Genomic DNA, 52,300 nt, shown 5'->3' with positions numbered 1-52,300 from the left:
AAAAGCAGCTTCTTTACCGACGATCTCGCCCTTTTGCTTTGCACATTGCACCTTGGGCTCGAAGTCGCAGCCGCCGACGGAGTTAATTGTCTCGGCTGCGAGTGCCCGAACCACGGCTGAAACAACATTGCGATAGGTCATGCTGCTGCCCTCTTCAGTTCTCTAGTCTTTGCTCGGTAGTCAGCCTTGATGGCCTTGATCTCTTCCACGGTGTACTTGCGCGCCGGATGAGGCCCTTCGAGCCAGGCCAGCCGCTCAGCTCCAATACGCAGAACCAGCCGGATGCGGTACTCGACTGCGTTACCCGAAAGGTTGCGGTTGCACCTCACGCACTGGCGGTGGATGTTCAGCGGCTCAAAGCGCAGCTCAGGGCACGAGCCCACGGAGCGATAGTGGCCAGCATCCCACCGGCTGCCGGTGAATAGATCGTGATCGTTGGGTATGGAATCGCAGCTGATGCACGGGAGGTGGGCGTCACGCAGTCGGATAAATTCGTTTACCACGGCCTGAGCCTCGCGCAGATGATCCGCCCTACTCTTCAGCTTCTCCTTGCGAACCTTGATCTCCCGGCGCTCGATCTGAGCCAGCGACTTGCGCGCACGCTCAAGGTTCTTCGGAGCATCCAGAATCGCGCAGGCAGGGCTGCATACGGCCTGACCCAAACGCGCAGGAACAAACGAAGCCCCGCAAGCAGCAACTCGGCACTTCTTCGGTTTGGGCTGCTTGGCAGGAATGCTCATCCATAACTCCCGATCTGATCCGCAGCACTTAAGGCGTCCTGCTCCGTTTCAAAGTGCGCGGACAGCACCAGGCGCCAGCAGGCGTTAAAAACGTCGCGATAAAGCGGCTCAAATGCGAGGTCATCCATGCCGGCCCAACTGATCGACTTGGCCTCTTTGCGGATACCCTCCGGGGTATGCACCAGGTGGAAGTGGCCAGCCTCGATCGTCACCCACTCACGAAAGGCCTCCCGACTTTTATCAACCGCTGGGAAGCGCTCGGCACGGGTAGTCTCAAGGCCTGCGATATATGCAGCGACTGCATCCGACAGTTGCCCAGGCTTGCCGTTTTGCGCTTCAAAGTACTTGGCCAGCCCTTGAATACCCCGCAGCTCTTGCCTGGGCACCAGCCCGCCGACAGGCTCCCAGTACTCCCACGCCAGATCGAGCATCGAGAAGAATTTCCCGTGAAATTTGGCGTTGCGCATTTTGGTGAACTTGCCGTGAATGACTTGACCAAGCTTCCACCTCTGGGTCAGTTCGCGGTCAGCCTCAGTAGCAGGCACCAGCCCTTGTGCTGTTCGGATAAGTGCGACCTCAGCCACGGCGAACACCCCGCAATCTCAAAGCTGAATGCTCAGCAAAGGTAATACAGTCCCGAACACCTGGCACTGCAAGACGGCGTCCTTCGGATATTTCCTCACCGCACTCACATTCAAGGGCGCTCACGCCGCTGTAAACGATTCGAGCCGAAAGGGCTGACGCCAGCTCTTTTTCGATACGCTCATCTGCAAAATCGACATCATCGGCCACGGGCGGCCTCCTTGGATTGGATGGCAGCCGCTTGGCTGATCAAATGGGTTTTGCGAAGGTCAAGCTCGGCAAGAATGCGGCAGCGCTCTGCTTCACGAGCATCCGTTTTCTTTTTTCGCTTGCGGGCCAGGTCAGCGCGAATCGCATCCAGCTTGGTGCGGACCTCATCGGTCGGCTGGCAAGGTGAACCCGTGAGCAACCCTGCGATGGCATGCCCATCCTCGCTGACTGGCTCGTGTGTCAGGTCAGACAGATACAATTGGCCGCGTTCCTGGGGGATACGCTGCATCTGCACAGCCCGGGTGACGGCCTGAATGCGTCGGTCGGCATCAAAACCCACGGACACATGCCAGTTGACCGGTTTGGCGTCTTCGCGGGCCTGCCTCACAAATCGCTCGTAGGCGCTGATAAATGCCATGCGCGCACCCACCTTGTCGCCAGCATCGAGAACCGGTTTTGCCGCGGCCAGCGCCAGCTGGATTTCATCCGTCAGCACCACGGTTTCAAATTCATCGTGGGTGGTCATGGCGATGGCCCAAGCTTCATCCTTACCCGGACGGCCGTCTGCGGACTGCACCCGCTGCAGAATGTCGGCCATGGCCAGCTTGCCCTTCACCTCGAAGCGGCAGGCCTTCAGCGCGGCCTTGACCACAGGCACCGAGTACATGCAGAGATCCTCGGCCATCATTGCCGCGGTGCCCGGGTTCATTTCCTGCCCCATGGCCTCAGCAGTCGCGCAAATTGCGGCAGCGAGCCCGGCGACCTGCTGGTCGTTCATTTCAGAGGTATTCATTGCGGTTACCTGCTTGTCGCTTGGCCAGCACCATTTGTGCGGCCTGCTCCGCCGCGGAGAGGTTCGCTTCGGTGCGCTCCATCTGGCGGGCGGTGGTTCCGTTGATGCGCTGACCGGTCACCCACTGGGTGTGATAGCTCTCGGCGTTGGCCAGCAGCTCGTTGAGGCTATGGCACTTGCGCAGAACGGCGGCATCGCTGGTTTTCAGGTAGTGGGCAGCGACGTGATGGGCGACATCGGCGCCGAGGCGGCCAACCAATTGCCCCAGCTGGCCCCCAACCTTGGCGTTCCAGACTGGCCACGTCGAATAGCGTTTACGGTAAGCCATGGCGTAATTGGCCCAGGCTTTGAAGGTCTTGCAGGTCTGGTCTTTCGGGCCTGGCATGTCGACCGGGATTTCAACCCGTGGCGCTTCAGAGCGATCAACAACGAGTTTCAGACCGGATCGGTTCGGCTTGCCCGATCCGTCCGGCAAATCCTGATTACTGGTTACCTGATTGGTACCCTGATAATTGGTACCCTGATTTATCGGAGATTTATCCGACCCTGGCTCGGATTTATTTCCGACCTTGCTCGGATTTTTATCCGTGGCAGATCGGATCTTTATCCGACCTTCGATAGCATCTGAGGTCGGATATTTTTCCGACCCGTCGATTTTGCGATTCCACTCTTTGGCCTTCTCGGTAAGCCGAACCAAGGTGATGCTAGACGTGCTGGATAAATCGATAAGACCTGCATCACGCAAGGCTTTGAGAAGACGGTAAGCGGTGTCCGGTTTATCGGTGAGCAGTGGCAGCTCGTCGACGATCTTGGCCTTGCTCAGGGCAAAGTAGATCCCCGTGTCGGTTTTGATCGGATTGGCCCAGCTTGGGCATTCATAGACGAACGCAAACAGCAGGGTTTGCTGTGCATTCAGCCCCCACTCCAATGCCTTCAGCTGGTTGATTGTGATGGTGTACTGCATGTCACACCTTCCCGACCAGTGCGGCCAATTCAAGGAAGCGATCTACGTACCAGTGAGGCTGCGTTTCGCGGGGGCATTGCGGCCTGGTCAGGTTTTTACCGAACTTGAGCCCCTTGTCAGTAACGCCCCAGAACTCCACGGTTTCATGCTTTGAGTTCACGCGAGTCAGCGTTTTCAGGAAGCCGTGAGCGGCTAATGCGCGATTGAAAGCAGCTGCTGTGCTGCTGATTCCGTTCTCTTTGATCAGCGCAGTAATGGCCTTGGTTGGCATCGAGCTGCCGCCAGTGGCATCTGATGCGGCGTCCACGGCGTAGCCGGGCAGGAACTTGGCATCAAGACCGTTGTTAGCGGCAATCTGAGCCAGCATCATCATCTTGCTGGAAGGTGCCGGTTTCAGCAGGCGGTCGAAGCATTCCAGGATTGCCAGCTCCCCGACGATCTTGGAATTATTCGGGCCCTGTGCGCAGAAGCTGCCGGTCTTGCGAATGCTCGGCAGGACCTGACCCACAACCCACTCTTCGAACCTCTCAGCAGCCGGGAGCTTCGATTTCATAACTAGGCGGTACAAGTCACGCTCCGGGATGATCGTCATGAAACCACCACCCTGTTTCGGGGTAGTGGTCGCAGCCTTGCAATGGCGGGCTACAGCATTCTCTGGCTTGGAGTAGCCCAGAGCATCGGCTACGTCGCGGGCGACAAACCACGGATTGCCGAGTTTGTCGCTGATAACCCGGATTGCGGCGCCGTCGAAGTCGAACGGAATAACTGAGAAATTGCGCGCCAGGTTTTCAGATTGCGGAAAACGTGGCGCAACAATATTGGGGGGATTGATATGTGGCTGGGTTTGCATATAATCGGCCTCGCAAAGTGTTAATGAATCAGCCGACCTCGACCTTCGGCTTTTTTGTGCCTGCGTTTCGGGTCCGCTTATCTAGATAGTGCGAACCCGAAGGGCACTGATCCGCGCATGCGCGGAAAAATCAGGCAGCCCTGACCGATGCTTCCATGACGTCCAGGCCTACCCGGACATGGCTGATTTCCTTTCGGATAAGGGCCCTTTCAATGCTGCTGACGTGGTTGTCTTCAAGCGCCGCGTGCACGGCAATAGTTAGTTCAGCCACTTCTTTGCCTACGTCGGCCAAGGAGGTTGCAAGTGCTTGGGCCTTCGGTGGCGTCTTCTGGACCAGGTCAAAGCCAAACTCATCTGCCAGGGCCATCAATGGGCGCATGTCGCCGGTATGCAGCAAGATCCCGAACAAATGCTCGACAGTCAGGTGATGAGCGTCGTTATCCGGGTTTGCGCGCTGGAGCAGGCTCACATGCGCAACACCCATCTTTGCCGCCAGCGTTTTCGCCTCGTTATCCAGAACAGCGTTCTGGCAAGCCCGCAGAAAATCTTCCATTCGTAAAACCTCTGTTCTGTTTCCGTGGTGCCCTGCCAGTGGGTAGGAGAAAATTTGCTAATTGGATCGGCGGACAGGGAAATCGACTAGCTGGCAAGTTTTAGTGCCTGCCCTGGCATTGCTTCGGAAAGGAGCCACTCGGCTGTGAATTGCCAAGAAGACGCAGCAGCCAGCAGATGGGCGTAGCGGGTTTCACCTGAGTACTCAGTACGAGGTAGAGAATCAGCAGCGATCCATTTGTAGATGGCTCGCTGGCTGACCCCGCAAATTGCAGAAGCCTTAGCGACCCCTCCTACCCTGGTGATTGATTCTTTGAGAGCGCTCATGGCGTGGCCCTCCGGCCCTAAATATGAACTGTCAGTACATATTAAGTCGGAACTGAAAGTACATGCAAGCTCATGCGATATTGAACCTATGGTTCATATAGAAGATTTAAGGGCAGCCTTTGTCGCTCGCCTTAAGAAAGCCTTAGAGGCAAAAGAAATCCCGCAATGGGGGGCAGGCGCTCGTCTGGCGAAAATGGCGAATGTCACACCTAAAGCTGCCAGTAAATGGATGAACGGTGAATCCATCCCTGGAGCCGCCAAGATGCTGGCCCTTGCGAATGCTCTCGACGTGAAGGTTGAATGGTTGCAGCACGGATCGGGCCCCGGGCCTGGGGAGTCTGCCAAAGAAAACCAACAGCCCTCTCCTGCAGCACAAACAATTCCGTCACCTCAGTCATTGATGCCGTGCGATTTCACTGACGATCTTGAAGGGCAATACACCTTCATTGACCAGTACGACGCGAGAGCGGCTGCCGGCACTGGCTTTGACAACGTGCACGTCGTTCTACGCAACACTCTCGCGTTCAAAACCGAATGGTTGCGGGCTAAAGGCGTTAAAGCGAAAAACCTCAAAGTCATCTATGCCCACGGCGACAGCATGTGGCCAACGATCAATCACCACGATGTGCTGCTGGTCGATGAGTCTCGTATCGAGCCGTCAGATGGCCAGATTTTTGTGATGGGCAATCTGGAGGGCAGCATAGTGAAACGTTTGATTGCCTCCAGTGATGGCGGCTGGATCATCTCCAGTGACAACCCGGACAAGGCCAAATACCCAAACCGAGAGCTGTCAGACGAAGAAATAAACGAACACCGCATTTTGGGCCGAGTCATATGGCGCGGTGGGGATTTGTAAGACTCTGCCTTGGCCTAAGATTACCGCTATATCTAGTCTCTCGCTTTCACCCAAAACCAACCCGGTTACTATAAACTTAACAGTCCCACACAATAAGGAAGCCAAATGGCTCACGAAGTTAGCATCAACCTTCACCAAAAAATCGTGCTGAGCAAAGATGTCGAAGTCGAGGTTAAAGCTGGCGGTTCGAAGCTGGGGACCATCCTGATAAGCAAGGGAAATCTTGAATGGGTACCTGCCGGGAACAGCGTCAATAAGCACCGGCTGACTTGGAAGCAGTTCGCCACGCTAATGGAAGGTGAAGGCAAGCCCAAGAAGATAAAGTAGGTCGTCAAGACAGCTTCTCATATGCCGCCCTACAGGATCCTTCCCCCATGCCCCTCACTAGGTATAACCAATGAGCTGCGAGTCTACCTGGAAACGCCTGTCAAATGAGTATGGGTTCGAAGGCGAGACTATGGGAATGTGACCGCAATAAATTTTGCACGGATGATTTTATAGAGTCTTCCACAACCTTAATCAAGATGAGCTATCGCCGTAATGGAATACAAGAAACTTACATTTGATCTTTATAGATTTCAACTTTTGCCAATAAGCCAAAATCTGCATGATGATCTTTATATTGACAAGCTATCCATTGAAAAACTCAAAGAAAAAAAGAACGAAATTTTTGGTGACATCCTAAACAGCATAATAAAAATTAATCACAAAAGCTTTGACATCATCCAAAAAAACATACCTATTGGCGGTGACTGGATTGCGTTTAAAATAGGTGCAAAGAAGCACGTTGAGATAGGGACCACAGACCTTAAAAAATCAACTATCGATAGCTGGCCACACATCACTGTAATAGTTAATAACAATCCAGAAATTCAAACTATTGCGATTTCAAGAAACACAAAGGCTTTTTCCAGTACAGGTGTAGTGTGCAAACTTCTGCAAAGAAATCTAGAGCACTCCCTGCGCGCTCGCCAGCTGACCATGCACATCAAACCTATTTTTGATAAGAAAGATTTTTGGGATATAGTCTCACGGCACGAGCATGAAATATCGTCGGTAAAGTTTGAGCTGATCTCGCCAAACATGTCAAACATATCAAAATGCTTAACAATTGATCTAAAAACAATAAATGAAGAAACCAACTCGCACAGAACAAACGTGGAGCTAAACTCCGATCGCGGAGCTAGCCTTGAGCTAGGCGAGTCCAATCGAGTTGTATCTGGTCTTGTTGAGTATGCAGCTCAGGGCGGTGGCAACATCAGTATTAAAGTACAAGGTGTTAGGCAAAAAATACAGACCAATACAGAAATTAAAACTCTTGAGATTGATGAGTTCACAGTTGATAATCTTACGAAAGACGGACTATTTCTATTCCTCGAGAGGTTTACCCAGTGATAGATACCATCAAAACCATTTCACTAATGATCATACTGGGGGTAACTAGTAGGTTTTTATCTAGCTGGCTGGAATCTCCATACCTAATGAAATTTCTTGATGCAAATCTCATAAACCTGCAAATCACCTTACTTGCTATAAACACAGCAAGTGCTGGCATTGTTCTTAGTCGCATGCGTGAAATCATCGAAAAGAATGGCGCAAACTTCGACCTAACCATAAACGCATTTCGAAGATCAGCCATAGAGCAGGTATTATTAATTGCAGCAGCAATTGCCACTTTAACAACTCTCCACTCACTAACTCTTCAAAACTTTAGCTTGCATACCAAAACAGTTTCAGAGTGCCTACTAATTACCATATTCCTCTCAAGCATTTACAACCTCTATGATAATGCAAGAGCTATTTTTATAATTGTAAATTTTAGAAACTGAATCGACATACATTAGATCCTTCCTTTCTACCATCAACACCCCTCTAACGCCTTTCCAATAGGCAGTTTTTGTTGCTGCTATTTTCTACTTACCCCACTCAATGGTGACCCGCACCATTAATGGTACAGTTCGGACTTTATTTAGGTAAAAACTTAAATGAAAGGGGTCGGTATTTTTGCATTTGTAGCGGGCATCTGCTGGGTTGTATTCGCGCTAAGCATGGATGTATCTGTTGCCACCGGTGCCGGTGGCAGAGTCAATAATCTCGGGCTGATGGCTGACCGCCAGGTATATACGATCGGCGGCGGCATAATCGCGCTGGCCGGTCTACTGATGATGCTGGTGGGAGATAAAGGGTCGACCTCAGGCCATGCAGAGGTTTCCGAGTAAGATTCGCGGCACTACCCTCTTTGCGCCGAAACAATCAAAAATGCGGCTATCAAATGCAAGCATTGCGGGGCAATCGTTGAAGCCGTGCCCACTCCCTTGTTTGTTAATGGCTGGAGAGGCCCAGGATCAAGCGAGGCAGGCTATTGCTGAACTTGACATGCCCGTCGTTTCTATGAATGGCACTGCCATTGCCGCTGGCCCTTTCGCAACCAAGGATCAGGCGAAGCACGCTCAAGTTCTTTTGCGAGATCAGCACACTACCTACTCCGAAATAATTTACCGGGATTCTGTCTGCGGCAAATTCAAGCCTGTCAGCAATATGGCGACCACTCATTGGTGCCTGGCTTTTTCCTGCAAAAATGAGCTCGAGTGCAAGCGAGCTACCGCTACTGCCGAACACCTAATGATGCCCTCTATGCCTGCTTCTGAGGCCTTTGTCAGGATTGGTCCTTTTCTCTCCAGAACAGAGACAGGTGAAGTACTGAGGCGATTCGTTGAGAAAGGCGTACATGGCAATATCGAGGAAATGAGAAAGACCTGAGCTCTTAAAATTTGCATTTAGAAGCCCGCCCCGTGCGGGCTTTTTTACGCCCCAAATAAAAATATGTACTTTTGGTTCTTGTTTTTAGTGAACCATTAGTACATATTTGCTTTCAAGCCCAGCAACACAGGCCCAGCAGCGAAAGCCGCGCCGCTCTTTAACAACCTGATGGACGCCGAGCTGGCCGATGCATAGCCAGCGGACGTACCGCGCAACGGTACGCAGCGATTCGACCTCATGTCGGCGCTGGGCACAGGAGACCTCATTCGGAGGGCGCGCTGGAGAAGCGCGTGACTACTTGACGGCCAAAGGCCCGAAGGGAGTCGACGTGAAAGCGAACGTCGGCCTGTGCAAACGGAATTTTTCACTGATGCACCTGGGCACCCGGGTGCATTGGGAAAATCACCGGAGTATTTGAAATGCCAACGAAACGCGGCAGTGAAATCAAGGTGGGCGACCTGATTCACCTAGGCCTGGGTGAACGCACAGGGCGGGTTGTCGAGTTCAAAACTCACCCTCGCCTTGCCGAGTTAAACCCGGGAATCACCGGTCGGGTAGCAGTCACTGACCGGGGGTCGATCACAATTATCGACCAAGCGCCCATACGAATACCCGAATGACGCTTTCCCTTGCAGGCCTTCACATGAGGGCCTGACGGGAAATCAAACAAGGAGAAGGACCATGTTGATACTTACCCGCCGCGTAGGCGAAACCATCCGCATCAACGACGACATCAGCATTCAGGTACTGAGCGTGTGCGGGCAGCAAGTGAAACTCGGCATCGTCGCCCCGCTGGATGTGGCGGTTCACCGGGAAGAGATTTACCAACGTATTCAGGCGGAGCGCGAACCTAAAAGCGCGGCTTGATCCCGCAGCATCACTTCTGCCCATTCAGTGAGTGGGCAGCGGGATGCGGACGAAATCGCGGCCTATAACCGCCCACCAGCATCAAATCTCCTGACCGAGAGTGCACTCAAGTCGGGATGAACTGAAGACGGCCGTGGAACTCGGCACCGGTGACGTAACCGGCACTTCAGTGCTTAGCCCGTAAGACGTTCTCCACGAACTATATCTCGACTCCCGCATTTGCAGGCAGCTCGGATCCGGGCAACTCTTTTGCGATGCACCAAATCTGGGTCGGCATGCTCATTTATAAAGCCTATCCACTCGCTTGTTTCGTTTGCCGACTCATCCGATCGCCGAACTTCAACTCCTTCACGACCGCATGCCTGACATGAAGCTACATAGCGATATTCGTCGGTAGACATTGCTCAGCTCCTGCTCTGTACGGTTCACCGAATCTATCACCCATCCTTTTAGACCGCATTAGCAGATGCCAGGCCAGTCTCACGGCTGGGTTTGGTCACCCGTGCCTGGCATCTGGCTAATGCGGTTTACGCCTGGAGGCGACCATGAACCCAAGTAAACGCGCTTACTGTGATGTAGCGCTCGCAATAAACCAGCGTCGCAATATGTCCGTCGCGCTCCGCCTCGGGCTTGCAGGCTCCACCTCACCGAAGAACGCCCCGCGCTACCGGGTAGTGCCAGTCAGTGGCGAGTTCTTCCACATCGTCGATACCGGTACCGGCAAGGTGAAGGGCTTTCGCCGCGAGCATAACGCCGCCTGCGCCCTTGCCCGTAAACTCGAGCAGGAGTAACTACCATGACTGACTTTCTGGATACCGTAGAAGGCCCGGACTGGCTTCACGACGCCATCAACAGCCTGATCTGCGGCGATGCCATCACGGCGCCGCGCCCCTTCGGCAAACCAGTTGCCTTGGTTACACCGCAGTCACTTTACGAAGCGCTGGCCGAACACCTTGGCGCACAGGAGCACATCGCTCCGCTGCTGACTGACAACCGTGAATATCCGATCGAGCAGATGATTTGCGAAATCGTTGCCGGCGGGCGCCGCGTTCATGGCAAGGCTTACGACCTGGCCTGCTCGGCCCTGGGCACGCCAAAGGCCAAGCATCACCCGACAGCCTTGCACGATGTTGCCGAGGCACTGATTCGACCTTGGGCCAATGCTTACGGCGAAGCCCGCGCCGAAGAACTGGCAGCAGACGCTGCGGCCGATAGGTTTGAGCGTCGAGAGGATGCCGCGTGACAGCACGTCAACGACAACGCCGCTTGGCGTTCTGGCGCGGCTCAGCTCCAGTTATTGCCATCTTCACCCTCTTGATGCTGCTCGGCGCTCTGACTGATCGAATCCCCCAATAACCAACACCTCCAATCGCTGCGAGCAACGCGGCAAGGATTCCCCATGTCCGCAGATCAACAACTGGCGGTCGTACCGCCACAAGAAACCGCCCTCTCCGTCTACAGCACACCTAACGGCCTTGAACCATGGCTGCAGACCGTCCGAGCTGAAGTGGATGCGTTCAACAGAGTTCTGCCTGAACTGACCACGGCCAAAGGCCGGCAGCAGTACGCATCTATGGCTCACAAGATCGCCAAGACGAAAAACGCCCTGGACACCCTGGGCAAACAGATCTCCGCCGAGCAGAAGGAAATCCCGAAGAAAATCGACGCCGAGCGCAAGCGCGTATGGGACACCCTGGAGGCATGGCAAAAAGAGGTTCGTAAACCGCTTGATGATTGGCAGGCCACCGAAGACAAGCGTACAGCTGCCCACACGGACAGCATTCAGCGCATCAAAGACATGGTTCTCTTTGCTGAAACCCCGGCTGCTGCAGCTGTAGCGAAGATCATCGCTGATCTGGAATTGATCGCACTCGACGACAGCTGGGATGAGTTCCTTGCCAAGGCGGCTCAGGCGAAAGATCAAACCCTGGCCAAGCTGCGCAGCTTGCATACCGAGCGCGCAAGACACGAAGCCGAACAGGCCGAGCTGGTGCGTTTACGCGCCGAGGCCGAGGCGCAGGCACAACGCGATCGAGACACCCAAATCGCCCGCGAAGCCGAAGAACGAGCCACGGCCAAAGCCGCCGCCGATGCCCAGGCCGAACGTGATGCAGCAGCAAAGCGTGAGCAAGACCTGATCGACCAGGCTGCTGCACGACAGCGCGAATCGGAACAGGCAGCCCGCGAGGCTGAAGCCGCCGCCGAGCTCCAACGCCGCCAGCTACAGCTTCAGACTGAACAGGCCCAACTGGCTGCCGAGCAAGCCGAAATCAACAGGCTCGCAGCAGAACAACGCGCAGAGCAACAAAGGATCGACGCCATCCAGCGCCAGGCACAGGCCGTTGAACAGGCCAGGCAAGATGAAATCCGGCGCCAGAACGAAGCCAAAGCCGAGGAAGAGCGCCAGGCCAAAGCCCGCGAAGCTGACAAAGCCCACAAGGCAAAAATCAACCGTGCCGCTCTGGACGCTTTTATTGCCGGCGGCATGCCCGATGAATGCGCTCGACAGGCCGTCACCTTGATCGCTCAACGCAAGATTCCGGCGATAGCCATCACCTACTGAGGTCGCTATGAGCAATGATCTGGCAGTTGTCTCGCAGGACATCTATGCCTGCCGTGACGCATTTTTGGCCGTGCAGGCCGAGCCCTCCCTGAACTTCGACCGCGAAGCCAATTTCGCTATTCAGATACTGGAAGGCAACAGCTACACCCTCAAGGTCGCCTTGCAGAACCGCCAAGCGGTGATCGATGCCGTCACCAATATTGCCTCCATCGGCCTCAGCCTGAACCCCGCCAAAAAGCAGGCTTACTTCGTCCCCCGCAAAGGCAAGATCTGCCTCGATATCTCATATATGGGCCTGATGGATCTGGCCATGTCTACCGGATCAGTCCGCTGGGGCCAGGCCAAGCTCGTCTATGAAAGCGACACCTTCGAGCTCAATGGCGTTGACCAACCGCCCACCCATAAAACCAAGCCATTCGCCCCTGACAGAGGCATGGTCATCGGTGTCTATGTGGTGATCAAAACCTCAGACGGCGACTACCTGACCCACCCGATGAGCATGGCCGAGGTAATGGCGATCCGTGACCGCTCTGAAGCGTGGAAGGCCTACGTCAAGGACAACTCAAAGCTTTGCCCTTGGGTCACTGACCCGGGCGAAATGACCAAGAAAACCTGTGTAAAGCAGGCCTACAAGTATTGGCCGAAAACCGACCGACTCGAAAATGCCATTCACTACTTGAACACCGAGACGGATGAAGGGCTCAAGCAAACCCAAGTCACACCCCAAGTCGATCACGGCCTGACTCAACACTGGGTCGCTCAGGCCAATGTCGCGGCAACGCCCGAGGCGCTGACGGAGGTGTGGAAGGCAGGTGTGGCGGCAATCAACGAGGTCAAAGACATGGCCTCCTACGACGCATTCAAGGCCGCCGTAGTTGCACGGGGCACAGAACTGAAAGCAGCGTCGGTTGACGCCGAGCCTCAACCCGCGGCCGATGAAGAAGAAATCGAATTTGCAGAGGTGAACCCATGATCATCGTCAATTGCACTCAGGGCTCCGAAGCCTGGCACCAAGAACGCGCTGGGGTCATCACGGCCAGCATGTTCAGCACCGCCCGCTCCAAAGTGAACGGCCTGACCTCTCAGCAACAGAAATACGTCACCGCCATTCTGGAGGGACGCAGCGAAAGCGCTGCACGCGATATTGCCGGTTACAAGGCAGGCCCAAAGGCAGAAGTCGTTCAGCGCGCCCTTGATGGTGAGACCGTTGGCGAGCCGTCATCAGCAGCCCTCAACTACGCCTTCCAATTGGCAGTAGAGCGCATCGGCGGCAAGCCGCTGGATAACGGCTTCGAAACCTGGCAGATGCGCCGGGGCCATGACCTTGAGCCTGAAGCGCGGATGGAGCATGAAATCCAGACAGGTCTCATCGTCACCCAAGTCGGGCTGGTTAAAACTGACGACCACGCATTTGGCGCCAGCGCAGACGGTTTCATCGGTGAGGATGGTGGCTCGGAGTACAAGTGCTTTCTGGCCCCTGAAAAGCTGCGCGCCTACCACATCGACAATGACGCCAGCGAAATCCTTGACCAGGTGATGGGCTGCATGTGGATCACCGGCCGCAAGTGGTGGCATATCGGGATGTATTGCCCGCTGCTCAAGCCTGTCGGCCGCCAGCTCTGGTTGCAGGAGTTCAAGCGCGACGACGACTACATCGAAAAGCTCGAATCCGACCTCTGGAGTTTCAAAATACTGGTCGATAGCTACGAGCAAAAACTGCGGAGCAAAGCAGCATGATCGATAACCAGATCCTTGCAAGCGCCGAGAGGCAAGCCCAACTGGAGGCCGCAAAAGCGGCCTTCTTCAATTCTGGCGGGCAGATAACCCGTGCGGGTGGGTGCGCGCTCAAGCCATTGCCGCCCGCCCGCTCCGTCAAAATAGACCCAGACACCATCCTCAAACGCCGCCGAAAATCTCCAACCCCTGCCGAGCGCCAGACACTGCGGCGGCTTGCGGAGGCCTTATGAGCAAACGAAAGCCGCACAATTTACGGGTTCGGCTTGAACGCTCGTGCCGCGCACTTCTGAGTTCGAATCACGTTGCGGTTGTGAACATCGACCCCAGCGGCCGCCAGGGCCTCATCAACTGGGTGAACTGTAAGAACATCACGGGCCGCAAAATTGTAGATGCCATCTGCGACATCCCGCATCGCTGGACGGTTTACCTCAGCGCCCTTTGTACTGAACGTCCTGGCTCCCGGTACACGAAGTCAGTCGAAATCGCCCCTCAAGGTGTTTACCTGGCCGAGCATCTGACCGATGTCATTGAGGCAACTTACAAAGCGCTGCTGGCTGAGTGCAATCCGAACCATGTCGTCGCATCAGGCTGGATCGCCATCCCTGCCGTGGTGTCGCTGGATGAAGCGCAGGCTGCTCACATCTTCGATGCTGTGGGTGCCTGGGATCAGCGGGAAGCAGCATGAGGCGGATCAGCGCGAAGGTGCGCCAGCGCAAACGTCAGACTTGGCTGGATCTTTCAGCCAGAGGAATTGAAGAGGTAGGCCATGGCGAAAACACCGCAGGAGCGCTCGGCAAAAACTGCCAAGAAGCGCGTGGCGAATGCCGAAGAGGAATTGAGGCTAAGGGTTCGTCCCGGCACCCGCCAGGCCCTGGCTGACCTGATGGAGTGGTCAAGCATTACTAAGCAGGGCGAGGCGATGACGCTGATGATTCATCACCTGTATGCAATGGGCTCAGCGAAGTGCCAGCCGCTGCTGAATCCTCCGCGCCACGTTTTCAAACCTACGGAAATTGTGGCGCGGGAATTCCGCAATAAAAGCCTGCTCGCTATCCAAAAAGACCCGGGCGACGAGATAATCGAACCTGGATAACCCATCCTACTCGCTGGATCCGGTAACCGGAGGTACACGATTACTTGTGAGCGGCTTCAATCATTTTGATTGCATCGTTGCGCACATCAGATATCGCTTGGTCGCGGTCCTTCCAGATTTTATCGGCGTACTTTCGCTCGGGCAGCCCGTCAACCTCAAGAATTGCCGTGAATCCGTTCTCATATGATTTGAAGCGGATCATAAATACGACCCCCTTATGAGCATCTCTGAAATTTGAATGCGGCAGCGCACTTAGTTGAAGCATTGATCTCTCCCTATCCGGCTCCATGCCGGTCACCGGTAATACCCCAACCAAAATCAAATTGCCACCACCGGTCACGGAGGGCGGCGCTATCCCGAGGTAAACCCATGCCCATCCGCCACAGCATCATCCATCAGATCGACAAGAAGCCAGACGGCACTCAAGCCGTGCTGCACGTCAGCAAAACCGAGCTGGCCGAATCTCAGGCCACCGAAAACCTGCTGCACGACCTGAATGTCGCCTACAACTCCAAGACCGGCAAGGCCTGGGGTTTCTTCCACGCCCAGTCCGGCGCCTTCCCTTTCAGCGGCTGGTTGCAGGCCTATATCGAAGGCGGCGAATTTATCGAATTCAGCCACACCGCTGTCGAGCACCTGCAAAAGCTCATGGAGGAATCAAACCTGAGTGTTGGCGGACATGTGCTGCTGGCCCACTATCAGCAAGGTCTGACCGACTACCTAATGGTTGCCCTGCTCCAGCACAGTGAAGGGGTTACCGTTAGTGCTGACCTAAGCGTAACTCCTTCCAAGCATCTGGACTTCGGCAACATAACCTTGGCAGCACAGATCAATATCTCGGAATGGCGCAGCAACCCTAAGTCGCGGCAGTACATTTCATACCTGAAAGGCTCGAGGGCCGCAAAGCAACTGATTACTTGTGCGACTTCATCGAGATCACTCCCAAAGCTTACTATTTCTATTCCGGACAAGCTTAAACGTCTTGAAGGCGGGTCGAACTTTGAAAACTTCGACGTCCTCACAGCCCCCACCAAGAGCATCATGCACCTGACTGCGAGAGAACTTTGACTCACACCCTACTATCACTTGCCTAAGCTTTAATCTCTCATCCATTGGATGAAAATGAAAATCACCCTCTGAAGGAAAATTATCAAGCATGAGCATAACCCTGACTTCTTCTTCATAAGACCAGTGTGAAAACTTAGTTCTCCATAAAGCCATGAGAAGCCTTTGCATGTCCATTTCGCCTTGCTCTACGAAAGTATGCAAGCTTAACCGCTCCAGCACATACTCAACTGGAGAGCATAGCGAAGTTTGAACATCAAAACCAAGGCAAACTCCCTTGTGTTGCTCCGCATAATGCGCCCATTGAACCGGATTCTTGTATGAGCGACTAAGGCATATTAGGCCCAGACGCTCCGCATAAAACTCTTTTAGTTTTTGGAATCCGCGCCTTAACTCCTTATTAGCAAAATCTATACCAGCCATTTCAAAAGGGTCATTCAACTGCATTAGTCTAGATATTTTAAGACGTCTCATTTTCACATTCTCAAGACCAAATTTCACTCCTGAAAAATTGTATAGCCGAATTGTGTTTTGCACTTCCATTTGCCCCTCCACTCAAATTTTAAGTCTCAATATACCGACGAGGACACCCTATGTCCGCAAAACAAAAGAAACACCCTTTCGATTTCAAAACCCAATACGGCCTTGGCTTCAACCAGCAGGACGATGAGATCGTCGTGGACTTTTTCTGCGGTGGTGGCGGAGCTGGTACCGGGCTGGAAATGGGCCTTGGCCGGGCGGTGACAGTCGCCAAAAACCACAGCCCTGCAGCGATCAGCATGCACGCGGTCAACCACCCGCATGCGAAGCACTTCACCACTGATGTGTTTGAGGGCGACCCTGACACTGAATGCAGTGGACGGGCCGTAGGCTGGTTCCATATGTCGCCAGACTGCACCCACCACAGCCAGGCAGCCGGTGGGCAGCCCCGCAAGCGCGAAATTCGTAACCTGTCGTGGATTGGCCTCAAGTGGGCAGGCATGAAACAACCCCGAGTGATCAGCCTTGAGAACGTGAAGCAGATCCTGCAATGGGGGCCGCTGGTGGCCAAGCGCTGCAAATCAACCGGGCGCGTCATCAAGCTGGGTGGCGGGACTGCTGAGCCAGGTGAAGTGGTGCCGGTCAGCGAGCAATTTCTGGTACCCGACCCGAAACGTCGCGGCCAGACCTGGGCGGTGTTTGTCGCCGAGCTGCAGCGCCTGGGCTATGCAGTCGAATGGCGGGTGATCAAGGCTTGCGACTTTGGGGCCCCTACCAGCAGGGAACGCCTGTTTATGATTGCCCGTTGTGATGGCCAGCCCATCGTGTGGCCCGAACCAACCCACGCCAAAAACCCCGTTAAGGGCCAGCAGAAATGGCGCACCGCCGCCGAATGCATTGACTGGTCGATCCCAAGCAAAAGCATCTTTGGCCGTAAAAAGGATCTGGCCCCGGCCACTCTGCGCCGTGTTGCCAAGGGTATGCACAAGTTCGTGCTCGAGGCCGCCAACCCTTTTATCGTGCCGATCGCGAACTGGTCCGGGGAAAGCGTGCAGTCTGCCGACGAGCCCCTGCGCACCGTGACCTCCTATCCCAAGGGCGGCGCATTCTCGATAGTCAGCCCAACACTCGTTCAAACCGGTTACGGGGAGAGAGCTGGCCAATCACCGCGAGTACCTGGACTGGACCAGCCTTTGGGTACAGTCGTCGCAGGCGGGGCTAAGCATGCACTCGCATCGGCATGCATAGTCCAGGCTGGGCACGGAGAAGGATCTGGCAAAAGCAAACGCCGTAGTCACGGGGCGAACGATATCTGCGGCCCGTTAGTCACGGTTACAGCTAGCAGCGGCGGTCAGTCCATCGCTACTGTATTCATGGCCCAGATGAATGGCGGCTTCAACACAACAGCCGCGAAAAGCATCACCGACCCGATGACCACCGTGACCAACACCGGTAGCCAGCAACAACTGGTCACCGCAAATCTGGTGCACTTGCGCGGCAACTGCGATGCCAGGAACGTGAACGATCCGCTGCACACCATCAGTGCAGGCGGCACCCATCACGGGCTGATGACGGCATTCCTTGAGCGTCAGTTCGGGGCAAGTGTTGGCCAGGGCCTGAACAAACCGGCACCCACCATCACAGCTGGCGGTGGCGGCAAGAGTTCGCTGGTTGAGCTGCAGCTCTCACCAGAGGTTGAAGCCGGTGCGCTGCGGGTCGCGGCCTTTCTGATCAGCTATTACGGCACCGAGAATGTGAGCGGCGCCAATGAGCCAGCACCGACTATCACCACCCGCGACCGCCTGGCACTGGTCACCGTGACCATCAAAGGCACGCCGTATGTGATCGTCGATATCTGCCTGCGGATGTTGCAGCCGGCCGAGCTGTACAAGGCCCAGGGCTTCCCGGGCGACTACATCATCAGCCACGGCGCCGACGGCAAGCCCTTCACCAAAACACGGCAGGTGCATATGTGCGGCAATAGTGTCAGCCCGCCGCCGATGGCTGCACTGGCCAGAGCAAACGACCCATGGCGTGTAGTAGCGACTCATTCCGAAGCCGCATGATTCAAAGCTACGGTATTACCGCAAGCCATTCAGCAAGACGCAATAGCAGCTGACTGAATAGTTCGATCAGGATTTGATAGGCCAGCTCAGCGATAAGTTGTTTCATGTGGAACCCATATTTTCGGCTAATAGGCTCCACTGTGCGGCATGCGTACAAAGCCGTAGTGTGATCCCACTAACTTTCTCAACCTCATCCCTCAATTCAAAGTCAGCCGCTTGAGCGGCAAGGACGAAGTCATGCCTGAAGAAACATTTTTGAAGTGCTACCAAGTCGGCGATTTGGATTATGTCGCCGCAACCAACGAAGACGAAGCCCGCAAAGTTTTGGCTGAAATGAACGGTGACGACCTGTCGATCTACGTGGACTGGGACGTTGAACTGGTAAATGAAGCGAAGCTCGATAAGCAGTGGGTCGACGAAGACCCACCGCACGCCCAGTGCGGCTGTCTGCGTCAGTGGCTGGCAGAAGTAACTGAGCCCACCTATCTGATGGGCACGGAGGGTTAAACCATGCTCAAAGATAAGGGAATTATCATGTACGACGCACCAGAAGCGGCCAGCCTACAAACCGTGACCGGCTGGATGACTGCTGATGGCCGATTCTTCGGTCAGGACGAACATCTAGCCCGGTTCTGCGGCGCCACGCATCGCCGCTGCGAGAACAACCCTGATCATCAAGTGCACGAGATTCGCGGCTATTGCGCTCAGTGCTACTCCGAGAAAAGGGCGAAGGTCTTCGCAGCAATGCCCACCAAGGACTGGGCCGGCGAGCCCCTGGTGAATTTCGAAGGTGCTCTCTATTTCTTCGACACCGACAGCCTGCGCGACTATCTGGTCGACAGCGATGTAGGCCTGGCTGACCTGCGGCTGTGCATCTGCGAACCAAACATGGCGCAAGAACTCGACCCCAACGATATCTTCTGCGATGACCTGTCCGAAGACGGAGAGATCCACGACGACCAGCTGTTGGCCGCATTCGACCTGTTAAACGAAGTGATCCGCAAAGCTGAACCGCTGTCGTGGTCGTAAGGTAAGTTCGCCGTGGTGCTGCCCCAGGCATTCATCGACGAGATAGAAGCTGCGAGGGGGACGCCATAACCCACCACCCAAAAGGCGGCATGTGCTGCGCATGCAAGCACGCCCTACGCGACTGCAGTGCCCTTCCCTTCAAATCTATGCCCCCGATTCAGCGCGACACCGGCACGGTCATCGTGCGCTGCACCGACTTCAAGCGGCAGCAGTAAACCCACCACCTACCACTTAACCAGCCTGCCGGCAATCGGCGGGGAGGATTCCTCTATGCCTTCAATCAGCACTGGGCGACTTTGCCTGTATCTGCTGCTTTCCACTCTGTACCTGATTTTCAGCGTTGCATGGTTCTTTCTGGCTATCCCGCAGTTAGTCAGCAGTGGCACGGACGTCGATCTGTTCGGAGCTTTTGCAGGAACCGCTGTTTGGGCTGTTACCGGCGCAAGCATGATCATTTGCGTGACTCGCAAGGCGTAGACCTCCTAATTTTTTCAGCACCCCACTCGGGGAAAGGAATCAGACATGGCTAAAGTCATTGCTCAGATCACTGCTCGCCTCCCTCGTTTGATGGAGGTCAGCGAGTACCGAAAATTACGTTACGCCGGCGGCAAGCCCAGCGTGCAACAACTAAAGAAATGGATAGAGGACGGCGAAGTGGTGGGAGAGGTAAAAGGCGGGATGTATTTCGTCGATCTACAAGCCGCTGTCATTGGTTCAACTGACCCGCTTCTGGCGAAGATGATGGAGGTGGGCTGATGGCTCCCCCGCGCGCGAGGACCGCGAAGAATCGCGATCTGCCTGCCAATCTGTACCCCAACGGCAAGTACTGGCAGTACAAGAACCCGGTGACCGGCAAGAAGGTAAGCATCAACAAGCCGATGAATGAGGCAATCCGCCTGGCCAAGGCCGCCAACGCCAAGCTGCTGCCTCTACTGACCGATGACGGGGCCTTGCTGGCCCTGCTCACCGGCGACACCGCCTCGCGCTTTGACAACCTGCTGGAGCGTTTTGAGAAGGAGTGGGTAACCACTCGCGGCTATGCCGATCGCACCCTGCGGGAAATCCAGTTCAAGCTCGCCCGTTATCGCGAGGACATGGGCGGGCTGCTGATGGGCCAGCTGGATGTGCTGACGATTGCCGAGTACCTGGACGGTTTTGAGAACAACGCTTACACCAAGCACCGCGGGCTGCTGGTGCAGATTTTTGCCTTCGCGGTGGCTAAGGGGCTGTGCGATCGCAACTCGGCTGAGCTGACGCTGGTGAAGAAAGAGGCCGAGAAAAAGCGGCAGCGCCATACGGTGGAGGGGCTGAATACGATTCTGAACTACTGCGGCACCCTGCCCTGGCTCAAACGTGCCATACGCTTGGGGCTTCTGAGCTTGCAGCGGCGTGAGGATATTGTGACGTGGCCGAAGACGGCGGTGGATATCGAGCAGAACACCATCAAGGTATCGCCCGGAAAGACGCAGAACTATGGCACGCCCATTCACCTGGAGATTGTCATGGGCCAGGCCCTACGCGAGGTGGTGCTGGAGTGCATCAGGTCGCCGGTGGTGTGTCCGTACTTGATTCACTACATCCCCAAGGCGCGCAGGCGCAAGCAGCTCGATAACAAGCTGCACTGGAACGCGGTGACGCCGGACTATTTGACCAAGGCTTTTAGCCAGGCGCGGGACGACTCAAAGGCCTATGACCACATTCCGCCGAATGAGCGGCCAACCTTTCATGAGATTCGTGCGCTGGGTGCCTGGCTATATGAGCAACAGGGATTTGCTCAGGATTACATTCAGGCCTTGATGGGACATGCAGATGTGAAAATGACTGAGCATTATCAGTCCGGACATGGGCCGGAGGCGGTGATTTATCACAAGGTCAAAGCCGACCTGAAACTGTAGCGCGGTGGTGGTTTGCCCAATGATTGCCCAAAGTTTTCCCAAACGAGAACAACAAAAAAGGGCCCACCTTTCGGTGAGCCCTTCTAGACCGCCCAGCAGAGCGGATTTTGTTTGGTAGGCGCGATTGGACTCGAACCAACGACCCCCACCATGTCAAGGTGGTGCTCTAACCAACTGAGCTACGTGCCTGCTGTGGGGTCGCATTCTATAGATTTGCGGAGGGGTGTCAACACCTTTTTTGCAGCTAACCCTATGAATAGTCGAATTTTTTATTTTTAACCCGAAAACACTCACCCTCCGGTGGCTGGCGGGCCGTTTTCAACTCAGGTAGCATCGGCCTCACTCGTAAAAAATATAAAACAGAGGCTGCAGAATGTCGAACACTCCATACCCCCAGTCCTACTATGCAGCTTCCGCTAATCCCGCACCCGAGCGCCCCGCCCTGCAGGGCGAGGTGGAAACGGACGTGTGCGTTATCGGCGCCGGCTATACCGGGCTGTCGAGTGCGCTGTTCCTGCTGGAGGCCGGTTTCAAGGTCACTGTTCTGGAAGCCGCGAAGGTGGGGTTCGGCGCTTCGGGCCGCAACGGCGGGCAGATCGTTAACAGTTATAGCCGCGATATCGATGTGATCGAACGCACTGTCGGCGCCAAGCAGGCTCAGTTGCTGGGGCAAATGGCCTTTGAAGGCGGCAAGATCATTCGTGAGCGTGTGGCCAAGTATCAGATCCAGTGTGATTTGAAAGACGGCGGTGTATTCGCTGCCATCACCGCTAAGCAGATGGGCCATCTGGAGGCCCAGAAGAAGCTCTGGGAACGCTATGGCAACACGTCGCTGGAGCTGCTGGATCAGCGCCGGATCCGTGAGGTGGTTGCCTGTGACCAGTATCAGGGCGGCCTGCTGGACATGAGCGGCGGGCATATTCACCCGCTCAATCTGGCGCTGGGTGAGGCCGCGGCTGTCGAGTCCCTGGGCGGCACCATTTATGAGCAGTCGCCGGCTATGCGCATTGAGCGCGGCGCCAACCCTGTGGTGCATACACCCCAGGGCAAGGTGCGGGCCAAGTTCATTATCGTCGCAGGCAATGCCTACCTGGGCAATCTGGTGCCGGAGCTGGCGTCCAAGTCCATGCCGTGCGGTACCCAGGTGATTACCACCGAGCCTCTGGGTGATGAGTTGGCCAACACCCTGTTGCCACAGGACTATTGCGTCGAGGACTGTAACTATTTACTCGACTACTATCGCCTGTCGGGTGACAAGCGCCTGATTTTCGGTGGTGGCGTAGTGTATGGCGCGCGGGATCCGGCCAATATCGAAGCGATTATCCGGCCGAAAATGCTCAAGGCTTTCCCGCAGCTCAAGGATGTGAAAATTGACTACGCATGGACGGGCAATTTCCTGCTGACGCTGTCACGTCTGCCCCAGGTCGGCCGTATTGGTGACAACATCTATTATTCGCAAGGTTGCAGCGGGCATGGCGTGACCTATACCCATCTGGCTGGCAAGGTGCTGGCTGAAGCCCTGCGCGGGCAGGCTGAGCGTTTTGATGCGTTTGCCGACTTGCCCCACTACCCTTTCCCCGGCGGGCAACTATTGCGAACACCGCTGACTGCTTTGGGTGCCTGGTACTACAGCCTGCGAGACAAGTTCGGTTTTTGATTGTTTGTGCTAGCGGCGCAATGCCTGTGGGAGCCGGGCTTGCCCGCGATGGCCGCGCCGCGGTATGCCTGATTGACCGCATCGTCTGAATCGCGGGCAAGCCCGCTCCCACAAGATCGGCGTAATTTCTGTGGGAGCCGGGCTTGCCCGCGATGGCCGCGCCGCGGTATGTCTGATTGACCGTATCGCCTCAATCGCGGGCAAGCCCGCTCCCACAGGGTGATACCAACATTTACTTTTGGGATTCCAGAGTCTTGATCGCCGTAGCTGCGGCCTGCTCCTGACCTGAACGTGACAGATCACTGGCAATTTTCAGCCAGCGACCCTTGTCCACACTGGCCGGCAACTGGGTGGGCGACAGGATCAGCACCGCCCAGCCGCCAGCATCCTTCCACGCCGACTCGAACGTGTTGAAGTCCATCAACCGCCGACGCTCCATACCTGAGCGCAGCAACACCGTGCCTTTGGCGCGGTTGTAACCCACCAGCATGGCGTAGCGCGGCTCGGACCACAGTGTGCCGTCGCTAAATCTCAGCATCACCGGGTAGCCCGCCGCCACCTGGGTCAGCAGCGCAGCAAGGGATTTGTCCAGCGGGTACACCATCAGCCCGTATCCCGCCGCTAGCTGCTCGATATTACCTTGCAACGAGGCTTCGCCCCCCGGCAACCCCAGCGGCTTGACCAAAAGCCCCGGGGTGATGCGCACTTTTTGCTCACCCAGCATACCCGCCAAGGTTTGCGGTGCCCCCTGGTTGGCATTGCCGCGGAAAAACGGCACGCCGTTGAGCTCTACCCGTTCTGGCAAGCGTCGTAACTCGGGGGATTCGACACTGGCGCAGCCCACCATCACCAACGCAAACAACCCCATTAACCACAGCCGCGCCGATCTTGACCCAGAAACTGCCTGCATATTCCCTCGCCTTAAATGAACGCCAGGCCTCAAAACCCGCCATGAGCGTCAATCATAGGGCGCCAATAATGCGAGGTATAGCCTTAAGCCACAGCCCAATGGTTGGCATAGAGCAAATCGATTAGTCCTACACGACCTTCGGTCAATAGACTGCAACATCGCACAGACTAGACTGTCATCTGCTTAGCGTGTGTTTGAGCCCGTAGGGGGCAAAGGAGGCACTGATGAGCCCGATACTGACTATTTTGCTGCTGATCGGCGGCTGGCTGGCCGTCGCCGGGGCCATGCTCTGGGGCCTGATGCGTATTAGCCGCCATCATCACCCGCAGATGCAGGCAAAACCTGAAGAAGCGCCGGAAAAACCTGTGGTTGGCGCCGTCAACGCACATTAATCCCACAAAAAAGCCGCCCACCCTGAACAGGGTGGGCGGCTTTTTTACTACAGACTGCGCTTACTTGGTCAGAGCAGCCTGACGCTTTTCGCGGATCTGGCGCGCCACAATGTTCAAGGTTTCAACCGTGGCCGAGAACGCCATCGCGGCATACACATAACCTTTTGGCACATGGGCACCGAAACCTTCGGCGATCAGGGTCATGCCGATCATGATCAGGAAGGCCAGGGCCAGCATCACGACGGTCGGGTTATCGTTGATGAACTTGGCCAAAGGCTCCGAAGCCAGCAGCATCACCATCACCGCTACCACCACAGCAATCACCATGATCGGCAAGTGCTCGGTCATGCCCACTGCAGTAATGATGCTGTCGATGGAAAACACCAGGTCGAGCATAAGGATCTGGCCGATGGCAGCGGCAAAGCCCAAGGTGACTTTCGACGTCACGCTGTCGGTTTTTTCTTCCACCTGCGGCGTCATGCTGTGGTGAATTTCACTGGTGGCTTTCCACACCAGGAACAGGCCACCGGCAATCAGGATCATGTCCTTCCAGGAGAAGGCCTTGCCCAGCACTTCAAACACCGGCGTGGTCAACTGAACGATGTAGGCAATGGTACCCAGCAAGCCCAGACGCAGGATCAGCGCCATGCCGATACCGATACGGCGGGCCTTGGTGCGGTATTGCTCCGGCAGCTTGTTGGTCAGAATGGAGATAAAGATCAGGTTATCGATGCCCAGCACGATTTCCATCACGATCAACGTGGCCAAAGCGACCCAGGCTGCGGGGCTGGCAGCCAGTTGTAAAAGATATTCCATAGGTGTGTTCGGACTCTGCGTTAAGACACGTTAAATGGCTTGGGATGAGTGTTCTTTTTCTTGCTCAGGCTTTTCTTTTTCGATCAGCCCACCGGTAGCTTCGCTCAGCGCTTGTTCAGCGGCCTTGTGGGTGTCGTCAATTGCTTGCTTGGCGGACTCGGCTGTTTTGCTCAGCATTTGTTGCGCGGCTTTTTCCGCCTGGTCGCAACCTGCGAGCGCCAGCACACCTGCGGACAACAGTACTGCAACAGCTGATTTCTTGATGTTCATGCGTGTATTCCTCTCTAAACCGGCGGCCATCTGGGTGGCTTGCGCATAACGCGGGAGTCTAAAGAATCAAACACTTCAGAAAAATTCGTATTTTTAAGCGCTATACTTCGGTTTTTACGAAGTATTACTGCGCTGATGCTTAATTACCGCCAGCTCCATTACTTTTGGGTAGTTGCCAAAACCGGCAGCATTGTCCGCGCCTGCGAGCAGCTCAACCTCACGCCACAGACCATCAGCGGACAAATCAGCCTGCTTGAGGACACCTATGGCCTGCCGTTGTTTCGCCGGGTCGGGCGGCAACTGGAGCTGACCGAGACCGGTCGCCAGGTGTTGCCTTATGCCGAGCAGATCTTTCAGGTCGGCAGCGAACTGGAGAGCATGCTGCGCATGGCACCCAAGGAGCAGCAGATCCTGTTTCGGGTGGGCGTGGCCGATGTGGTACCCAAGTCGATTGTGTATCGCCTGATTGCGCCGACGATGGAGCTGGATAAACCGATTCGCATTACCTGCCGCGAGGACAAGCTCGATCGGCTACTGGCAGATCTGGCGATTCAACGACTGGATCTGGTGATTTCCGACAGTCCTATGCCTTCACACCTCGATATCAAGGGTTTTAGCCAGAAACTGGGCGAATGCGGTATCAGCTTTTTTGCCACTGCGGCACTTGCCAAAGACTATGCCGAAAACTTCCCGCACTGCCTGCAAGGCGCGCCACTTCTGATCCCCGGCCCCGAAACCATGCTACGCAGCCGCCTGCTGCGCTGGCTGGCCGAGCAGCAGATACAGCCGCGAATCGTTGGCGAGTTTGATGACAGCGCGCTGATGCAGGCTTTCGGCCAGTCCGGGATCGGCGTGTTTATCGCGCCCAGCGTGATAGCCCAGGAAGTGATGCGCCAGTTTGACGTCGAGCTGATCGGCCACACCGAGGCGGTCACCGAATCGTTCTACGCCATTACGGTGGAGCGCAAAATCCGCCACCCCGGCATCGTTGCGATCACCGAGGGGGCACGGCGCGAGTTGTTTACCCCGCGCTAGCGCAGGCAGGGCGCACCTTGGCGGTCATCAGCAACAAGGCCAGCAGAATCGAGACCAGGATAAACCCGGCAGCGGCAAACCCCAGGCTGCCCAGGCCATAGTTATCGATAACCCGGCCACCAATCATGGCGCCCAGACCAATCCCCAGGTTGGCCCCGGCAATATTCAGCGATGCGGCAAATGCCGGGGCATGGGGGGCAACTTTCATCAGCCGTACATGGCTGACCAGAAACATCGCTGCCTGCGTCACCCCCCAGATGCCCATCGCCGCCGCCAGGCCCAGGGTTGAGTGAATGCTCGGTACCAGCGCCACCAGGCCGCTGATCATAAAGGCACAAAACACCATCGAGGCGATCAACGGATGGCGATCCACCATGCGCCCGCCCAGCGAGTTGCCGATCAGGCCGACGGCACCAAAGCCCATCAGGCACCAACCCACCAGCGTGCCGTCAAAACCTGCCAGGCGCTCAAGGATATCTGCCAGATAGGTGTAGGCCGTAAACATGCCGCTGAACACCAGCACAGACAGCACGATATGGCCAATCATCAACGGGCTGCGCAACAGAGCAAATTGCGAACTCAAGGTGACGCTTGCTTTCGCCGCGCGGGTGGCTGGCAGGTAGATCCACAGCAGCAAGGCCTTGGCCAGGGCGACCACGGCCAAAATGCCGAAGGCACTGCGCCAGCCCCAGGCATCCGAGATCAAGGTGCCTACAGGAATGCCAAATACAGTCGCACAGACAATGCCGAAACCGATTTTGGCAATAGCCCGCCCGGCGTAGTCCGGGCCTACGATATCCACCGCCGTTTCACTGGCCAACGCCCAGAACACCGGCAAGCCCAATGCCGGCAGCAGCCGGGCAAAAGCCATCACCCAGATATTGGGCGCCAGCGCCGCCACGGTATTGGCGAAGGCGAACATCAGCAAGATCGAGATAAACAGGCGCTTGCGTTCAAAGCGCGAAAAGTAGGCGGTCAAAAAAGGCCCGAGGGCCGCAACCGTGAAGGCGAACAGGGTCACCAGCAAACCGGCCTGCGGCACGCTGACTTCAAGGTCGCGGGCAATCGAAGGCAGCAGGCCGACGATGACAAACTCGGTGGTGAGCACGGTAAAGCCGGCCGCAGACAGCAGCAGGATGGGCAACAGCATGAATAACTCCAGAGACAACGAGGCCAGCGAAAGCCCGAAAGGCCCGCTGATTTGAAGAAAAGTGGGGATCAGCAATGGTAACAGAATGCTGCGGCGTGCGGCCATGTCACCCGCACGCTCCCCTGTACGGATGTGGCAGATTGCCCCTGCGTAGGAAAGCCCCTACACGTCTATGATAAAGTTCGCATCCCGCCGACTTGCGTCGATCAGCCTGCCCGTTTGCCGCTGATCGCCCCACAGTTTTTCAATGCACTACCCAGAACAACTAGAGAAACCCTTATGACTGACGCTCCACCTACCCTGCTGCAAAAGCTCAAGCGCACCAGCCTGGTGACCCAGATTGTGATCGGTCTGCTCGCCGGTATTTTGCTGGCCTGGCTTGCGCCCTCGGCAGCGCTTTCGGTGGCCTTTATTGGCAAGGTGTTTGTCAGCGCCTTGAAAGCCGTTGCACCGATTCTGGTGTTTGTGCTGGTCATGGCCTCGATTGCCAACCACAAGCACGGCCAGGAAACCCATATCCGCCCGATTCTGGTGCTGTACCTGTTTGGCACCTTTGCTGCAGCCGTCGTGGCCGTTATCGCCAGCATGCTGTTCCCGTCGAATCTGGTGCTGGCCACCGAAAACGTTGCCATCACCGCCCCGGGCGGTATCAGTGAGGTACTGCAAAGCCTGTTGCTGAGCGTGGTCGACAACCCGGTCAGTGCGCTGATGAATGCCAACTTTATCGGCATCCTGGCGTGGGCCATCGGCATGGGCATTGCCATCCGCCATGCTGGCGATACCACCCGCACCGTGCTCAATGACCTGTCCAACGGTGTCACCCTGATCGTGCGTGTGGTGATCCGCTTTGCCCCGTTGGGCATCTTCGGCCTGGTAGCGGCCACCCTTGCTTCTTCAGGCTTCGGCGCCCTGCTGGGCTACCTGCACCTGCTCACGGTGCTGATCGGCTGCATGCTGTTTGTGGCGCTGGTGGTCAACCCGCTGATCGTGTTCTGGAAGTTGCGTCGCAACCCGTATCCGCTGGTGTTTTTGTGTCTGCGTGAAAGTGGGATTACCGCGTTTTTCACCCGCAGTTCGGCGGCCAATATCCCGGTGAACATGGCGTTAAGCGAGCGACTGGGCTTGCATGAAGACACCTACTCGGTGTCCATCCCGCTGGGTGCCACCATCAATATGGCGGGCGCGGCGATTACCATCACGGTACTGAGCCTGGCGGCCGTGCATACGCTGGGGATCGAGGTGGATATTCCGACAGCCATCCTGTTGAGTGTGGTGGCGGCCATTTGCGCCTGCGGCGCATCGGGTGTGGCGGGCGGCTCGCTGCTGTTGATTCCGCTGGCATGCAGCCTGTTCGGCATCCCGAGCGAGATTGCCATGCAGGTAGTGGCCGTGGGTTTCATTATTGGCATCTTGCAGGACTCGGCGGAAACCGCGCTGAACTCCTCCACCGATGTGCTGTTCACCGCTGCGGCCTGCATGGCCAAGGAAGACCAGCCCCTGCAACAGGGTTGAGGCAATGTGGGGCGGGCCAGCATCAGGCTTTGAGAGCACCAATGAAACTGTGGGAGCTGGCTTGCCTGCGATGCTTGCAACTCGGTCTGTCTGAAAAACCTGGGTGCTGCCATCGCGGGCAAGCCCGCTCCCACAGTGGAGCAGGCCAACATCAGGTGTTAAGAGCACCAATCAACCTGTGGGAGCTGGCTTGCCTGCGATGCTTGCAACTCGGTCTGTCTGAAAAACCTGGGTGCTGCCATCGCGGGCAAGCCCGCTCCCACTGTGGAGCAGGCCAACATCAGGTGTTGAGAGCGCCAATGAACCTGTGGGAGCTGGCTTGCCTGCGATGCTTGCAACTTGGTCTGTCTGAAAAACCTGGGTGCTGCCATCGCGGGCAAGCCCGCTCCCACAGTGGAGCGGGCTAGCATCTGGCTTTGAGAGCACCAATGAACCTGTAGGAGCTGGCTTGCCTGCGATGCTTGCAACTCGGTCTGTCTGAAAAACCTGGGTGCTGCCATCGCGGGCAAGCCCGCTCCCACAATGGAGCAGGCCAACATCAGGTGTTGAGAGCAACAATGAACCTGTGGGAGCTGGCTTGCCTGCGATGCTTGCAACTCGGTCTGTCTGAAAAACCTGGGTGCTGCCATCGCGGGCAAGCCCGCTCCCACAGTGGAGCAGGCCAACATCAGCTGTTAAGAGCACCAATCAACCTGTGGGAGCTGGCTTGCCTGCGATGCTTACAACCCGGTGTATCTGAAAGACCGAGGCGCTGGCACAGTGCGCTTGCTTAGAAAGCGCCCATGTAATCACGCTTGCCGATTTCAACGCCGTTGTGGCGCAGGATCGCGTAAGCCGTGGTCACATGGAAGAAGAACTGCGGCAAGCCATAAGTCAGCAGGTAAGCCTGGCCAGTAAAGCGTTTTTCTTTCGGCGTGCCCTGGCGGGTGATGATTTCGATGCCTTCCTTGCCGTCGATTTGCTCAGGCTTGATCCCGTCAACAAACGCCAGCACTTTGCTGATCAGCGCTTGCAGATCAGCAAAGGTCACTTCGCTGTCGTCGTATTTCGGCAATTCGATTTCAGCCAGACGACCGCTGACCCCCTTGGTAAAATCAACTGCGATTTGCACCTGACGCACCAGCGGGAACATGTCCGGTGCCAGACGTGCTTGCAAGAACACGCTCGGGTCGATGTTCTTGGCTGTGGCGTGTGCCTCAGCCTTGGCCAGCACACCGCTCAGGGCGTTGAGCATTTGTTTGAACACAGGAACGGAAGCAGCGTACAGGGAGATAGTCATGGAAGTCTCGACAGTCTGTGGGCAGGAATGGAATGTGCGCCGATTATAGACACGCCAGCGCCCCTCTGGTGTATGAAGATCAACTCCACGCTCAGCCCCGGGACACCCACATGCTCTCTGCTCATCCCTCTACAGCGCCTGCGGCGGATCCGGCCCAGGCGCTGTATGGCAAGATCACCCGCAAGCTCATCCCCTTTCTCTGCTTGTGCTATCTGGCCGCCTATCTGGACCGGATCAATATCGGTTTCGCCAAACTGCAGATGCTCGGCGACCTGCAGTTCAGCGAAACGGCCTATGGCCTGGGCGCGGGGCTGTTTTTTGTCGGATATATCCTGTTCGAAGTACCGAGCAATCTGCTTATGGAGAAGGTCGGGGCCAGGGTCTGGATCGCGCGGATCATGATCACCTGGGGCCTGCTCTCGGCCTGTACCCTGCTGGTCACCACCCCCGCCCAGTTCTATGCCGTGCGTTTTCTGCTGGGGGTGGCCGAGGCGGGTTTTCTGCCAGGGGTGCTGTATTACCTGACCACCTGGTTCCCGACCCAGAGACGAGGGCGCATCATCGCCCTGTTTATGATCGGCATGCCGCTCTCCAGTGTGGTCGGCGGGCCGTTGTCGGGCTGGATCATGGGCGCCTTCGACACTGTCGCAGGGCTGCGCGGCTGGCAGTGGCTGTTTGTGCTCGAGGCGATCCCCAGCGTATTGCTGGGCATCCTGACCCTCTGGGTGCTGCCCGACAGCTATCACACGGCAACATGGTTAAACGCCGACGAAAAAGCGTTACTGCAGCAGCAACTGGGTCAGGACCACGCAGAGGGCCATCACAGCAAGCACGGCTTTCGCGACGGGTTCTTTAACCTCAAGGTCTGGATGCTGGGCGGTATCGACTTCTCCATCCTGCTCAGCGCCTACGCCCTGGCCTTCTGGATGCCGACCTTGATCCGTAACGCCGGGGCAACCGACAACTTCCATATTGGCGTACTCACGGCCCTGCCCAGCCTTGCTGCCCTGATCGGCATGCTGATGATCGGCGCCAGCAGCGACCGGCATCGCGAACGTCGCTGGCATATCATCGTGCCCTTTGTGATTGGCGCGGCGGCAATGGCTGCCAGCACCTTTTTCAGCCACAACCTGTTGGCGATCGTTCTACTCTTTGCCATTGCCTCGGCTGCCATCCTCGGTGCCGTGCCGGTGTTTTTCAGCTTGCCGGCCACCTTTCTTACCGGCCGCGCAGCTGCGACCGGCTTCGCCCTGGCCTGCTCCCTGGCCAATATCGCCGGGCTGGTGAGCAACTCCCTGATGGGCATCGCCATCGATGTCACGGGCAGCAGTTCCGGGGCGTTGTGGTTCTTCGCCTGCTGCCTGCTGATGAGTTGCCTGCTGGTAGTCGCCCTGCCCGCCAGGCTGGTCAACCGCTGAGCGACCCTAAGCAACACCCCGGGCGATCACATGCCAGTCGCTCTAGCGCGCAAAAAACTCCACAATGGCCGCTGGCAACGGTGACTCAAATTGGAGATGAAAATGGACGTTCCGGCTGATCAGTTTTCAGAAAACGTAAAAAACGAATCTGACGCAGGCCCCCTGCTCAACAGCACCGAGATCCGCATTCTTGGCTCCTTGATCGAGAAACAGGCCACCAACCCGGAAACCTACCCCCTGACGCTCAATGCCCTGGTGCTGGCGTGCAACCAGAAAACCAGCCGCGAGCCGGTGCTCAACCTGACCCAGGGCCAGGTCGGGCAAAGCCTGCGCGCCCTCGAAGGCCGCGGCTTTACCCGCCTGGTAATGGGCAGCCGCGCTGATCGCTGGGAGCACAAGGTCGACAAGGCGCTGGAACTGGTGCCTGCGCAAGTGGTGCTGCTGGGCCTGCTGTTTCTGCGGGGGCCGCAAACCCTCAACGAGCTGCTGACCCGCAGTTCGCGCATGCACGACTTTGAAGACACCGAGCAGGTTCAGCACCAGCTCGAACGCCTGATTTCCCGAGATCTGGCCCTGCTCGTGCCGCGCCAGAGCGGCCAGCGCGAAGACCGTTACATGCACGCACTGGGTGACCCGGCCGAGATCGACACGATCATGGCTGCGCGCCAGCAACCTGTGGAACGCAGCAGCGGCTCAAGCGTATCGCTGGAGCGTTTTGAAGCCCTCGAAGCGCGGATTGCTGCCCTTGAGGCGCGTCTGGCAGAGCTGGAATAACACCCTTCACGCCGCCCGCAAGCGTAATCAGCTGCGGGCAAATGCCACGGCAGCCTGAAACTGCTCGGCCGTGGGGCGAACGCCGGTGTACAGCACAAACTGCTCCAGGGCCTGGATGGCAATCACCTCAAGCCCGGTGATGACCTGCTTGCCCTGGGCACGACCACGCACGATCAACGGTGTTTCAACCGGGATCGCCACCACATCGAAGATGATATCCGCGCTGTCGATAGCCTCTGCGGCAAAGGCCAGATCATCGGCTTCAGCCCCGCCCGCCATGCCCACCGGTGTCACGTTGATCAGCATGTGCGGCCGCTGCGCGCCCAGCTCAGGCTGCCATTCATAACCGCAGCTTGCCGCCAGGGCCGCTCCTGTTGCCTCGTTACGCGCCACGATCAGGCCATTGCGATATCCACCATCACGCAATGCCGAAGCCACGGCCTTGGCCATACCGCCGCTGCCACGCAGGGCAAAGGTGGTGTCCTTGGGTACTTTATGGCTGCCCAACAACTGGGCAATGGCGATGTAGTCGGTGTTGTAGGCCTTGAGATGGCCGTCGGTATTGACGATGGTATTGATCGAGGCAATGGCCCGGGCCGATGCATCCAGTTCGTCCACCAGCTCGATGCAGGCCTCCTTGAACGGCATCGACACCCCACAGCCGCGAATGCCCAGGGCGCGGATTCCGCTAACGGCACCTGCCAGGTCCTTGCTGCTGCAAGCCTTGTAGTAAAAGTTCAGACCCAGTTGTTCGTATAGATGATTATGAAAACGCAGCCCGAAATTCCCCGGTCGACCTGACAACGATATGCACAGCTGGGTGTCTTTGTTCGGATTCATTTGCATGCTCATCTCCTTGCTGAAGGCTTTTAGATGGACGGCACAAGCCGTATCGGAAAAATTGTTCGATCATAGTGCAGCTGCCAGGGCTGAAACGTCTCAGCGCCCGCAAACCTTACACAAAATTTACCCGGGCGCTTCGCAGTTTTTTAAAAAAACACGGTCTTAATGTTACCCCCGGGTTTATCTGCGGCCTGGTGCAGGCCGAAACATCGGGGCTGGAATTCGAGGATTATCAAGATGCGTAGCATCCCCAAAATCGCTTTGCTTATCGGCGCCCTGGCTGTCGCAGGGCAGGCATCCGCCCATGGTGGCTGGGGGCCAGGGCCTGCAATTTTTGGCGCGGTGGTGGGTGCAGCGGTGGTTGGCTCGGTCATAGCAGGCCACGAGCAGCGCCCGGTGTATGTGCAACAACCGGTGTATGTGCAGCCGCAGCCGGTTTATGTACAGGCACCACCGGTTTATTACCAACCGCAACCGGTGTATGTACAGCCACCCCAGCCCGTTTACTATCAGGGCTATTACGGCCGGCCGCAACCGGTGTATTACGGCCCGCCGCGGGGCTATTACGGCCCGCCACGCTGGTAACCCCGGCACAGTGCCGACGGGTCCGGACAGACGATGTGAATGTCGCGGATGAGACATCATAGTGCCGCGTACTGCGGCATTATGGAGCGCCATCGGCGCCATCACCGACACACACATAAAAACAAGGACGACCTTTATGCCTACACAAAACCCGCACCATATCGTCGGGCTCTGCACCTCCAGCAAGGTGTACAACACCCTGACCGAGCTCAAGCAGCTCGAAGGTCATCGCACTGCCAAACTGTTGTCATTGTTGACCCAGCACCTGGTGCGCGAAGGGCTGCTGAGCGACCAGGAAGTGATGCACATGCTCGACCAGGTGGTTGACTGACACCTCATCGGCATCAATGACGACTATCACGCGCAATGATTTCTAGCGCAGCGGCCCAACCCGTAAGGTAGCGCCATTGTTGAAGGAGGTAGGTATGCCCAAGATTCATGTCATGTCGGTAATCGGCAGTGCCGTTCCCGCCCCGCTGCGTGCCGACGGCTTGCTGGCGTGCTGGTATGTGGTCAGCGACGGCGTTGCCGTGAGCGGCCCGTTCACCTCGCGCGCCGCCGCCCAGCTTACAGCCAGCCGCGAAACAGATAGAACAGCGCAACACTCAACACAACACTGAGCAACACGTTGCGGCGCCACAGCATCAGCCCGATGGCGCACAACCCGGCCAGCAGGTACGGGTTGGCCAGGCTCAGGTCCAGCTGATGGTCCTTGACGAAAATGATCGGCCCGCAAATCGCCGTCAGCATCCCCGGCACGGCAAAGCCCAAAAACTCCTTTACCCCGCGATTCAGGCGAATGGGCAAGCGCGGCTCCAGAAACAGGTAGCGGTTGAAAAACAGGATCAGGGTCATCCCGCCGATAATTGCCCAGATCATGCCCAATACCCTCCCAGACGCTTGCAGGCATAGCCCGCGACCATACCCGCCAGCCCGGCCAGCACAATGGCCGACTCCCACTGCCAGTGACTGAACAGCACCACAGTGAACAACGAGACTGCCACGCAGACCACAGTCGGGATATTGCGCACCACGGGCGTAATCAACGCGATAAAGGTGGCGGCAATCGAGAATTCCAGCCCCAGTTGGTCCAGGCCCGGAATGCTCTTGCCCAGCACCACGCCCAGCAGGGTGAAAATATTCCAGCCCACATACATGCACAGCCCCACCCCCAGCGCGTACCAGCGATTGAAGGTGCTCTGGTCAAACGGGCTGACCAGGGCAAAGAACTCATCGGTGAGCAAAAAGCCCAGCCCGAAACGCCATTTGGGCTCGAGCGGCGCCACCAGCGGGCGCAGGTGCATGGCATAAAGCAAATGCTGCGAAGTCAGCAGCAAGGTAGTAACCAGAATCGAAATTGCACTGGCGCCGCCCTTGATCATGCCAATCGCCACCAGTTGCGCCGCACCGGCAAACACAAACAGCGACAGCCCCTGGCTTTGCGCGGGGCTCAACTGGGCATCAATGGCGGTGGAACCGGCCAGCAACCCCCAGGGCGCGCAGGCCAGGGTCAGCGGAAGGCAGGCAAGGGTGCCGCGCACAAACGCGGTTCGAGCAAGTGAATCAGGCATTGAAAACAATCCGGTAATCAGCAGCGGCAAAGGGTCGCAACATCGGGGCAAAAAGTCTTGAACGATCTTGCTCTGCTGCCCTCATAACTTGACGCGGACCGTTTGAAAACGGCCCGCCGTGTTTGACGAGAGGCCAAACCTGGTCTTTAGTCAGCCGCACTCAAGAGACGTTAATTCCGATCAACCGCTGCCACGAGGAACCACCATGAAAGACCTGAAATCCGCCAAGGAAAGCAGAAAGGCCGATCTGCGGACACCTACGGCATTAAGCGAAAAAGCCTGTATCGACATTGCCGCCGAAGTGAATGCGCTGTTGGCCGATACCTTTGCCATCTACATGAAGACCAAGAACTTCCACTGGCACATGTCCGGCCCGCATTTCCGTGACTTCCACCTGCTGCTGGACGAGCAGGCCGACCAGATCTACGCGACCACCGATGCCATTGCCGAGCGTGTACGCAAGCTGGGGCGCACCACCCTTCGCTCCGTGGGCCATATCAAGAAGTTGCAGCGCCTGCTGGATAACGACGCCGACTTCGTAACCCCGGAAGACATGCTGGCCGAGCTGCGCGAAGACAATATCCAGCTGGCCGCCTATATGCGCGAGACCCACGACATGTGCTCCGAGCTGGGCGATGTGGCCACCACCAGCCTGCTGGAAAACTGGATCGACGAAGCGGAGCGCCGCGTGTGGTTCCTGTTTGAGTCGTCGCGCACCAAGTAATCCATTACGTCTGTAACGCCTGTAGTCGCTGACGAGGAACGAAGGCTGCGAGCCCTTTAAAATTAAAAGCTCGCAGCCTTCGTTCCTCGTCAGCGACTACAGGGTGGCTCAGCATGAATTTTTATTCACAGTCTTTGAACGCTGCGAACGGTATATTCGCCACGCTCATTGCTCATTCAATGAACCCCTTGCCCGCGCCTCCCCTGCGGGCTTTTTTTTTGCCCTTCAAGCGCCCTGCCGGAACACCAGCGCCTTGAGGCCGCACTCCACATCCGCGTCCGGGAACTCCGGCGGGTTGTCCAGGCGCTGCACAAAACGCAGGCTCGGCGCATCCCGGGTCACGCCGTCGATCAAGAAGTCCGAGCCCAGTGCCGGGTCGTTCATACAGGCCAGCACCGTACCGTTTTCACTGAGCAGCTCCGGCAAGCGACGCACCACGCGCTGGTAGTCCTTGGTCAGTAGAAAGCTGCCTTTCTGAAATGACGGCGGATCGATGATCACCAGGTCATAAGGCCCGGTGCTTTTCACCTTGCCCCAGGACTTGAACAGTTCATGGCCCAGGAATGTCACCTTGCTCATGTCATGCCCGTTCAGGCGATGATTGTCACGGCCGCGGCTCAGGGCCGCGCGGGACATGTCCAGGTTGACCACATGCTGCGCCCCGCCTTCTATGGCCGCCACGGAAAAACCGCAGGTGTAGGCAAACAGGTTCAACACCCGCTTGCCCTCGGCATTGGCCCGCACCCAGTCACGACCGTAGCGCATATCGAGAAACAAACCGTTGTTCTGCTTGCGGCCCAGGTCCACCCGATAGCGCAGGCCGCCTTCGGTCAGCGTCCACTCGTCAACCGGCGCACCCACCAGCCATTCGGTGTCGCTTTGCAGGGTATAGCGATGTTGCAGCACCAGGGTGTGGGCAGCGCTGGCTTGCCACTGCGGGGATTGCGCAAGGGCCATCAGCAGTTGCTTGAGGGCAGCCAGTTGCCCGGCCTCTGGTTCCTTGAACAGTGACACCTGCACCACGCCCTGCAGCCAGTCCACCGTCAACTGCTCAAGCCCTGGCCAGCAGCGACCGCGGCCATGAAACAAACGCCGGGTTTCAGCGGGGGCAGTGCCCAGCGCCGTCAATAAGTGCTGGTGCAAAGTGGTTAACGCTTCAGGAGTCATCAGGCCGGCCGGTCAATTTCAAGGGCCGGCATTTTACACCATTGCACCGCCATGCCTAACCAGCCTGTTCAGCCAGCCAACAGCTTTGCCCTGCTAGGCTCGTGCAGGCACGAACCCTCGTCTGGCTGGCGTCAGCGGGCGAAAAAACCGCTGAGAACCTCCTGGCCGGATTTTCTCTCATAAACCCCAGCGAAATCAGGCATTTCTGCCGCCATTGATCCATACTGACTAAATGTAACGTCATGTGTATAACAGCCGTTGCAGCCAGGTACTTCCCAACCATTCTTGAGTCATTCTGCGTGAAAATTCATCTTTCCATATTAAGCCTGTGTTTAGTTCTGGCAGGCACCAGCGCCTCTTCAATCGCCGCAGCGGCTGAAAGCACCTCGGCCCCACGGGATACCTCGAAACTGCACATCGCCTCAGGCAGCGCGCTGCTGGTGGACCTGCAAACCAACAAAGTGATTTTTGCCAGCAACCCGGACGCCATCGTGCCCATTGCCTCCGTCACCAAACTGATGACCGCTATGGTGGTACTGGATGCCAAGCAGTCGATGGATGAGTCCATTTCGGTCAATATCAGCGACACGCCGGAGATGAAGGGGGTGTTTTCGCGGGTGAAAATTGGCAGTGAGCTGTCGCGTCACGAAATGATGCTGATCACCCTGATGTCCTCGGAAAACCGCGCGGCCGCCAGCCTGGCCCACCATTATCCGGGCGGTTATGTGGCGTTTATCGCGGCGATGAATGCCAAGGCCAAAAGCCTGGGCATGATGAGCACCCATTATGTGGAGCCCACCGGGCTGTCGATCCACAACGTGTCCACTGCCCGCGACCTGAGCAAGCTGCTGGCCGCGGCGCGGCACTACCCGATGCTCAGCCAGTTGAGCACCACCAAGGAAAAGACCGTGGCGTTCCGCAAACCCAACTACAGCCTGGGTTTCAGCAACACCGATCACCTGGTCAGAAAAGACAAATGGAACATCAAGATCACCAAGACCGGCTTTACCAACCAGGCTGGCCATTGCCTGGTGCTGGTCACTGAAATGGGCGGTCGCCCGGTGTCCCTGGTGATTCTGGATGCCTTTGGCAAATACACTCACTTCGCCGATGCCGGGCGGATTCGCAACTGGGTGGAAACCGGCAAAAGTGGCGGCGTACCCGACGTAGCCTTGCGCTACAAAGCCGAAAAAAACCTGCAGAAAAACCAGCTGACAGCAGGTCAGGCGGGCAAGTAAAGGATTGTCGATGAAATGCAGGCACTTGCCCCGGGGAGAGGATCGGGGACAAATGCCTGCGTACTGCTCGTTACAAACTGCAGATAGAAAGAACCCCGTCACCTGGACGGGGTTCTTGCCTGGCACATGCTCAGATCAGTTTTGCAGGGCAGGCTGCGAATCCCCATTGATCGGGATGCGTTTGGCTTTTGCCTCTTCCGGCACCACCCGCTGCAGGTCGATGCTCAGCAAACCGTTGCTCAGGTTTGCGCCTTTGATCTCGATATGGTCGTCGAGACGGAAGGACAATTTGAATGCCCGCTGTGCAATACCTTGATGCAAGAAGGTCACGCCTTCTTCGCTGGTGCTTTCGCGTTTGCTGCCGCTCACGCTCAACACGCCTTTCTCTACTTGCAGGTCCAGATCATCTTGCTGGAAGCCTGCTGCCGCGACCACGATGCGATAGCTGTCTTCACCGCGTTTTTCAACGTTGTAAGGTGGGTAGCCGCCGCTTGAATCGTTGCGCAGTGCGGTTTCAAACAAATCACTAAAACGGTCAAAGCCGACAGAATTACGGAACAGTGGCGCCATTGAAAAAGCGTTGCTCATAATTTCATCCTCCTGATTTCAGCGAGATTTTGTTACGCGACCCGGTTTCGGCATCGCGTACCCCTTAGATAGGGACCGGCAAAATCATTTCAAGGGCTTTTTTTGAAATTTTTTTCAGGTGCTTCAGGCAGCATCGGCAGGCGGGTTGTTGACCAGGTGCCGGACCTTCTCACAGTCGGTTTCACGGCGCATGGCATTGAACAGCACCACCGCTTCAGGGTAGTTGCGGGTCAGCATCGCCAGCCACTGCTTGAGCCGCCCCGGCGCCGAGCGCGGGGTCAGCTGGGCTTCGGCCTGGGCCCAGAAGTCGCGGATCATGGGCTGCAAATCGGCCCAGGTCATCGGCACTACCTCAACACCGGCGCGGGCAGCGGCAATTTGCGCGGCCAGATCAGGCCGCGACACCAGACCACGACCCAGCATGATGTCTTCAGCCCCGCTGATTTCGCGGCAACGGCGCCAGTCTTCAACCGACCAGATATCACCGTTGGCAAACACCGGCACCTTGACCGCTTCCTGCACCTGGGCGATGTACTCCCAATGCGCAGGTGGCTTGTAGCCATCCATCTTGGTCCGCGCATGCACCACAATCTGGCTGGCGCCGCCCTCGGCCAGGGCAATCGCGCACTCGTTGGCGCTGTCCGGCGTATCAAAGCCCAGGCGCATCTTGGCGGTGACCGGGATATGCGCAGGCACTGTACGGCGCACCTGCAGCAAAATGGCGTGCAACAGCTCAGGCTCCTTGAGCAGCACTGCCCCGCCACGGGACTTGTTTACGGTCTTGGCCGGGCAGCCAAAGTTGAGGTCGATCACCCCGCTGCCCAGCTCTACCGCCAGCGCCGCGTTGTCGGCCAGGCACGCCGGGTCGGAACCCAGCAACTGCACACGCAGCGGCACGCCGGAGCGCGTCTGCGCGCCGTGCTGCAACTCGGGGGCGAGTTTATGGAAGTAGGCTTCAGGCAACAGCCGCTCGGTGACCCGAATAAATTCGGTCACACACCAATCAATACCGCCGGTGCGGGTCAGGACATCACGCAGGATGTTGTCGACCAACCCCTCCATCGGCGCCAAAGCAATTTGCATGGGTGACTCTCATGAAAAACGTGCGGCAGTTTACGCGGTTCTGCAGGCAATCGGTATGTGCAGGAGCTCAGACTCAGGCCGTCACGACGGCCGGGCCGTAACCTTCGAGAAACTCGGCAGGCAGGCGCCTGGCCTTGCCGGTGGACAGCTCGATGCAGACAAAGGTGGTTTGCGCACGCAACAGGGTGACCCCGTCGCTGGGGCGTACCAGTTGAAAGTGGCGAGTCATGCGCAGGCGCTGGTCGCAATCGACAATCCAGGTGGCCAGTTGCAGTTCGTCGCCTTCATAGGCGCTGGCCAGGTAGTCGATCTCATGGCGGGAAACGGCCATGGCGCGGTCGAGACGACGGTACTCGGCAAGATCCAGCCCCAGGCGCTGCGAATGGCGCCAGGCACAGCGCTCGAGCCAGACCACATAGGCTGCGTTATTGGCATGGCCAAACCCGTCGATGTCTTCAGCCTGCACTTGCAGGTCAATGATGAACGGTGCTGCCAAATCCCAACTCATGCCTTGTCTCCCTGTAGATAAATAAGGAGCGCAGTGTAACGCAGAGGGGGCGACGGGAAACTTGAAGAGCAGGAATTAAAAAACTGCAGACAAACAAAAGGGCCATTCAATAATCGAATGACCCTTATAAATCCCGCAAAGCGGGTAATCGTGGCGTCCCCTAGGGGACTCGAACCCCTGTTACCGCCGTGAAAGGGCGGTGTCCTAGGCCACTAGACGAAGGGGACACAAACCCTTCTAACAGTGATCAGCGCTGAGTGCTGATCGATTCAATGCCAGTGTGGCCCGACATTGAACTGTAAATTGGTGGAGCTAAACGGGATCGAACCGTTGACCTCTTGCATGCCATGCAAGCGCTCTCCCAGCTGAGCTATAGCCCCGATTTATCGCCTGGCGGCGGAGCAACACCGAAGTGCTGCTTCTGTAAAACTGGCGTCCCCTAGGGGACTCGAACCCCTGTTACCGCCGTGAAAGGGCGGTGTCCTAGGCCACTAGACGAAGGGGACACAAACCTTCTAACTTGACCAGCGCTGAGTGCTGGTCGATTCAATGCCGGTGTGGCCAGACATTGAACAGTAAATTTGGTGGAGCTAAACGGGATCGAACCGTTGACCTCTTGCATGCCATGCAAGCGCTCTCCCAGCTGAGCTATAGCCCCAAACTAACCGTGTTGGGTGTTGCTGTGTTGCGTTCTGCTTGTTTCGTGTTGCTGTGTTGACGGGGCGCATATTAAGACTGGATCGGTAGGCTGTCAAACTTATTTTTAAACTTTTTTAAAAAAATTTGTCGTGAGAACAACCACTTACCCGCCCCGCCCCGTAAATACGGGGCCAAACCCCAAGCAAAACCTTGTAGCAGCTGCCGCAGGCTGCGTCCGGCGGCGTAGCCGCCGTAAATGCAGAATGCTCGATTTGCCTGAAAAAACGTGCATTTAGAATTTACGATTGCTTCGCAATCGAACGCAGCCTCGTTCCTTCGGCAGCTGCTACGGATTATTAAACTCTGGTTAACCCATCGCGTTAAACAGCTTTTCCCACTCCTTGTTTTCTTTCTTCGACACGCCACCCAGCAAGTCCAGCGCCTGACGCAGACGGAAACGGGTCAGGTCCGGCCCCAGGATCTCCATCGCGTCCAGCACCGACACCGAGCTGGCCTGCCCCGTGATCGAGGCGAACATCAGCGGCATGGCATCACGCAGCTTCAGCTCCAGACTTTCAACCACGGCCTGGATGCAGCCGGTGATCGCGTCCTTTTCCCACTGACGCAGGCTCTCGAGCTTCCACAGGATCAACTGCATCAACTGGCGCACTTGCTCGTTGGACAGCTTCTTGTGCTCAAACAGCTTGGCATCCAGCTGCAAGCCACCCGAGAAGAAGAACCCGGCCAGGGGTGCGATCTGGCTGAAAGTCTCGACCCGGCCCTGTACCAGCGGCGCGATCTTCATCATGTACTCAGGGTTCAGCGCCCACTGCTGCACGCGGCTGGCAAACTCTTCCAGCGGCAGGTCACGCAGCCACTGGCCGTTGAGCCAGGACAGCTTCTCAACGTCGAAAATCGGCCCGCCAAGCGAAACACGGCTCAGATCGAAGTTGTCGACCATTTCCTGCAGCGAGAACTTCTCGCGCTCGTCCGGCATCGACCAGCCCATGCGGCCCAGGTAGTTGAGCATCGCTTCAGGCATAAAGCCCATGCGCTCGTAGAACGTCACCGAGGTCGGGTTCTTGCGCTTGGACAGCTTGCTCTTGTCCGGGTTGCGCAACAGCGGCATGTAGCACAGCTGCGGTTGCTCCCAGCCGAAGTACTCGTACAACAGGATCAGCTTGGGTGCCGACGGCAGCCACTCTTCGCCACGCAGTACATGGGTGATGCCCATCAGGTGATCGTCGACCACGTTGGCCAGGAAGTACGTTGGCAGGCCGTCGGTTTTCATCAGGACTTGCATGTCCATGCGATCCCACGGGATTTCAACGTCGCCGCGCAGCAGGTCCGGTACCACGCACACGCCTTCGGTCGGCACTTTCATGCGGATCACGTGAGGCTCGCCAGCGGCCAGGCGCCGGTCAACTTCTTCCTTGGACAACAGCAGCGCACGACCGTCGTAGCGCGGGGTCTCGCCCTTGGCCATCTGCTCGGCGCGCATCTGGTCCAGTTCTTCAGCGGTGCAGAAGCACGGGAAGGCGTGGCCCATATCCACCAGTTGCTGGGTGTACTTTTTGTAGATGTCGCTGCGTTCGCTTTGACGGTACGGGCCGTGCGGGCCGCCTACGTCCGGGCCTTCGCTCCAGGTGATACCCAGCCAGCGCAGGGCGTCGTAGATCTGCTGCTCGGACTCGCGGGTCGAGCGTAGCTGGTCGGTGTCTTCGATGCGCAGGATAAATTCGCCGCCGTGCTGCTTGGCAAAGCAGTAGTTGAACAAAGCGATGTAAGCGGTGCCGACGTGGGGGTCGCCGGTAGGCGATGGCGCAATGCGCGTGCGAACGGTGGTCATGGGCGGTCTCGAAATGGAGATAAAACAAAGGGCGAATGGTAACAGGCCGACCCGGCCCGGCTCCAGCACAGGACTCGACCCGGCCGCCACACGGTTGAAAAAAGCTGTAATAGAGCGTTTGTATCGAATTGATACAGGGAAAAGCAGCCAGGACCGGTGTTAATCTCGACTCATTCTTGACAATCCCTGGCTGGAGATAACTATGTCCCACGTTGTGCTGGTGCTGGTAGAGAGCGTTAACGATTACCTGCACATGCTGGAACACCAGGGCTACGAACTGATCCTTGCGCCCACCCCCGCCAGCCGCGCCGAGGCTATTGCCCGCCACGGCGCGCGGATCGACGCGGTGCTGACCCGTGGCCCGCTGGGCCTGCATGCCGATGAAATGGCCGCCCTGCCCGCGCTCAACATTATCTGCGTGATTGGTGCCGGTTTTGAGCAGGTCGACCTGCAGGCCGCCAGCAACCTGGGCATTACCGTGACTTTTGGCGCCGGGGCCAATGCTTCGTCAGTAGCCGACCATGCGATGGCGCTGCTGCTGTCCGTGGTGCGCGGCATCCCCCAGGCCGACGCGAGCATCCGCCGCAACGAATGGATCAAGGTTCGCCAGCCATCACTGTCGGGCAAACGCATGGGCATCATCGGCCTGGGCGCCATCGGTGAGGCCATCGCCAAGCGAGCCGCCCACGGCTTTGACATGAGCATCAGCTACCACAGCCGCCAGCCGCGCCAAGGCTCGCCCTACACTTACTGCGCCAGCGTGCTCGAACTGGCCAGCCAGGTGGATTTCCTGGTCGTCGCCACCCCGGGCGGCAGTGCCACCTACCACCTGGTCGACGCCCCCGTGCTGGACGCCCTGGGCGCTGATGGCTACCTGATCAATATTGCCCGCGGCAGCGTGGTCGACACCGACGCCCTGATCGCCGCCCTTGCCACAGGCAAGATCGCCGGGGCCGGGCTTGATGTGTTTGAAGACGAGCCTTTGGTGCCCGAGCCGCTCAAAACCCTGGGCAACGTGGTCATGACCCCGCATGTAGCCGGCCAGTCGCCCGATGCCGTCGAGGCCACCGTGCAACTGGTGGTCGACAACCTGTTGGCCTTCCATGCCGGCAAACCGGTGCTCACCCCCGTGCCCTTGCCGCACCCCGCCTGACCCCGGAGCCTGCGCTTGAAATTCAGCCTGCCAACAACCGCCACTGCACCCTTCTGCCCCTCGCAAGTCAGTGGCAGCGTGCCCGTCGACGCCCGCGCGCCGTTTTTCAAACGCGCGCTGCGCTTTGCCGGCCCCGGCCTGCTGATCAGCATCGGCTATATGGACCCCGGCAACTGGGCCACCGCCATTGAAGCCGGCTCGCGCTATGGCTACAACCTGCTGTTTGTGGTGCTGCTCGCCAGCCTGGCGGGCATGGCCGTGCAATGCCTGTGTTCACGCCTGGGCATTGCCACCGGGCGCGATCTGGCGCAGTTGTGCCGTGAGCGCTACAGCAAGCGCTCGGCGCGGGTGCAATGGCTGCTGGCAGAAATCTCGATCATCGCCACCGACCTGGCCGAAGTGCTCGGCTGCGCACTGGCATTCCATCTGTTGCTGGGCTGCTCGCTGACCACCGGCATCGCCCTCACCGCCCTCGACACCCTGCTCGTGCTGGCCCTGCAAGGCAGGGGGTTTCGTCGGCTTGAAGCGATCATGCTCGCGCTGGTAATGACCATCGTCGGCTGTTTTTTCGTTGAACTTGTACTGATCAAGCCTTATTGGCCGGATGTGTTCGACGGCTTCAAACCGTCACTGTCTGCGATCAGCGGTGCCGCGCCACTGTACATCGCCATCGGGATCATTGGCGCCACGGTGATGCCACACAACCTGTACCTGCACAGCTCCATCGTGCAAACCCGCCTGACCGGCAAGGACTACGCCAGCAAACTGGACGCCGTGCGCCTGTCGCGCATTGACACCATCGGCTCCCTGGCCCTGGCGCTGCTGGTCAATGCCGCGATCCTGATTCTGGCAGCTGCCGCCTTTCACCAGAGTGGCCATACCGACGTGGTCGAAATCCAGGACGCCTACCGCATGCTCGACCCTCTGGTGGGCGGCGCAATGGCCAGCGTCCTGTTCGGCGTGGCGCTGCTGGCCTCGGGGCAAAGCTCGACCTTCACCGGGACCATCGCCGGGCAAGTGATCATGGAAGGCTACCTGGAGCTGAAAATCCCCTGCTGGCAACGGCGCCTGATTACCCGTGGCCTGGCGCTGGTCCCGGCGTTCCTCGGTGTGTGGCTGATGGGCGACGACGCGGTGGGCAAGCTGCTGATCCTCAGCCAGGTGGTGCTCAGCCTGCAACTGCCGTTCGCGCTGTACCCGCTGATCCGCATGACCGGCGATAAAAAACTGATGGGGCCTTTCGTTAACCGCCTGCCGACCCGACTGCTGGCGTGGTTTCTGTTCGCGGTCATCAGTTGCGCCAATGTCTGGCTGATTGCGCAGATCGGCTTCGGGAGCTGAACCTGCGCCCTTAATTCCAGCGCCCGGTGGCTCGTTATACAAGACGACTCCTGCTATTGAGGTGCTGACATGTCCGCCGCTGCCACCCTGGTGCAAAACCTGCGCAATCGACTCAGTAAACCCACCGCCTACCGACTGTTCGATATCCGGCTCAAGCACCGCATCACCTTGAGCCCCTCGCTGACACGCTTTGTGTTCACCGGCAGCGACGTGGCGCTGATGCGCACCCTGGCCCCCGACCAGCGCGTCAAACTGCTGTTCCCCAGTGCCGATGGCGCCGCCGCCAACCTGCCCAAACAGGGCGACTGGCGGGCGCCCCTGCGGGACATGAGCCCCGAACAGGTGCCGCCCATGCGCTCCTACACCATTCGAAACCTGCGGGTAGATGCCAGCGAGCTGGATATCGACTTTGTCCTGCACGGTGTCACCGGCCCCGCTACACGCTGGGCCAGCCAGGCCAGGGCGGGTGATCGCCTGCAGATCGCGGCGCCCAATGGCGCTTATGCCGACGACCCCGGCGGCTATGAATGGCAGCCACCACAAGGCATGCGCAAAGTACTGCTGATTGGCGACGAAACCGCCCTGCCGGCCATTGCCGGCATCCTCGAAACCCTGGCGCAGCACCCTGACACCCCCCAGGTGCAGGCTTTTATCGAAGTGCCGCAAGAGGCGGACTGCCAGGCGCTGCACTGCGGCCCGAACACCAAAGTGCACTGGCTGCCCCGTGCCAGCCTGGGCAAACAGCACGGCGACGGCATGATCCTCGCCGCCCGCGAGCTGGCCAGCTTGCCACCAAGACGCCTGCAGGCCCGGGCCTGTGCCGAACTGCAGGAGCTGGACCTGGACAACCAGCGCCTGTGGGAGCGGGCCAGTGCCCGGCACAACGAGTTCTACGCTTGGGTGGCCGGGGAATCGATGGCGGTGATGACCATCAGGCGGTTTTTCGTCAATGAGTGCGGCCTGGACCGCAAGGGCCTGACCCTGATGGGGTACTGGAAACTGGGGCGATCGTTGGGGTGATACTGGCCCTTGTAGCAGCTGCCGAAGGAACGAGGCTGCGTTCGACGGCGCAGCCGTCGTGAAGTCAAGCGCCTCGGTGTGTCAGGTAGATTGAGTGTTCAGGTTTTACGACGGCTGCGCCGCCGAACGCAGCCTCGCTCCGCTCGTCAGCTGCTACAGGCGAACGAGAACAAGAACAAGAAACAATTTTTTACATGTCGAGGTTCGGGTTTTAAACATCTCATTCGTCCTACATGGATAAGCAATCGCTTCTCAATGGCGATTACACACCCGCCCTGCTGCGAGTTTGCCGTTTCCCATGTCCAAAAAGTCCCGTTCAAAACTCTGGTTTCTGGTTCACAGCTGGTTGACCCTGCCCATCTGGTTCTTTGTGCTGATTGTCTGCGTGACCGGCACGCTGGCCGTGGTCAGCCAGGAGATCGTGTGGCTGGCCACCCCGCAAGCCCGTGCCACGCAACCGTCCGATGATGCGCCACTGCTGACTTACCAGCAGGTGCTCAGCGCCATTCACCAGGCCGAGCCGGCGCTGGCCGTGCAGTCGATCAGCCGCCCCGACGAGTCGCACTTTGCCCTGGTGGCCAGTGTGGTGTACCCCGACGGCCGCTCGCCGTCGCTGTATATCAACCCCTACTCCGGGGCGATCCAGGGTGAAAGCCCCAGCTTTGACTTCAAGGCCTTTACCCGCGCCCTGCACGGCTGGTGGCTGGTGCCCTTTACCAATGGCTACAGCTGGGGCTGGTACCTGGTGTCGTTCCTCGGCCTGCCGCTGCTGGGCTCGCTGATTACCGGGCTGGTGGTCTACAAAAAATTCTGGAAGGGCTTTTTCAAGCCCAACCTGCGCTTCAAGCACGGAGCGCGGATTTTCTGGGGCGACTTTCATCGCCTCTGCGGCATCTGGTCGATCTGGTTTATCGCGGTGATTTCCATCACCGGCCTGTGGTTCCTGATCCAGGCTTTCATGTTCGATAACCAGATTTCCATCTCCACCGCTGGCAACCCGCCCGTGGTGGCTCGCCAGGATGTGCCGATCATGCCCGACGGCAAGCCCGCGCCGCAGATCAACCTCGACCAGGCCGTGCAGATCGCCGCCGAAAACATCCCGGGGCTGGAAGCCAGTTTTGTCAGCCTGCCGAGCAATGCCTATGGGCATATCGAAGTCGGCGGCCCGGGCTGGTACCCGCTGCTGTTCCAGACCGCCGACATCAACCCGTACAACGGCGCCATCGAAGGCTCGCGGATGATTGCCGACCGCTCCGGGCTGGAGCTGGTGACCGAGTCCATGCGCCCGCTGCACACCGGCGACTTTGGCGGGCTGTGGGTCAAGCTGATCTGGTTCTTCTTCGGTTTGATCCTGAGCATGATGGTCTTGAGCGGTCTGCTGATCTGGACCAAACGCACCGCCCTGGCCACCGCCAACGCCCTCAAGCGCAGCGCAAAACCCCGGCGGCCAGCCGCCGTCACGGCGAATAGCCCACAGCCCGAAGAGGCCAATGTATGAGCAAGGCAGTGGCTGTACCGCCCTCGTCCGCCCTGAGCCGGCTTTGGCACAAATGGCGCTTTCACATCAATATTTTGCTGTTGCTGGTGCCCCTGGGCTTTATGCCCAAGTACTTTGCCGATGCCTCGCTGTTTCGCGGCGACAGCGGCCTGGGCGAGCGCGACATCGGTACCGTGCAAGTCGGCCCCTGGAGCCTGCAACTGGCCGAACTGCGCAACGAAGCCCCGCGCCCCGACGGCCCGGCCGGCTACATGAAGAGTTTTAACGCAGCCCTGTGCGACACCTGTATCGATCAGGTCAAGGCCGCCTACCTGCGCATCGGCAAACCGCGCAGCCTGCGCGCCGCCGGGGTGATCTTTTTCGGCACGCCGTACCGCATGGGCGCGACGATGCCGATCCCGGAACGCACAAAGGCCGATGCCGAGCTGTGGATCACCCTTGAGGGGTGGGACGGCTCCATGCATCAGGCCTCCATTCCCCTGAGCCAGGCCTCACCGGCGACGGTCGCCTGGCTGGCCCAACGAGGAGGCAAACCATGACCTGGCGCCTGTTAAAAATCCCGGCCATTGCCGCAGTGCTGGCCTTCAGCAGCCAGGCCCTGGCCCACAACCCCATGTGCGAATGCAAGGCCATCGAGGACGGGCAAATCCGCTGCACCGGCGGGTTTTCCGATGGCAGCGGCGCACCGGGAGTGACGCTGGACGTGATCGGCTACGACGAAACCATCCTGGTGCCCGGCAAGCTGGGCGCCGACTCGACCCTGACCTTCAAACGCCCGGAGGCCGAATTCTATGTGCTGTTTGACGCCGGCCCCGGGCATATCGTTGAGATCGACCAAGCCGATATCGAGGCCCCATGAGTACTCAAGTCGTGCGCCCGGCCGGTGCCGGGCATGAAACCCTGTATGTGCTGCTGTTGTGCCTGCTGATTGTGGCCGTGGCAGGCTCAGTGGTGGCCTGGCGACATGAGTCCCAGGCAGTGACCTCGGTGGCCGCCCACCAACTGGATGCGCGCCGCGACCTGAGCGCCGCCGAGCAGGGCATCTACGCCGACCTGCGGGTCACCCTGGATGAAATCCAGCTGCTGCGCGAAGAGTCCGGCACCCTGCCGCCGCCTGCGCAACTGGCCGAAGAAGGCTTTGCGCCCTTTGCCCACGACGCAAGTTCGATCAGCCGGGGCAGCCATGCCTGGCAGATGCTGGGCGAGCAGGCTTACCTGGGCATCAGCCCTAATCCTGAGGTGGCGGGCTCGTTTCTGCTGCGCCTCGGCGAACAGCCCGATATCTGGCTTAACCGTCAGCACGATGTGAGGCCCGTCACTGACCTGAGCGATGCCGCCCTCAACCAGAGTGGCTGGCAGCAAGTGATCGCGCAATTCGATGCCGGGGTCACCCGCCAGCATCGTCACTGAACCCACTGCCTGACCTGAGAGAAGACTGCTCGCCATGTCGATTTCATCTGTTCTGCGCCGCCGCACCCTGCTGCTGGCGGCCCTGCTTGCCTGTTGCCTGTCACCGCAGGCCTTTGCCGACACCCCGGCCCCGCTGGCCAAGCCGCTGCGCATCGGCATCACCCTGCACCCCTACTACAGCTATGTGAAAAACATCGTCGGCGACAAGGCCGAGGTGGTGCCGCTGATCCCGGCCGGGTTCAACCCCCACGCCTACGAACCCCGCGCCGAAGACATCAAGCGCATCGGCACCCTGGATGTGATCGTGCTCAACGGCGTGGGCCACGATGACTTCGCCGACCGCATGATCGAAGCCAGCGAAAAACCGCAGATCCCGGTGATCGAGGCCAACCAGAACGTACCCTTGCTGGCCGCCACCGGCAACGCGGCGCGGGGTGCGGGCAAGGTGGTCAACCCGCACACCTTTCTGTCGATCAGCGCCTCGATTGCCCAGGTCAACAACATTGCCCGTGAACTGGGCAAGCTCGACCCGGCCAACGCCAAAACCTACACCGCCAATGCCCGCGCCTACGGCAAGCGCCTGCGCCAGATGCGCGCCGACGCCCTGGCCAAGCTGACCCAGGCGCCCAACGCCGACCTGCGCGTGGCCACGGTGCATGCGGCTTACGACTACCTGTTGCGCGAGTTTGGCCTGGAAGTGACCGCTGTGGTCGAACCTGCCCACGGCATCGAGCCCAGCCCCAGCCAGCTGAAAAAAACCATCGACCAACTGCGCGAACTGGACGTGAAGGTGATCTTCTCCGAGATGGATTTCCCGTCCACTTACGTCGACACCATCCAACGTGAGTCCGGGGTCAGGTTGTACCCGCTGTCGCATATTTCCTATGGCGACTACAGCGCCGACAAGTACGAAAAAGAAATGACCGGCAACCTCGATACTGTGGTGCGGGCAATCCAGGAGGCCGGCGCATGACTGTCGCTGAACACCTGTCGGTCACGGCTTGCGGGCCGGGGGTGGAATTTGACCAGGTGTCCCTGACCCTGGGCCGCACCGCCATTCTCGATCATGTCAGTTTCAGCATCCGCCCCGGCAGCGTGCATGCCCTGGTCGGCCCTAACGGCGGTGGCAAAAGCTCGCTGATCAAGACCCTGCTGGGGCAGATGCCCCATCAGGGCCGCCTGTGCTTGAACTGGCCCGGTGAGCCGGGGTTGATCGGTTATGTACCCCAGGCGCTGGAGTTCGATCGCGGCCTGCCGATGACCGTGGATGATTTTATGGCCGCCATGTGCCAGCGCCGCCCGGCCTTTATGGGGTTGTCGCGCAAGGTCGCTCCAGCCATCGGCGAAGCGCTGGAACGGGTGGGCATGCAAGACAAGCGCAAGCGGCGCATGGGCGCGCTGTCCGGCGGTGAACGCCAGCGGGTGCTGCTGGCCCAGGGGCTGATCCCGGCACCGCAATTGCTGGTACTGGATGAACCCATGTCGGCCCTGGACGAAGCCGGTGCCCAGGTGTTCGAGCGGCTGCTGACGGACTGGCGCCAGGCCGGGGTCACGGTGGTGTGGATCGAGCACGACCTGGCGGCGGTCAAGCGCCTGGCCGAGCGCGTCACCGGTCTCAACCGCCAGGTGCTGTTCGACGGCCCGCCAGAGCAAACCCTGAGCCCCGAGCGTTTGCTCACGCTGTTTTCGACCCACCCCAAGGCGCACGGGAGCACCCTTTGATGAGTTACGAAGCCTTCCGCTTAATGGTTCAGGGCTGGGCATCTGCCGGTTATCTGCCCGAAGTGCTGGCCTATGGTTTTGTGGTCAACGCCCTGCTCGCCGGCCTGCTGATCGGCCCGGTGCTGGGCGGGCTGGGCACACTGGTGGTGGTCAAGCGTTTCGCGTTTTTCTCCGAAGCCGTGGGCCATGCCGCACTCACCGGCGTGGCCATCGGTATCCTCTTGGGTGAACCCTACACCGGGCCCTATGGCAGCCTGTTCGGTTATTGCCTGTTATTCGGCATCTCGCTCAATTACCTGCGCAACCGCACCGGGCTGGCACCGGATACGCTGATCGGCGTGTTCCTGTCGGTGTCCTTGGCCCTGGGCGCCAGCCTGCTGCTGATTCTGGCCGGCAAGATCAACGTGCATATCCTTGAGAACGTGCTGTTCGGTTCGGTACTGACGGTCAACGGCAACGACCTGCTGGTGCTGGCAGTGGTCGGCGCGCTAGTGCTGGGGCTGAGCCTGCCGCTGTACAACCGCATCATGCTGGCCAGCTTCAACCCGCAACTGGCCGCGGTGCGCGGAGTGGCAGTGAAGTCCCTGGACTACCTGTTCGTGATTCTGGTGACGCTGATCACCGTGGCCGCCGTTAAAGTCATCGGCGCGATTCTGGTCGGTGCCCTGCTGGTGATTCCGGCGGCGGCCGCACGTTTGCTCAGCCAGTCGCTGAAGGGG

General features: G+C 58.1%; 65 protein-coding genes, 5 tRNA genes and 1 pseudogene (2 of these 71 only partly in view). 43 read left to right on the top strand and 28 right to left on the bottom strand.

The genetic code is table 11. The annotated features are described in order from the left end of the window. The 8 genes from BFC21_RS01900 to BFC21_RS01865 all read right to left on the bottom strand — a co-directional run. Nucleotides 1-141 carry the 5' end (the start) of a hypothetical protein gene (locus tag BFC21_RS01900; protein WP_120265576.1) on the bottom strand. Its footprint begins 405 nt before the window's first position, so 141 of the gene's 546 nt are visible here — the first part of the coding sequence; its start codon is at nucleotides 139-141; the stop codon falls past the left edge of the window. Further along, nucleotides 138-740, bottom strand: coding sequence for a recombination protein NinG (locus tag BFC21_RS01895; RefSeq protein WP_120265575.1), 603 nt, complete (start codon nucleotides 738-740; stop codon nucleotides 138-140). The genes BFC21_RS01900 and BFC21_RS01895 overlap by 4 nt, the downstream gene beginning before the upstream one ends. Beyond that, nucleotides 737-1,324: a DUF1367 family protein gene (locus BFC21_RS01890; RefSeq protein WP_120266679.1), complete on the bottom strand. Its 588-nt coding sequence runs from the start codon at nucleotides 1,322-1,324 to the stop codon at nucleotides 737-739. Before BFC21_RS01890 ends, BFC21_RS01895 begins: the two co-directional genes overlap by 4 nt. Beyond that, nucleotides 1,317-1,532: a TraR/DksA C4-type zinc finger protein gene (locus tag BFC21_RS01885; protein WP_120265574.1), complete on the bottom strand. Its 216-nt coding sequence runs from the start codon at nucleotides 1,530-1,532 to the stop codon at nucleotides 1,317-1,319. The genes BFC21_RS01890 and BFC21_RS01885 overlap by 8 nt, the downstream gene beginning before the upstream one ends. Next, nucleotides 1,522-2,325 (bottom strand): hypothetical protein, encoded by an 804-nt coding sequence (locus BFC21_RS01880; protein WP_120265573.1) that lies wholly within the window; start codon nucleotides 2,323-2,325, stop codon nucleotides 1,522-1,524. The genes BFC21_RS01885 and BFC21_RS01880 overlap by 11 nt, the downstream gene beginning before the upstream one ends. Then, the gene (locus BFC21_RS01875; RefSeq protein ID WP_120265572.1) at nucleotides 2,312-3,289 is read right to left on the bottom strand and encodes a phage replication protein; all 978 of its coding nucleotides are present in this window, start codon (nucleotides 3,287-3,289) and stop codon (nucleotides 2,312-2,314) included. The genes BFC21_RS01880 and BFC21_RS01875 overlap by 14 nt, the downstream gene beginning before the upstream one ends. A gap of 1 nt (nucleotide 3,290) precedes the next feature. Next, nucleotides 3,291-4,139, bottom strand: coding sequence for a BRO family protein (locus tag BFC21_RS01870; RefSeq protein WP_120265571.1), 849 nt, complete (start codon nucleotides 4,137-4,139; stop codon nucleotides 3,291-3,293). A 130-nt stretch (nucleotides 4,140-4,269) separates the two neighbouring features. Further along, nucleotides 4,270-4,692 (bottom strand): phage regulatory CII family protein, encoded by a 423-nt coding sequence (locus BFC21_RS01865; RefSeq protein ID WP_120265570.1) that lies wholly within the window; start codon nucleotides 4,690-4,692, stop codon nucleotides 4,270-4,272. Nucleotides 4,693-4,935: 243 nt separating this feature from the next. Between BFC21_RS01865 and BFC21_RS01855 the strand changes: the two genes are divergently transcribed. The 15 genes from BFC21_RS01855 to BFC21_RS01780 all read left to right on the top strand — a co-directional run bounded on the left by BFC21_RS01855 (nucleotide 4,936) and on the right by BFC21_RS01780 (nucleotide 14,894). Continuing rightward, nucleotides 4,936-5,874, top strand: a complete 939-nt coding sequence (locus BFC21_RS01855; protein ID WP_256557620.1) for a S24 family peptidase — start codon at nucleotides 4,936-4,938, stop codon at nucleotides 5,872-5,874. Between the two features lie 105 nt (nucleotides 5,875-5,979). After that, a complete protein-coding gene (locus BFC21_RS01850) occupies nucleotides 5,980-6,201 on the top strand; it encodes a hypothetical protein (protein WP_120265569.1) in 222 nt (73 codons plus the stop codon). Nucleotides 6,202-6,414: 213 nt separating this feature from the next. Beyond that, nucleotides 6,415-7,269, top strand: a complete 855-nt coding sequence (locus tag BFC21_RS01845; protein WP_120265568.1) for a hypothetical protein — start codon at nucleotides 6,415-6,417, stop codon at nucleotides 7,267-7,269. Nucleotides 7,270-7,355: 86 nt separating this feature from the next. Beyond that, nucleotides 7,356-7,703, top strand: coding sequence for a hypothetical protein (locus BFC21_RS01840; RefSeq protein ID WP_120265567.1), 348 nt, complete (start codon nucleotides 7,356-7,358; stop codon nucleotides 7,701-7,703). A gap of 156 nt (nucleotides 7,704-7,859) precedes the next feature. Then, the gene (locus BFC21_RS01835) at nucleotides 7,860-8,093 is read left to right on the top strand and encodes a hypothetical protein (RefSeq protein WP_120265566.1); all 234 of its coding nucleotides are present in this window, start codon (nucleotides 7,860-7,862) and stop codon (nucleotides 8,091-8,093) included. A gap of 157 nt (nucleotides 8,094-8,250) precedes the next feature. Continuing rightward, nucleotides 8,251-8,634, top strand: coding sequence for a hypothetical protein (locus BFC21_RS01830; RefSeq protein WP_162939272.1), 384 nt, complete (start codon nucleotides 8,251-8,253; stop codon nucleotides 8,632-8,634). Nucleotides 8,635-9,315: 681 nt separating this feature from the next. Then, the gene (gene csrA, locus BFC21_RS01820) at nucleotides 9,316-9,501 is read left to right on the top strand and encodes a carbon storage regulator CsrA (protein ID WP_120265563.1); all 186 of its coding nucleotides are present in this window, start codon (nucleotides 9,316-9,318) and stop codon (nucleotides 9,499-9,501) included. A 545-nt stretch (nucleotides 9,502-10,046) separates the two neighbouring features. Continuing rightward, nucleotides 10,047-10,292, top strand: coding sequence for a hypothetical protein (locus tag BFC21_RS01815; protein ID WP_120265562.1), 246 nt, complete (start codon nucleotides 10,047-10,049; stop codon nucleotides 10,290-10,292). Between the two features lie 5 nt (nucleotides 10,293-10,297). Beyond that, complete coding sequence (locus BFC21_RS01810; protein ID WP_120265561.1) at nucleotides 10,298-10,744, top strand: hypothetical protein; 447 nt, start codon at nucleotides 10,298-10,300, stop codon at nucleotides 10,742-10,744. A gap of 156 nt (nucleotides 10,745-10,900) precedes the next feature. After that, nucleotides 10,901-12,064 (top strand): hypothetical protein, encoded by a 1,164-nt coding sequence (locus BFC21_RS01805; RefSeq protein WP_120265560.1) that lies wholly within the window; start codon nucleotides 10,901-10,903, stop codon nucleotides 12,062-12,064. Nucleotides 12,065-12,071: 7 nt separating this feature from the next. Next, complete coding sequence (locus tag BFC21_RS01800) at nucleotides 12,072-13,037, top strand: recombinase RecT (RefSeq protein WP_120265559.1); 966 nt, start codon at nucleotides 12,072-12,074, stop codon at nucleotides 13,035-13,037. Next, on the top strand, nucleotides 13,034-13,801 hold the full coding sequence (locus BFC21_RS01795; RefSeq protein ID WP_120265558.1) for a lambda exonuclease family protein: 768 nt from the start codon (nucleotides 13,034-13,036) through the stop codon (nucleotides 13,799-13,801). Before BFC21_RS01800 ends, BFC21_RS01795 begins: the two co-directional genes overlap by 4 nt. Then, nucleotides 13,798-14,031: a hypothetical protein gene (locus tag BFC21_RS01790; protein WP_120265557.1), complete on the top strand. Its 234-nt coding sequence runs from the start codon at nucleotides 13,798-13,800 to the stop codon at nucleotides 14,029-14,031. Before BFC21_RS01795 ends, BFC21_RS01790 begins: the two co-directional genes overlap by 4 nt. Further along, nucleotides 14,028-14,486 carry a hypothetical protein gene (locus tag BFC21_RS01785; RefSeq protein ID WP_120265556.1) on the top strand — a complete coding sequence of 153 codons (459 nt, stop codon included), beginning with the start codon at nucleotides 14,028-14,030 and terminating at the stop codon, nucleotides 14,484-14,486. Before BFC21_RS01790 ends, BFC21_RS01785 begins: the two co-directional genes overlap by 4 nt. An 81-nt stretch (nucleotides 14,487-14,567) precedes the next feature. Next, nucleotides 14,568-14,894 carry a hypothetical protein gene (locus BFC21_RS01780; protein ID WP_120265555.1) on the top strand — a complete coding sequence of 109 codons (327 nt, stop codon included), beginning with the start codon at nucleotides 14,568-14,570 and terminating at the stop codon, nucleotides 14,892-14,894. 40 nt (nucleotides 14,895-14,934) lie between these two features. On the opposite strand, the gene BFC21_RS01775 is transcribed toward BFC21_RS01780, so the two are convergent. Further along, nucleotides 14,935-15,159, bottom strand: a complete 225-nt coding sequence (locus BFC21_RS01775; protein WP_120265554.1) for a hypothetical protein — start codon at nucleotides 15,157-15,159, stop codon at nucleotides 14,935-14,937. 104 nt (nucleotides 15,160-15,263) lie between these two features. On the opposite strand from BFC21_RS01775, the pseudogene BFC21_RS01770 reads away from it, so the two are divergent. After that, nucleotides 15,264-15,826, top strand: a pseudogene (locus BFC21_RS01770) (nucleoid-associated protein); the annotation flags it as partial. Nucleotides 15,827-15,830: 4 nt separating this feature from the next. On the opposite strand, the gene BFC21_RS27740 reads toward BFC21_RS01770, so the two are convergent. Beyond that, a complete protein-coding gene (locus tag BFC21_RS27740; protein ID WP_371914958.1) occupies nucleotides 15,831-16,382 on the bottom strand; it encodes a DUF2971 domain-containing protein in 552 nt (183 codons plus the stop codon). Nucleotides 16,383-16,552: 170 nt separating this feature from the next. Between BFC21_RS27740 and BFC21_RS01760 the strand changes: the two genes are divergently transcribed. From BFC21_RS01760 to BFC21_RS01735, 6 genes are all read left to right on the top strand, one after another. Beyond that, entirely contained in the window at nucleotides 16,553-18,505 is a 1,953-nt protein-coding gene (locus BFC21_RS01760) for a DNA cytosine methyltransferase (RefSeq protein WP_120265551.1), read from the top strand. A gap of 237 nt (nucleotides 18,506-18,742) precedes the next feature. Next, nucleotides 18,743-19,012, top strand: a complete 270-nt coding sequence (locus tag BFC21_RS01755; protein ID WP_120265550.1) for a hypothetical protein — start codon at nucleotides 18,743-18,745, stop codon at nucleotides 19,010-19,012. Nucleotides 19,013-19,015: 3 nt separating this feature from the next. Then, nucleotides 19,016-19,534, top strand: coding sequence for a hypothetical protein (locus BFC21_RS01750; RefSeq protein WP_256557619.1), 519 nt, complete (start codon nucleotides 19,016-19,018; stop codon nucleotides 19,532-19,534). 270 nt (nucleotides 19,535-19,804) lie between these two features. Beyond that, nucleotides 19,805-20,011: a hypothetical protein gene (locus tag BFC21_RS01745; protein WP_120265549.1), complete on the top strand. Its 207-nt coding sequence runs from the start codon at nucleotides 19,805-19,807 to the stop codon at nucleotides 20,009-20,011. Between the two features lie 45 nt (nucleotides 20,012-20,056). Beyond that, nucleotides 20,057-20,290 carry a hypothetical protein gene (locus tag BFC21_RS01740; RefSeq protein WP_120265548.1) on the top strand — a complete coding sequence of 78 codons (234 nt, stop codon included), beginning with the start codon at nucleotides 20,057-20,059 and terminating at the stop codon, nucleotides 20,288-20,290. Beyond that, nucleotides 20,290-21,429: a tyrosine-type recombinase/integrase gene (locus BFC21_RS01735; protein ID WP_120265547.1), complete on the top strand. Its 1,140-nt coding sequence runs from the start codon at nucleotides 20,290-20,292 to the stop codon at nucleotides 21,427-21,429. Before BFC21_RS01740 ends, BFC21_RS01735 begins: the two co-directional genes overlap by 1 nt. Nucleotides 21,430-21,541: 112 nt before the next feature. On the opposite strand, the gene BFC21_RS01730 is transcribed toward BFC21_RS01735, so the two are convergent. Then, nucleotides 21,542-21,618, bottom strand: a tRNA-Val gene (locus BFC21_RS01730). Nucleotides 21,619-21,802: 184 nt separating this feature from the next. On the opposite strand from BFC21_RS01730, the gene BFC21_RS01725 reads away from it, so the two are divergent. Next, nucleotides 21,803-23,086 carry an FAD-binding oxidoreductase gene (locus BFC21_RS01725; RefSeq protein WP_088377032.1) on the top strand — a complete coding sequence of 428 codons (1,284 nt, stop codon included), beginning with the start codon at nucleotides 21,803-21,805 and terminating at the stop codon, nucleotides 23,084-23,086. 232 nt (nucleotides 23,087-23,318) lie between these two features. Here BFC21_RS01725 and BFC21_RS01720 read toward each other — a convergent pair whose 3' ends face one another. Next, nucleotides 23,319-23,954, bottom strand: a complete 636-nt coding sequence (locus BFC21_RS01720; protein ID WP_256557618.1) for a peptidase C39 family protein — start codon at nucleotides 23,952-23,954, stop codon at nucleotides 23,319-23,321. Nucleotides 23,955-24,220: 266 nt separating this feature from the next. Here BFC21_RS01720 and BFC21_RS27095 point away from each other — a divergent pair, with 266 nt between their 5' ends. Continuing rightward, entirely contained in the window at nucleotides 24,221-24,388 is a 168-nt protein-coding gene (locus tag BFC21_RS27095) for a hypothetical protein (RefSeq protein WP_162939271.1), read from the top strand. A 60-nt stretch (nucleotides 24,389-24,448) separates the two neighbouring features. On the opposite strand, the gene BFC21_RS01715 is transcribed toward BFC21_RS27095, so the two are convergent. After that, nucleotides 24,449-25,204, bottom strand: a complete 756-nt coding sequence (locus BFC21_RS01715; protein WP_095004070.1) for a TerC family protein — start codon at nucleotides 25,202-25,204, stop codon at nucleotides 24,449-24,451. A gap of 30 nt (nucleotides 25,205-25,234) precedes the next feature. Then, the gene (locus tag BFC21_RS01710) at nucleotides 25,235-25,474 is read right to left on the bottom strand and encodes a hypothetical protein (RefSeq protein ID WP_088377030.1); all 240 of its coding nucleotides are present in this window, start codon (nucleotides 25,472-25,474) and stop codon (nucleotides 25,235-25,237) included. Nucleotides 25,475-25,609: 135 nt separating this feature from the next. Between BFC21_RS01710 and nhaR the strand changes: the two genes are divergently transcribed. After that, the gene (nhaR, locus tag BFC21_RS01705) at nucleotides 25,610-26,509 is read left to right on the top strand and encodes a transcriptional activator NhaR (protein ID WP_088377029.1); all 900 of its coding nucleotides are present in this window, start codon (nucleotides 25,610-25,612) and stop codon (nucleotides 26,507-26,509) included. Here nhaR and BFC21_RS01700 read toward each other — a convergent pair. Continuing rightward, entirely contained in the window at nucleotides 26,496-27,659 is a 1,164-nt protein-coding gene (locus tag BFC21_RS01700) for an MFS transporter (RefSeq protein ID WP_120266677.1), read from the bottom strand. The two genes, nhaR and BFC21_RS01700, sit on opposite strands and share 14 nt — an antisense overlap. 279 nt (nucleotides 27,660-27,938) lie before the next feature. On the opposite strand from BFC21_RS01700, the gene sstT reads away from it, so the two are divergent. Next, nucleotides 27,939-29,171: a serine/threonine transporter SstT gene (gene sstT / locus BFC21_RS01695; RefSeq protein WP_088377028.1), complete on the top strand. Its 1,233-nt coding sequence runs from the start codon at nucleotides 27,939-27,941 to the stop codon at nucleotides 29,169-29,171. A gap of 769 nt (nucleotides 29,172-29,940) precedes the next feature. Here sstT and BFC21_RS01690 read toward each other — a convergent pair. Further along, nucleotides 29,941-30,450, bottom strand: a complete 510-nt coding sequence (locus BFC21_RS01690; protein ID WP_016780360.1) for a DUF1993 family protein — start codon at nucleotides 30,448-30,450, stop codon at nucleotides 29,941-29,943. Nucleotides 30,451-30,560: 110 nt separating this feature from the next. Between BFC21_RS01690 and BFC21_RS01685 the strand changes: the two genes are divergently transcribed. Then, nucleotides 30,561-31,868, top strand: a complete 1,308-nt coding sequence (locus tag BFC21_RS01685) for an MFS transporter (protein WP_120265545.1) — start codon at nucleotides 30,561-30,563, stop codon at nucleotides 31,866-31,868. Nucleotides 31,869-31,970: 102 nt separating this feature from the next. Further along, nucleotides 31,971-32,642 carry a YceH family protein gene (locus tag BFC21_RS01680; protein WP_088377026.1) on the top strand — a complete coding sequence of 224 codons (672 nt, stop codon included), beginning with the start codon at nucleotides 31,971-31,973 and terminating at the stop codon, nucleotides 32,640-32,642. A 27-nt stretch (nucleotides 32,643-32,669) separates the two neighbouring features. Here the strand turns inward: BFC21_RS01680 and BFC21_RS01675 are convergent, their stop codons facing one another. Further along, on the bottom strand, nucleotides 32,670-33,488 hold the full coding sequence (locus BFC21_RS01675) for a shikimate 5-dehydrogenase (RefSeq protein WP_088377025.1): 819 nt from the start codon (nucleotides 33,486-33,488) through the stop codon (nucleotides 32,670-32,672). Between the two features lie 234 nt (nucleotides 33,489-33,722). Between BFC21_RS01675 and BFC21_RS01670 the strand changes: the two genes are divergently transcribed. The 3 genes from BFC21_RS01670 to BFC21_RS01660 all read left to right on the top strand — a co-directional run bounded on the left by BFC21_RS01670 (nucleotide 33,723) and on the right by BFC21_RS01660 (nucleotide 34,690). Further along, the gene (locus BFC21_RS01670) at nucleotides 33,723-34,070 is read left to right on the top strand and encodes a hypothetical protein (RefSeq protein ID WP_016780356.1); all 348 of its coding nucleotides are present in this window, start codon (nucleotides 33,723-33,725) and stop codon (nucleotides 34,068-34,070) included. A 136-nt stretch (nucleotides 34,071-34,206) separates the two neighbouring features. Continuing rightward, a complete protein-coding gene (locus BFC21_RS01665) occupies nucleotides 34,207-34,401 on the top strand; it encodes a hypothetical protein (RefSeq protein WP_016780355.1) in 195 nt (64 codons plus the stop codon). 94 nt (nucleotides 34,402-34,495) lie between these two features. After that, complete coding sequence (locus BFC21_RS01660; protein WP_095004077.1) at nucleotides 34,496-34,690, top strand: hypothetical protein; 195 nt, start codon at nucleotides 34,496-34,498, stop codon at nucleotides 34,688-34,690. On the opposite strand, the gene BFC21_RS01655 is transcribed toward BFC21_RS01660, so the two are convergent. Continuing rightward, nucleotides 34,638-34,949: an AzlD domain-containing protein gene (locus BFC21_RS01655; RefSeq protein ID WP_088377023.1), complete on the bottom strand. Its 312-nt coding sequence runs from the start codon at nucleotides 34,947-34,949 to the stop codon at nucleotides 34,638-34,640. The two genes, BFC21_RS01660 and BFC21_RS01655, sit on opposite strands and share 53 nt — an antisense overlap. Further along, nucleotides 34,946-35,641: an AzlC family ABC transporter permease gene (locus tag BFC21_RS01650; RefSeq protein ID WP_016780353.1), complete on the bottom strand. Its 696-nt coding sequence runs from the start codon at nucleotides 35,639-35,641 to the stop codon at nucleotides 34,946-34,948. Before BFC21_RS01650 ends, BFC21_RS01655 begins: the two co-directional genes overlap by 4 nt. Before the next feature lie 205 nt (nucleotides 35,642-35,846). Between BFC21_RS01650 and BFC21_RS01645 the strand changes: the two genes are divergently transcribed. Then, nucleotides 35,847-36,365, top strand: coding sequence for a Dps family protein (locus BFC21_RS01645; RefSeq protein WP_088377022.1), 519 nt, complete (start codon nucleotides 35,847-35,849; stop codon nucleotides 36,363-36,365). A 225-nt stretch (nucleotides 36,366-36,590) separates the two neighbouring features. Here the strand turns inward: BFC21_RS01645 and BFC21_RS01640 are convergent, their stop codons facing one another. Then, nucleotides 36,591-37,532 (bottom strand): class I SAM-dependent methyltransferase, encoded by a 942-nt coding sequence (locus BFC21_RS01640; RefSeq protein ID WP_088377021.1) that lies wholly within the window; start codon nucleotides 37,530-37,532, stop codon nucleotides 36,591-36,593. A 299-nt stretch (nucleotides 37,533-37,831) separates the two neighbouring features. Between BFC21_RS01640 and pbpG the strand changes: the two genes are divergently transcribed. Then, nucleotides 37,832-38,770, top strand: coding sequence for a D-alanyl-D-alanine endopeptidase (pbpG, locus tag BFC21_RS01635; RefSeq protein WP_016780350.1), 939 nt, complete (start codon nucleotides 37,832-37,834; stop codon nucleotides 38,768-38,770). 135 nt (nucleotides 38,771-38,905) lie between these two features. Here pbpG and BFC21_RS01630 read toward each other — a convergent pair whose 3' ends face one another. From BFC21_RS01630 to gltX, 8 genes are all read right to left on the bottom strand, one after another. Next, nucleotides 38,906-39,358: an Hsp20 family protein gene (locus BFC21_RS01630; protein ID WP_016780349.1), complete on the bottom strand. Its 453-nt coding sequence runs from the start codon at nucleotides 39,356-39,358 to the stop codon at nucleotides 38,906-38,908. Nucleotides 39,359-39,481: 123 nt separating this feature from the next. Further along, a complete protein-coding gene (locus tag BFC21_RS01625) occupies nucleotides 39,482-40,441 on the bottom strand; it encodes a tRNA-dihydrouridine synthase (RefSeq protein ID WP_083369462.1) in 960 nt (319 codons plus the stop codon). A 73-nt stretch (nucleotides 40,442-40,514) separates the two neighbouring features. Further along, nucleotides 40,515-40,949, bottom strand: a complete 435-nt coding sequence (locus BFC21_RS01620; protein ID WP_016780347.1) for a thioesterase family protein — start codon at nucleotides 40,947-40,949, stop codon at nucleotides 40,515-40,517. Between the two features lie 151 nt (nucleotides 40,950-41,100). Then, nucleotides 41,101-41,176 (bottom strand) — tRNA-Glu (locus BFC21_RS01615). A gap of 77 nt (nucleotides 41,177-41,253) precedes the next feature. Then, nucleotides 41,254-41,329: transfer RNA gene (locus tag BFC21_RS01610), tRNA-Ala, on the bottom strand. Nucleotides 41,330-41,379: 50 nt separating this feature from the next. Next, nucleotides 41,380-41,455: transfer RNA gene (locus BFC21_RS01605), tRNA-Glu, on the bottom strand. A gap of 76 nt (nucleotides 41,456-41,531) precedes the next feature. After that, nucleotides 41,532-41,607, bottom strand: a tRNA-Ala gene (locus BFC21_RS01600). Nucleotides 41,608-41,955: 348 nt separating this feature from the next. Then, nucleotides 41,956-43,437 (bottom strand): glutamate--tRNA ligase, encoded by a 1,482-nt coding sequence (gene gltX / locus BFC21_RS01595; RefSeq protein WP_088377020.1) that lies wholly within the window; start codon nucleotides 43,435-43,437, stop codon nucleotides 41,956-41,958. Between the two features lie 202 nt (nucleotides 43,438-43,639). On the opposite strand from gltX, the gene BFC21_RS01590 reads away from it, so the two are divergent. The 10 genes from BFC21_RS01590 to BFC21_RS01545 form a co-directional block, all read left to right on the top strand. Next, entirely contained in the window at nucleotides 43,640-44,590 is a 951-nt protein-coding gene (locus BFC21_RS01590; protein WP_120265544.1) for a 2-hydroxyacid dehydrogenase, read from the top strand. Between the two features lie 15 nt (nucleotides 44,591-44,605). Next, entirely contained in the window at nucleotides 44,606-45,931 is a 1,326-nt protein-coding gene (locus BFC21_RS01585; protein WP_088377018.1) for an Nramp family divalent metal transporter, read from the top strand. A 69-nt stretch (nucleotides 45,932-46,000) separates the two neighbouring features. Beyond that, a complete protein-coding gene (locus BFC21_RS01580) occupies nucleotides 46,001-46,951 on the top strand; it encodes a siderophore-interacting protein (protein ID WP_120265543.1) in 951 nt (316 codons plus the stop codon). 298 nt (nucleotides 46,952-47,249) lie between these two features. Then, nucleotides 47,250-48,449 (top strand): PepSY domain-containing protein, encoded by a 1,200-nt coding sequence (locus BFC21_RS01575; RefSeq protein WP_120265542.1) that lies wholly within the window; start codon nucleotides 47,250-47,252, stop codon nucleotides 48,447-48,449. Then, the gene (locus tag BFC21_RS01570; RefSeq protein ID WP_016780341.1) at nucleotides 48,446-48,988 is read left to right on the top strand and encodes a hypothetical protein; all 543 of its coding nucleotides are present in this window, start codon (nucleotides 48,446-48,448) and stop codon (nucleotides 48,986-48,988) included. Before BFC21_RS01575 ends, BFC21_RS01570 begins: the two co-directional genes overlap by 4 nt. After that, nucleotides 48,985-49,308 carry a hypothetical protein gene (locus tag BFC21_RS01565; RefSeq protein WP_086796247.1) on the top strand — a complete coding sequence of 108 codons (324 nt, stop codon included), beginning with the start codon at nucleotides 48,985-48,987 and terminating at the stop codon, nucleotides 49,306-49,308. The genes BFC21_RS01570 and BFC21_RS01565 overlap by 4 nt, the downstream gene beginning before the upstream one ends. Next, a complete protein-coding gene (locus tag BFC21_RS01560; RefSeq protein WP_088377015.1) occupies nucleotides 49,305-49,859 on the top strand; it encodes a DUF6162 family protein in 555 nt (184 codons plus the stop codon). Before BFC21_RS01565 ends, BFC21_RS01560 begins: the two co-directional genes overlap by 4 nt. A gap of 34 nt (nucleotides 49,860-49,893) precedes the next feature. Continuing rightward, on the top strand, nucleotides 49,894-50,832 hold the full coding sequence (locus BFC21_RS01555) for a metal ABC transporter substrate-binding protein (protein ID WP_088377014.1): 939 nt from the start codon (nucleotides 49,894-49,896) through the stop codon (nucleotides 50,830-50,832). Then, nucleotides 50,829-51,581: a metal ABC transporter ATP-binding protein gene (locus tag BFC21_RS01550; RefSeq protein WP_088377013.1), complete on the top strand. Its 753-nt coding sequence runs from the start codon at nucleotides 50,829-50,831 to the stop codon at nucleotides 51,579-51,581. Before BFC21_RS01555 ends, BFC21_RS01550 begins: the two co-directional genes overlap by 4 nt. Further along, nucleotides 51,581-52,300, top strand: the 5' portion of a protein-coding gene (locus BFC21_RS01545) for a metal ABC transporter permease (RefSeq protein ID WP_086796244.1). 180 nt of this gene lie beyond the right edge of the window; 720 of the gene's 900 nt are visible here — the first part of the coding sequence; the start codon lies at nucleotides 51,581-51,583; its stop codon lies off the right edge, out of view. The genes BFC21_RS01550 and BFC21_RS01545 overlap by 1 nt, the downstream gene beginning before the upstream one ends.

The organism is Pseudomonas sp. TMW 2.1634 (assembly GCF_001703595.1).
GTDB lineage: Bacteria > Pseudomonadota > Gammaproteobacteria > Pseudomonadales > Pseudomonadaceae > Aquipseudomonas > Aquipseudomonas fragi.
This window is presented reverse-complemented; position numbering and strand designations above follow the sequence as displayed.

What these genes read in the sequence shown, in the direction of transcription:
- BFC21_RS01895 (WP_120265575.1), bottom strand. Translation starts at nt 740, where the DNA reads ATGAGCATTCCTGCCAAGCAGCCCAAACCGAAGAAGTGCCGAGTTGCT.
- BFC21_RS01880 (WP_120265573.1), bottom strand. Translation starts at nt 2,325, where the DNA reads ATGAATACCTCTGAAATGAACGACCAGCAGGTCGCCGGGCTCGCTGCC.
- BFC21_RS01875 (WP_120265572.1), bottom strand. Translation starts at nt 3,289, where the DNA reads ATGCAGTACACCATCACAATCAACCAGCTGAAGGCATTGGAGTGGGGG.
- BFC21_RS01870 (WP_120265571.1), bottom strand. Translation starts at nt 4,139, where the DNA reads ATGCAAACCCAGCCACATATCAATCCCCCCAATATTGTTGCGCCACGT.
- BFC21_RS01865 (WP_120265570.1), bottom strand. Translation starts at nt 4,692, where the DNA reads ATGGAAGATTTTCTGCGGGCTTGCCAGAACGCTGTTCTGGATAACGAG.
- BFC21_RS01855 (WP_256557620.1), top strand. Translation starts at nt 4,936, where the DNA reads ATGGCTCGCTGGCTGACCCCGCAAATTGCAGAAGCCTTAGCGACCCCT.
- BFC21_RS01850 (WP_120265569.1), top strand. Translation starts at nt 5,980, where the DNA reads ATGGCTCACGAAGTTAGCATCAACCTTCACCAAAAAATCGTGCTGAGC.
- BFC21_RS01845 (WP_120265568.1), top strand. Translation starts at nt 6,415, where the DNA reads ATGGAATACAAGAAACTTACATTTGATCTTTATAGATTTCAACTTTTG.
- BFC21_RS01840 (WP_120265567.1), top strand. Translation starts at nt 7,356, where the DNA reads ATGAAATTTCTTGATGCAAATCTCATAAACCTGCAAATCACCTTACTT.
- BFC21_RS01835 (WP_120265566.1), top strand. Translation starts at nt 7,860, where the DNA reads ATGAAAGGGGTCGGTATTTTTGCATTTGTAGCGGGCATCTGCTGGGTT.
- BFC21_RS01830 (WP_162939272.1), top strand. Translation starts at nt 8,251, where the DNA reads ATGCCCGTCGTTTCTATGAATGGCACTGCCATTGCCGCTGGCCCTTTC.
- csrA (WP_120265563.1), top strand. Translation starts at nt 9,316, where the DNA reads ATGTTGATACTTACCCGCCGCGTAGGCGAAACCATCCGCATCAACGAC.
- BFC21_RS01815 (WP_120265562.1), top strand. Translation starts at nt 10,047, where the DNA reads ATGAACCCAAGTAAACGCGCTTACTGTGATGTAGCGCTCGCAATAAAC.
- BFC21_RS01810 (WP_120265561.1), top strand. Translation starts at nt 10,298, where the DNA reads ATGACTGACTTTCTGGATACCGTAGAAGGCCCGGACTGGCTTCACGAC.
- BFC21_RS01805 (WP_120265560.1), top strand. Translation starts at nt 10,901, where the DNA reads ATGTCCGCAGATCAACAACTGGCGGTCGTACCGCCACAAGAAACCGCC.
- BFC21_RS01800 (WP_120265559.1), top strand. Translation starts at nt 12,072, where the DNA reads ATGAGCAATGATCTGGCAGTTGTCTCGCAGGACATCTATGCCTGCCGT.
- BFC21_RS01795 (WP_120265558.1), top strand. Translation starts at nt 13,034, where the DNA reads ATGATCATCGTCAATTGCACTCAGGGCTCCGAAGCCTGGCACCAAGAA.
- BFC21_RS01790 (WP_120265557.1), top strand. Translation starts at nt 13,798, where the DNA reads ATGATCGATAACCAGATCCTTGCAAGCGCCGAGAGGCAAGCCCAACTG.
- BFC21_RS01785 (WP_120265556.1), top strand. Translation starts at nt 14,028, where the DNA reads ATGAGCAAACGAAAGCCGCACAATTTACGGGTTCGGCTTGAACGCTCG.
- BFC21_RS01780 (WP_120265555.1), top strand. Translation starts at nt 14,568, where the DNA reads ATGGCGAAAACACCGCAGGAGCGCTCGGCAAAAACTGCCAAGAAGCGC.
- BFC21_RS01775 (WP_120265554.1), bottom strand. Translation starts at nt 15,159, where the DNA reads ATGCTTCAACTAAGTGCGCTGCCGCATTCAAATTTCAGAGATGCTCAT.
- BFC21_RS27740 (WP_371914958.1), bottom strand. Translation starts at nt 16,382, where the DNA reads ATGGCTGGTATAGATTTTGCTAATAAGGAGTTAAGGCGCGGATTCCAA.
- BFC21_RS01760 (WP_120265551.1), top strand. Translation starts at nt 16,553, where the DNA reads ATGTCCGCAAAACAAAAGAAACACCCTTTCGATTTCAAAACCCAATAC.
- BFC21_RS01755 (WP_120265550.1), top strand. Translation starts at nt 18,743, where the DNA reads ATGCCTGAAGAAACATTTTTGAAGTGCTACCAAGTCGGCGATTTGGAT.
- BFC21_RS01750 (WP_256557619.1), top strand. Translation starts at nt 19,016, where the DNA reads ATGCTCAAAGATAAGGGAATTATCATGTACGACGCACCAGAAGCGGCC.
- BFC21_RS01745 (WP_120265549.1), top strand. Translation starts at nt 19,805, where the DNA reads ATGCCTTCAATCAGCACTGGGCGACTTTGCCTGTATCTGCTGCTTTCC.
- BFC21_RS01740 (WP_120265548.1), top strand. Translation starts at nt 20,057, where the DNA reads ATGGCTAAAGTCATTGCTCAGATCACTGCTCGCCTCCCTCGTTTGATG.
- BFC21_RS01735 (WP_120265547.1), top strand. Translation starts at nt 20,290, where the DNA reads ATGGCTCCCCCGCGCGCGAGGACCGCGAAGAATCGCGATCTGCCTGCC.
- BFC21_RS01725 (WP_088377032.1), top strand. Translation starts at nt 21,803, where the DNA reads ATGTCGAACACTCCATACCCCCAGTCCTACTATGCAGCTTCCGCTAAT.
- BFC21_RS01720 (WP_256557618.1), bottom strand. Translation starts at nt 23,954, where the DNA reads ATGGGGTTGTTTGCGTTGGTGATGGTGGGCTGCGCCAGTGTCGAATCC.
- BFC21_RS27095 (WP_162939271.1), top strand. Translation starts at nt 24,221, where the DNA reads ATGAGCCCGATACTGACTATTTTGCTGCTGATCGGCGGCTGGCTGGCC.
- BFC21_RS01715 (WP_095004070.1), bottom strand. Translation starts at nt 25,204, where the DNA reads ATGGAATATCTTTTACAACTGGCTGCCAGCCCCGCAGCCTGGGTCGCT.
- BFC21_RS01710 (WP_088377030.1), bottom strand. Translation starts at nt 25,474, where the DNA reads ATGAACATCAAGAAATCAGCTGTTGCAGTACTGTTGTCCGCAGGTGTG.
- nhaR (WP_088377029.1), top strand. Translation starts at nt 25,610, where the DNA reads ATGCTTAATTACCGCCAGCTCCATTACTTTTGGGTAGTTGCCAAAACC.
- BFC21_RS01700 (WP_120266677.1), bottom strand. Translation starts at nt 27,659, where the DNA reads ATGCTGTTGCCCATCCTGCTGCTGTCTGCGGCCGGCTTTACCGTGCTC.
- sstT (WP_088377028.1), top strand. Translation starts at nt 27,939, where the DNA reads ATGACTGACGCTCCACCTACCCTGCTGCAAAAGCTCAAGCGCACCAGC.
- BFC21_RS01690 (WP_016780360.1), bottom strand. Translation starts at nt 30,450, where the DNA reads ATGACTATCTCCCTGTACGCTGCTTCCGTTCCTGTGTTCAAACAAATG.
- BFC21_RS01685 (WP_120265545.1), top strand. Translation starts at nt 30,561, where the DNA reads ATGCTCTCTGCTCATCCCTCTACAGCGCCTGCGGCGGATCCGGCCCAG.
- BFC21_RS01680 (WP_088377026.1), top strand. Translation starts at nt 31,971, where the DNA reads ATGGACGTTCCGGCTGATCAGTTTTCAGAAAACGTAAAAAACGAATCT.
- BFC21_RS01675 (WP_088377025.1), bottom strand. Translation starts at nt 33,488, where the DNA reads ATGCAAATGAATCCGAACAAAGACACCCAGCTGTGCATATCGTTGTCA.
- BFC21_RS01670 (WP_016780356.1), top strand. Translation starts at nt 33,723, where the DNA reads ATGCGTAGCATCCCCAAAATCGCTTTGCTTATCGGCGCCCTGGCTGTC.
- BFC21_RS01665 (WP_016780355.1), top strand. Translation starts at nt 34,207, where the DNA reads ATGCCTACACAAAACCCGCACCATATCGTCGGGCTCTGCACCTCCAGC.
- BFC21_RS01660 (WP_095004077.1), top strand. Translation starts at nt 34,496, where the DNA reads ATGCCCAAGATTCATGTCATGTCGGTAATCGGCAGTGCCGTTCCCGCC.
- BFC21_RS01655 (WP_088377023.1), bottom strand. Translation starts at nt 34,949, where the DNA reads ATGATCTGGGCAATTATCGGCGGGATGACCCTGATCCTGTTTTTCAAC.
- BFC21_RS01650 (WP_016780353.1), bottom strand. Translation starts at nt 35,641, where the DNA reads ATGCCTGATTCACTTGCTCGAACCGCGTTTGTGCGCGGCACCCTTGCC.
- BFC21_RS01645 (WP_088377022.1), top strand. Translation starts at nt 35,847, where the DNA reads ATGAAAGACCTGAAATCCGCCAAGGAAAGCAGAAAGGCCGATCTGCGG.
- BFC21_RS01640 (WP_088377021.1), bottom strand. Translation starts at nt 37,532, where the DNA reads ATGACTCCTGAAGCGTTAACCACTTTGCACCAGCACTTATTGACGGCG.
- BFC21_RS01630 (WP_016780349.1), bottom strand. Translation starts at nt 39,358, where the DNA reads ATGAGCAACGCTTTTTCAATGGCGCCACTGTTCCGTAATTCTGTCGGC.
- BFC21_RS01625 (WP_083369462.1), bottom strand. Translation starts at nt 40,441, where the DNA reads ATGCAAATTGCTTTGGCGCCGATGGAGGGGTTGGTCGACAACATCCTG.
- BFC21_RS01620 (WP_016780347.1), bottom strand. Translation starts at nt 40,949, where the DNA reads ATGAGTTGGGATTTGGCAGCACCGTTCATCATTGACCTGCAAGTGCAG.
- gltX (WP_088377020.1), bottom strand. Translation starts at nt 43,437, where the DNA reads ATGACCACCGTTCGCACGCGCATTGCGCCATCGCCTACCGGCGACCCC.
- BFC21_RS01590 (WP_120265544.1), top strand. Translation starts at nt 43,640, where the DNA reads ATGTCCCACGTTGTGCTGGTGCTGGTAGAGAGCGTTAACGATTACCTG.
- BFC21_RS01580 (WP_120265543.1), top strand. Translation starts at nt 46,001, where the DNA reads ATGTCCGCCGCTGCCACCCTGGTGCAAAACCTGCGCAATCGACTCAGT.
- BFC21_RS01575 (WP_120265542.1), top strand. Translation starts at nt 47,250, where the DNA reads ATGTCCAAAAAGTCCCGTTCAAAACTCTGGTTTCTGGTTCACAGCTGG.
- BFC21_RS01570 (WP_016780341.1), top strand. Translation starts at nt 48,446, where the DNA reads ATGAGCAAGGCAGTGGCTGTACCGCCCTCGTCCGCCCTGAGCCGGCTT.
- BFC21_RS01565 (WP_086796247.1), top strand. Translation starts at nt 48,985, where the DNA reads ATGACCTGGCGCCTGTTAAAAATCCCGGCCATTGCCGCAGTGCTGGCC.
- BFC21_RS01560 (WP_088377015.1), top strand. Translation starts at nt 49,305, where the DNA reads ATGAGTACTCAAGTCGTGCGCCCGGCCGGTGCCGGGCATGAAACCCTG.
- BFC21_RS01555 (WP_088377014.1), top strand. Translation starts at nt 49,894, where the DNA reads ATGTCGATTTCATCTGTTCTGCGCCGCCGCACCCTGCTGCTGGCGGCC.
- BFC21_RS01550 (WP_088377013.1), top strand. Translation starts at nt 50,829, where the DNA reads ATGACTGTCGCTGAACACCTGTCGGTCACGGCTTGCGGGCCGGGGGTG.